A 57,671-nucleotide genomic window follows, 5' to 3' on the forward strand; every position below is an offset into this window, starting at 1 on the left:
TGTAGCGCGGATGCATGAAGCGGTTCGCCAGATCGCCCGAGGTCGTCAGCATCAACAGCCCCTCGGTATTGAAGTCGAGCCGGCCAACGGCCAGCCACTTGGCCGTTTTCATCGGCGGCAGCTTGTCGAACACGGACGGCCGCCCTTCGGGATCGGCATGGCTGACGATTTCGCCGGTCGGCTTGTGATAGAGCAGCACGCGCGGCGGCTTCGTTTGCACGCGGCGCTTGATGGGTTTGCCGTTGATCCGCACTTGATCGGTCGGCATGATCCGTTGGCCGATATGCGCGGGTTCGCCGTTGACCGACACGCGGCCCGCCACGATGAGTTCTTCCATCTCGCGGCGCGAGCCCATGCCCGCTTCGGCCAGAACCTTGTGCAGCTTCGGCGCGTCGTCGTCCGGTGCCAACACGCGCTTTTGCGGCTCCGGGCGGCCGCGCCGCAGCATCGGCGCACGGACACCGCCCGTCGTGCCGTTGTCGGCATCGAATGCCGGCGACGTCACATAGTCGAACAAGTCGTCCTGCGCGCCCGTCGCGGGTGCGCCGCGTTTCGCCGGCTTACCCTTGTCCTTCTCTCTGTCTTGACCGGCGGCTGCGCCCGCTTCCTCGCGACGATTAGCGGCTTGCTTGCGGCCACCTTTCTCGCCCCGCTCGCCCTTTTGCGGGCCTTTGCGCGGCGCGCGCGCCGGCGCGGGGGAAGCGCTTTCGGCGGCCGGCGTCACGGCTTGAGCGTCGGCGTCGCCATCCTCGGGGGTGTCCGGACCTTGCGCTTGCGCGCCGGTTTCGCCCTTCGTCTTGGCCGCGGCGCGGCGGCGCGCGATCAAGCTGCGCGGGCCTCGCCGCAAGCCGCGGCGGGGACGTTCTTGATCGCCCGTTTCCGCGATGTGGGCGCCATGCTCGGACTCGCCGGCCGGCGCGCGCTGCGCGTCGTCGCGGCCCGCGGCGTCTACGGCATGCCCGGATGCGGACAAATCGGTGTCGTGGGTATTCGTCAAAACAACCTCAGATGTCAATTGCGCGCACCCATTGCAGGTGCTGCGTGCGTTCGGTTACGTCAGGCTCTTCGCGAGGCGGGTTCGTTGTCGGCGTCGCCCGTATAAGCGTCGGTGTCGCCGGCCGATAAGCCGCGATCCGGCGCATGCTCGCCCGGCAAGCCCGTCGGCCGTTCTTCGCCGGCCGGCGAAGCTTCGTCTTGCGCGTGCCGTTGCGGCTCGATGCCCGTCTCGTGCGAGGCGCCCTCGTGCGGCGCGTCCTCGTGCGAGGCGCGGCGATCGTCGTCACTGTCGTTCGCGGCATCGATCGTGCCGCCATCCAACGGCGCAACGTTTGCTTGCGGATCGTGCAGCTCGCTCGTATCGCTGTTCTCGTGCTCGGCGCACTCGCTTCCGGCCACGGTGCCAGCGTTCGGTTCGTCACCGGCCCCAGCGGCTTCGTCGAGCGTCTCTGCGGCTTCGCCGTGAGCCCCGGCATCTTCCTGCACGACGGCTTCCACCAGCGCCGCGTCCTCCGGGAACTGGATCGCATGCTGCGCCAGCAGTTCCGCCGCGTTCTGCGTCGTCGGATCCTCGAGCGGCGGCAGCTCGTCGAGCGCCTTCAGCCCGAGATCGTCGAGGAACTGCTTGGTCGTCGCGTAAAGCGCCGGGCGGCCCGGGACATCGCGATGCCCGATCACCTCGACCCAACTGCGGTCCTCCAGCTGCTTGATTACCTGCGTGTTCACGGTGACGCCGCGGATTTCTTCGATATCGCCGCGCGTGACCGGCTGCCGGTACGCGATGATCGCCAGTGTTTCCAGAACCGCACGCGAATATTTCGGCGGCTTTTCCGGGTGCAAGCGATCGAGATAACCGCGCATGGCCGGCTTGCTTTGAAAGCGCCAGCCGGTCGCAAGCCCGACGAGCTCGACGCCCCGCCCGGACCATTCGTTTCGGAGATCCTCAAGTAACGCACGGACTGTATCCGCCGATACGGCGTCGGCGAAAAGCTTACGCAGATCGCCGACCTTGAGCGGCTCTTGCGCGCAAATCAAAGCAGTCTCGAGGACGATCTTCGCCTCTTGGGTATTCATGCAGCTAGGTCAGACCCTGTGGTCAACGAACCGGATCAAACAGACGATATGGAACTGAAGACGCGCTCGCCCGATTTTGATCGGTCATATTGATGGGAGCACGGACCGGGGGGCGGCGAATCGAGCAGCGCTCGGGCCAAACCCAGCCGGACTAAGCAGCGGTTTTCCGGAGAAGGCGCCGCGTGACTGAACGCCATCTTACGCAAAAAGCCCGGGAGCGTAAACAGCGAATCGAACTCACCCTTCGTCGCGTAAAGCACACCACAAGCACACCACAACCCAAATATTGAACACCGCCGCGCTACGCATACCAATAGGCGGATCACGTTGTCTTGCTGCAATTGCAAAGCAATCCGCATACATGCGATGCGCCCGCTGCAAGCGACTCCGGCGCATTCGCCGCCTTTCGCTCAAGGTATTTTTATCGCATCGCAATATGCGGGCGCGACCGCACTTGCCATGAGCGAGGCTGCACAAGATTGGTGATTGCCCTGATTTCCGGCCCCGGCATTTTGGCGTCTTATACGCCCCTAGCTGACGTCCCCACAAGGCTGTGGCGGCGGGGCCTCCAAGCATTCGCCGCCGGTATGGCACGCTTCATGCGTCGCACGGCGCGCAGCGGGTTGGAGCGCTACTGAATGGTCGACATCGTTCGCGGCGCCCGCCAGTTCGCTCGACACCCAACCAGGGTGTGTCAAGGGTGCGCGGCACGGGGCAGCGCACCGGGGTCAGTTTCGCTGAGGTGAGGACATATGGTGTTCGACGATTTGAGAGATAACGAGTGGGCGCTGGTCGAAGCGCTGTTCTGCGCCGAGCCCGCCCGAAACGAGCGACGCGGACGCCCGCGCGTCGAAGCGCGCGCCGTCGTCAATGCAGTGCTGTGGGTGTTGTCCACGGGCGAAGGGTGGTCCAAGCTGCCGGGCCGCTATCCCTCGCCGCCGACCTGCCGGCGCCGCTTCGACGAGTGGCAAGCGGACGGCACGCTCGTCGAGATCGTCCAGCGCTTGGGAACGTGCGGCCGCCAGATTTCGCTGCGCGGACGCATCGGCACCAGCACCGTCAAGCCGCCGGCCCCGCGGAGCCCGGACCGCCTGCGCGGCGCGTTCTGGACCAACCCCGAATCGTGGCGCGCGCCCGTCAAAATGGCCTGAGCACCCCCAGCCGTCATCTAGCCGAACCGCACGGCTACCCTCCCGGGAACCGTGCGGAACGGCAACGAGTGCTGCAGCGACTGTCGCGCCGCGACCCCACCGCGCTCGCCTCCCTGCCCCGCCCCATCCGGCCTACACGCGGTCGAGCGACTCCGAAACATCCATTTACTAATATTTACAGCGCCCTTTCGCGAGCACGCCTATCGTGACGGCATGCCGATACGCAGCCGGCACGTCGTGCCGGATACTTCCGAATGAAGGCAGCGATTTACGCAACGGGTGTCTTGATTTGCAGCATCGCGGTGGCGCATGCCGCGCTGGTCCGCGCGCAGTCCCTTCGTGCGCCCAGACCGCGCCCGCCGGAGATCTCGGCCGACTGGCACGCCCCGCGCCCGCACCCGCCCGTGGCTGCGTCGGCGCCCACACCCGCGCCGCGGGGAAATCTGCGCGGCGACATCGAAAGCAACGCGCGCTGGAACGAAAACGGCGCACACCCTCGCCCGCCCCCAAAACGTTGATTGGGTGCATATCGCGGCATTCACGCATTTCAAATCGAAACAAAGGGAACCACTGGCCGTTCGGCTAGTCGGAGTGATTGCCATGAGCACAGCGTGGCAGCAGAAATATCCGGTACCCGTATCCTCGCGATACGGGTTTTTTTTCGAGGATATTCGCGGCGAAAGGACTCGATCGCCGAAAACGATACGACGAAGAGGGTGACGACGGGGTGAGACCTTACGACCGCTCGATTGCGGCGGCCGTTTCACTCGGCGCGTACTCGCCCGCTTTAGCGTCGGTCCAACTCAGCGCTCGCTCTTCCCGGGCAAGCCGATTGAATTCGGCGCGCCCTTTATCCGTCAAGACTGCAATATCGACAGGAGCATGAAAGCCCGCACCCGGCGCAACGGTGCGCTGGCGGACCGTCTCCATCAAGCCGAGCCCTCGAAGATATTCGAACACACCAGGGCGCCTGGCCCATGGAACCTGACGATATTGCACTCGCCTAAGCGCTTCGAGCACCGCTTCGTTGGAATACGTGGTCATCTCGACTCTTTCTTAAAGTGCGGCCACCGTCACGCATGACGGTGCATATCTTACGGCGGCCGGTACAGATGAGCGCCAGCCGTCGAGCCGGGGCGGCGACCGGGTGTACCGGCCCCGTCATGTCGTGGACTGCATATAATCAGGCGCTACTCCACGCATCGGAATGCGCGTTTCACCCATGGTCATTCAATGTATCACCGCTGCATGCGGCGCGAACCCCGAAACCATACGTTACCCTATCTCAATTGATCATATTCACTTTATTCGCGCTTTTTTCAGCGGTTTTCGTGCTATGGCGGCGAGCGCGGAAGGTCATCGCCGTTGCAGCCCTCGCCCTGTTTTGGCTGCTTTCGGCGGGGTGGCTGACTGCCCCGGTGCTCGCTCTGGTGCAGCATGACGCGTCGCACTATCCGCCTCCGACGTTCGGCCCTCGCACGATCATCGTCGTACTCGGCGCCGGAACCGAATATGATCGGCACGGCGCGCTGGTGCCCAAATCCGACGCGTTGTCGCGGTTAGCGACGACGGCATCGCTGTATGCACAATGCAAGCAGGGAAACCGGCACTGCGAAATCATCATCAGCGGCGGCAACCCGCAACGACACCCCGCCACCGAAGCGCAGACCTACGCGCCATATCTCACCGAAGCGCATGTCGCGCGCGACGATCTCGTTCTGGAAAAGGCCAGCCTCACGACCTATGAAAACGCCGAGTTTGTCGCACGTATTTTGCACAGCGAACGTTACGATTCGTTGATGCTCGTGACATCGGCCTACCACATGCCGCGCGCACTCCTGGATTTTCACCGGTTCGGACTGACGCCCGAGCCGGTCGCCTCGAGCGGCAAGATCGTCCGCTGCGGCTTGCTGCCGCGCCTGCCGAACTTGATCGCGGCCAACGTTGCGCTGCATGAACTGATCGGCATGGCCCAGTTCTATGTCTATCGCGCGTTGGGCTGGTTTTGACGGCACAGTCCCGACATGTAACGATACGTAACCGAACGTCGCATTTGCTCCACACGAATCCCGTTCTTGGGCTTATGCTGGCTAGAATTTGCAATGTCCAGCCGGACGGGCAGCATCTGGACCACCATCCATCCATTTTTCGCACGGAGGCAATAATGAAGAAAGCGTCCCTGACTGTCATGTTTTCCCTGTCGCTGCTGGCCGGCGCCGCTTACGCACAAACTGACGAAGGCGGTGTCACGATGAGCACCGATCCGGCGAGAGCCGCCGACGTCGAACAGCGGGCGCAAGCGCTTCAGCAGCAGCAAGAGCAAATGCCGATGCAAGAACACGAGCATATGCAGATGAAGCACAAGATGCATCACCATCCGATGCACAAGCACGCTGCGAAGGGCAAGGCGAAAGCCGACAAGGCCGAGGCGGCGAGCGGCGCCAAGTAATCGCTACTGCGGCGAGGCGCCGCGGCTCACGATAAGCCGAAGCCGGTCCTGCCGGCTTCGGCTTTTTTATATGCGCGAAACAGCGCGGCCGGCATGCCGGGCCGGTATGCTACAGTCGCGCACCCGAACATTTCGTAACCCGCGCGCACCCTGGTGCGGAGAGGACAGCATGAGCAACATCCAGTTGGATATCGAATGGACTGAAGCGGCATCGCGCAAGATCGAGAAACTGATGCCGCGCGGTTCACAAGAAGCGTTTCTGGCGTTGCCGCCCGTCGAATGCCTGCCCATGGAAGGGGACGTCCTATTCCTCGGCCCGGCCGGCAAGCAGCAGCCGTTCATCGTCGTCGAGCGGCAATACCACCACGACGGCGACGCCGACTGGACCATCATCCTGATCCTGGACGTGCCGCAAGCCAGTCACTGAGCGGCTCATATTCGTTCGGGGTCCTAACGACCCCACCGATCCGGCGCACAAAAAAATACCCGCATTCCGTGGAACGCGGGTAAAACCGTCACCCTACGAGGATAGGCGACGGGGCCACCGTCGCTCGCGCAAGAAACGCGAGCCGTGTCATTTCGAGGCGGCGCTTCGAATGGATTCGAACCGCGCTTTAGTTGCGGGCACAATCGCATCAGCGTGGCGTGCGTCGCGGCCGCAACTCGCGGCTATTTGTTGATCGAAGGCCGCCTCGGCCTCCCTGCATTTTTTGCCCTACCGCAAGCTAAAAGCAGCTTACGTGCCATGCCAAAATATGCAGGCAACCCTCTGATTTAAAAAAAGAAAAAATCAACCACCCGGAAAATGAAATCGTTTCGTGATCGAAACGTTACGTCGTAACGTCACGTGACACGCAAGGCCGAGCGGGAACACGGCGCGATGGTCGATAAAGCCAGGGCGACAAAAAAAAGAACCCGCCGAGCGGCGGGTTCCGATTGAAGCTGGTGTGAAGCTCGTACGGTTTCGAGCGTCGATCAGTGCAGTTGATCGACGAGCATCGACATGATTTCCTTGGCGGGCTGCGAACTCTCGACGTCGCCCTTGTCGTTCACGACTGCCACGCGCGTTTGGTTTTCGGTGACGGCCTTCACGTTGATGTAGTACTGCTTCGCCACCTTCTCCTTGCGGCCGTGGAAGACCTGGCTCCAGAAACCCTGCTCCTCGGAACTCTTGTCCTTCGGATCGACATAGCGGATCTGGTAGAGCCCCTTCGTACGATCGCGATCGTCGACCGTGAAGTTCGAGCGATCGAGCGCGAGACCAACGCGCTCCCACGCTTGATCGTACGACTCGTCGAGCGTCAGCTCCGTCGACGTGTATTGCCCGCCCGTTGCGGCACCGGCACCTTGGGCCGCGTCTTGCGCCTGTGCCGACATCGTGGCATTGCGGGCCGCGATGGCAGCTGCGTTTGCATCGGGCTTGCCGGCCTTGGCCGCGGCGGCGTCGCTCGCGCCATTGGGCGCGATATCGGCGGCAACCGGGCCGGCCGTGTCGCTGCCGCGTGCGTCGGCCAATGCGAGGCCAGCCATCAGGCGCTTCAGATACTCGAGTTCGAGCGCCGGATCGTTCGGCTTCGCCACCCACTTCGTCGTATCGCTGTTCGTGCTCTCGAGCTCCTCGTGCATGCCCTTTTGGCTAATGAACACGTAGGTGCCGCCGTTCGGCGCCGACTCTAGACGCGTGCGGTACTTGTTGCGCTCGGCGGCAACGTAGGCGTTGCCCATCGCCTTCGAGATCGTGCCGCGGATGAGACCCAGGTTGATTTGCGGACGCGTTTCGTTCCAGTCTGTCTCGAGCACGTGCTTGTCGCGCTGATCGACGACGAGCAGGAAGCCCTGTTCCTGCCAGAAGCGGCGAACGCGGGGCCACACTTCGTCGGGCGTGCGGTTATCGATGACGAGCCAGCTTTCCGTGCCGTCACGTTGGATGTGCATCCCTTTGACCGGCGGCATCACGTTGTTTTCGGACGGCGCGGCTTTCTGCACTTGAGCGAGCGTGGAGGCCGACGTCTCGCCTCCTTGCGGCGGCAGCGAACGCTGATCGGCCGTTTCGTCGAGCAGGTTCGGCGGAACGGCGAGCGAAGCTTGCTTCGACTTCGAATCGCTCTTGTAATCGATCTTGGTGGGAGACGGGGTGCTGCAACCGGCAACGAGGCCGCCTGCCAAAATCAAAGCGGCGAGCCGCGAGGTAAAACGAAGATCGGTCATGTTCGGGAAATCCTTGCGCCTTCGCCGCCAATGTGTGAATGGATCAGCCGGGCATTTTACCGGACGCGGCGAGGCATGTGTAAAAACACGCCGGGCGCAGCGCCGGGGCGGCAATCGGCGGACACGCCGGGAAGGGGCATCGCCATTTCGGCTACTTCAGATTTCGGTTACTTCGGCTTCGTTGCTTCAATGCCGAGGCGAGCCGCCCTGCTCGAGGATATGCACCAATGCCGCCGATTTAGCGGCTTCCTCGGCCTGCTGCGCCGTGGCGAATGGCCCTTCGGCAACGTGAACGATCGGCCAATCGGCTTCGTCGCCGGGTTCGCCCGACACGCGGAAACGAGCCGCGTAGCCGCTCGGCTGCGCGGGCACGATCTGAATGTCGACCGAGACGCCTTCCATTTGATGCCGCACGAAACCATCCATGGCCGCCTCCTTGTCGCTTGCGAACGGACGCAAGCGAACATGCTAGCACCGCGCGGCGGGGGCTCGCAGTGCGTGGGTCAGCCCTTCGCCGGTGCGGGCGGGTTAGCCAGTTCGGGAGGGGCGAACCAGTGCAGGGCCTGGAGCTTGTTGCCTTCGAACGTGCATTCGGCCGAGGCCGGCTTTGCGACGGGCTTGGCCTTGGGGTGCGGCGCGCTCGCGCCGGAGGCGTCCGATGCATTGGCGGTGGGTGCGGCAGCCGCCTCGAGCGTGCCCTCGACGACGACGCGCGAACCGTGGATGCCGACGCCGACATGCGAGATCGACAGCTTTTCGGGCGGCGTGGCCTTGCCCGCTGCTTCGCGCATTTGCGCCTTGCAGGCGCTGGGGTTCGAGTACAGCGTGCAGCCACCGGCCAAGAGGGGCGCGATCGTGAGCAGCGCGACCAGCATAAGCGGGGGCTTGTTCATCGGCGTTCCTGAGGTTCGAGAGGGCCGCCATTTTATCCGAGGACGCGTTCGGCCGTTCGCCAATGCCCATCTTGGCGCCGCCACCCTAGCGGAATTGCGCCCGACCGGTGGTAGAATCGCGTCCGCCCTGCCCGGGTGATGAAATTGGTAAACATAGCGGACTTAAGCAATTGAGTGCCCGGCTGGAAACGGCTGGTGCAGAACCCTTCAAATTCGGCGAACCCCCTGGCCCCTGCTCTCGCGATAATGCGCGCCGCAGCGACAGCCGAGGCAACGCCGAGCCAAGCCCGAAAACGCAGCTGCAAGGCTGTTTCGTGGAAGGTGTAGAGACTAGACGGGGGGCGCCTAATTCAGCGCGCACGAGTTTTCGTGTGCGTAGAGACGGCGAAGGCATAGTCCAGCGCACGAACGGCGACGCCTATCGCCGGCATCGAAAGATGTAGTGTGACGAAAATCCGCCGCCGAAAGGCTTGCCGGTTCGAGTCCGGTCCCGGGCACCAGAACAAGACAGAAAAGCCCCGACGCCTAGTGAAATCCATGCCGGGCTACGCTCGTCTGGACGCGCAACGCGAGCCCGTTTTTCGCGGCATGGAAAGAAAAAGGCCGCTTATTGCGGCCACGGAGCTTAGGCTTGCTTAGGACTCTGCTGCTTGTCGTAGAGCGCGCGAGCGTCGCGCACTAACTTGAGGATCCTCCGCGAGTCCACAACGCAGGAAGCAACGTTGTGCGAATCGACCGGGTCGGCAATTTCATACTCCGCGTCCTTGCGGGCTTTCTTCAAAACGGCCAGATTTCTGGCAGCCTGTTGAGCGCCGGTGCGACCAGGCGCTACCGCTTTTCCCCACCTAGCCAAACTATCGATAACTGCCTTGTGCGTTTCCCCACGGCTGAGTTCCGCCTCCGTCGGGACAAAGGGACGCGGCACACTATCACGACTCGCGTGCAAAGCACCGTAGTATGCGCGCGAGACGGCGCTTCTCTGGTCAGCTTCCTTACACGGCTCGACAAGCAATCGCTCAGCTGTCTCGATGAACTCCTCAGGAGACACGTGCATCCTCCTGGCCTTCCGCGATTAGTCCAATGTAGAACGACCCCAGCGGGAAAGCATCAACCGCATCGAACAGGACGGGCGTCAATTCCTCGTCTAACTCCTTCACTTGCTCAGGATCCCCCTTAATTCTGACCAGGATATAGATCGATTCCTCCCCGGGACTCGTATCCGAATCACAGACTGTTCCAATTGTACGAACACGCCGGTCATGGAGAAACGAATACACAGCGGTATGCAACGCCTCAATCGTTTGCAGCGAGACCCCATTGCGTTTAACCACGGCGATCATTTGCTTCTGCGTATTTAGGTGAGGAAATTCCTCATCGGGAGAACGTTTTGCCAACTCGTCCGCCAGATCGAGAGTTCGCTGCCACCGGCCCGCTTGCCAGTTGGCTTGCATCGCTCGACGCCAAATGGCACGGTCAGTCGGATGCGTATTCGCCGCGCGCTCGTACAAATTTGCGCTTTCGATGCAACGCCCCGCGCCGTCGAGCGTCGATGCGTAATTCTCTTCCACGGTCGCTCCGGCGTCGTAGCGCATCGCTATGCCGAACTGCTCGTCCATTGTGGCGTCGTCCCACCGGATGGCAGCCACGATGCCGAGAACCTGGTGGGCCAGAACCGGATCTACGGGAATGCCGTTCTTAGCAGCTCGCTCAAGACGAGCGAGCGTAAACGAGTCAATCGAGCCCCAATCCTTGTGTACGAGGGACGACAGTTCGTCAAACGCCTCTTCGGCAACAGATTTTGCTCGTGGAGCGGCCATGAAGCAGAAGTTTCCTTACACAAAGACGCAAGCGCACGTCGAACCCTGTAGTGGGTCGGATCGTAACATTTCGATGAAAAACATAGCTCTTTTTTCCGTACTCCGACGGCGCATAACAAGCAACCGGTGATCGTCGCGGGAGCCCGGCAACGGCCTGCTCCATGTCACTCGCGCCGGACCTCGCGAGGCGTTACGTCGACCGATCCGCCACTGGCAAGGCCTAGCGCCTGCGGCACGGTCAATGTTTGAACCACTCGAATACAGGATCATGCGGCTCTCCTGAAGGCCTCGAGCCTATCGGACTGTGCCGCGGCACGGTACTCGCACCACTGGCGGGAACCCGAAAGTTTAAATATCTCGAAATATAGGGCTTCGCGCCGCGCAACTTCAAATACGGTTTTGTATGGCAGCTACCGTGCAAATATCAACCGCCGTCGGTTCGGTTAAAATGCCGCTCCCCATCCCGAAATCCACAGGTGTCCCGAATGAACAAGTAATGCCTGGATGCCTTCGCATCTTGCCCACTCGCTGCCTCGTGCGCGAGCCGCATTGCTTTTTCATTTCGATCCTCCTGCTCATGCCGTCCCCCTGAGATCCGGGGTTTCACGGTTTATTGATGCGGGATCGTGCTCGCGGCAAGCGTACCGACAGGCAGTTTTCCAAGCCCATTCGAGGAAAACACGATGCCCGCTTTGCCGACCAACGAATTAGACATCTTCGACCACAACCGTACTGCCTGGAACCGTCAGGCCGCGAACCGGTGTGAATGGTCTCAACCCGTCGGCCCCGATGTCATCGCAGCCGCCCACCGCGGTGATTGGACCGTCCATCTGACGCCCAATGCGCTTCCTCCACACTGGCTACCTGACGTTCGGGCGCAGCGCATTCTCTGCCTCGCTTCGGCGGGCGGTCAGCAAGCACCGGTTCTCGCTGCAGCCGGCGCCGACGTCACGGTCTTTGACGCGTCCGCTTCGCAACTTGAGCTGGACGAGATGGTCGCGCGCCGGGATGGTCTCGCCTTGAAAATCGTGCAAGGCGACATGCGCGATCTATCAGTCTTTGCGGATGCATCGTTCGACGTCATTTTTCATCCGATCTCCAACTTGTATGTGCCGGATGTGCGGCCCGTGTGGCACGAATGCTTCAGAGTATTGCGAGCGGGTGGCGGACGCTTGCTTAGCAGTTTCTTCAATCCCGTCGTGTTTGTTGCAGATCGGAGCCCAACGTTCGCCGAGCAGGGCTTGATCTGCCCGCGCTTCAGCGTCCCGTACTCGGATGTGCGCGACCTCGCTCCAGAGGAGTTGGCGCGAAAACAGTCGAACGGAGAGGCCTTGGTATTCGGTCACAGCTTGAGTGAACAGATCGGCGGCCAACTAGAGGCGGGATTCGTGCTGAAAGGATTCTACGAAGATAAACAGCCCAAGCCTCGGTTTGTCATCGACAACTTTCTTCCGACGTTTCTGGCTACGCTCGCCGTCAAGCTCTGACGGATGCGATGCGAATGCAAGCCGAAGAGAACACGCGAACGCAGGCCTAAGCATGGCCACGGCTCGCAATCGTGCAACGATCCGTTGCACGATTGCCTTGGTCGCGCACGCTCGTGCAGTTTCCAAGACCATCTACTCCGCAGCAAACGCCTCTCCGTCTTCCACATCGGGTATGCTGGCCGCTCTTCCGCATCACCGGACTAACGCGAAACAGGGGAACGATGACATGCGGCGTGTCGTGTTCAATCAGAAGGGTGGCGTAGGCAAATCCACCATCGTTTGCAATCTCGCTGCGATCTGCGCGAAGGAAGGCCGGCGTACGCTGGTCATCGACCTCGACGCGCAGGCGAATTCGAGCCAGTACTTGCTGGGCACCGCGTTGGCCGACGCGAAGCCCAACGCCGCGGACTTCTTCGAAACCGCGCTCAACTTCAACTTCCGGCCCATCGATGTGACGTCGTTCATCCATTCGACGCCCTTCGAGAATCTGGACATCATGCCCGCGCACTCCGATCTCGACACGCTGCACAGCAAGCTCGAGTCGCGCTACAAGATCTACAAGCTGCGGGACGCGCTGAACGAACTCGACATGTACGACGCGATCTACATCGACACGCCGCCCGCGCTGAATTTCTATACGCGGGCCGCGCTGATCGCGGTCGAGCGCTGCTTGATTCCGTTCGACTGTGACGACTTCTCGCGCCGCGCGCTCTACGCGCTGCTCGACAACGTGAAGGAAATTCAGCAGGACCACAACGCCGATCTCGCCGTCGAAGGCATTGTCGTCAACCAGTTCCAGCCGCGTGCGAGCCTGCCGCAGAAACTTGTCGACGAACTCGTCGACGAAGGCTTGCCCGTCCTGGCGTCGCGGCTGTCGTCGTCGGTGAAGATTCGCGAATCACATCAGCAGGCGAAGCCGGTCATTTACCTCGATCCGGCGCACAAGATCGCGCGAGAGTTTGTCGCCCTGCATCAGGAGTTGAGCGGAGCTTAAGGCCGCACATGGCGGGCGAATCTCGTCAGCGGGAAGTCCTAAGGGTTCTTCGTTACGCCACTGGCCGTGACGCTGTCGAGCAAGACCTTCATCTGCTGTTGGGTCCTGCTTACGTCCTCTTGGACCTGCTTCAGTTGGTCGGTGGCCTGCACAATTGACGTTGGCGTGTTCTTGCCTGACTCGAACGAGGCAACCCTATTCGACAGCACAGTAGCGTTGAAAGCTGCGTTCCCGCCGACAATCGCAGTCACTGCGCCTATCGCGGTTGTTACCGTCACAGTCTTGAGACTACGTACTTGTTCTGCGGTCTCCTTCCGAGCAGCAGTCGAATCGTCGCGCAGGTCCTTAACGGCATCCGCGAGACGCTGGTCTCGCTCATCCATAAGCTTCTGCTGCCCTTCCCTCCACTGAGTGTACAAGGCGCTCTGGCTACTTATGCGTTCGTCAAGGAGACGAACGTGGGCCTCCAGCCTATCGTCTAGGCGGCGCAGGTGTAGCTCAAATTCGTCTTTGGTCGGAGCGCTCATAGGTAATCGCGATCGATGTTCGAACCTCCCGGCTCTGGAAGTTCGGCTGCTCCCGTAAGAATACCGGCCGCACCGGGTCGCCCCGCGTTCGCCCCCAAAATTCAGACGATCGAACACCCCGACGACCACGTTGCGCAAGCATCGTGTCGACCATCGCCACCATTCGTCATCGATCTGAAAGAAACAGAAGTTCTGCTATACAGCTAAAGAAGCATTTTGGGGTTTAGTTTAGCGATTTCCGCTAGTTTTGCTGTACAGCAAAACTATCCTAACGAAACTCCATCGCTCCGATGTCGTTGCCGCTGCGCGCCTCCAGGCCCGGCGTATGCGCCTAGAATCAATACAGACAGACCCAGCCACCTGCAATGCGAACCCGCCCGACCGTCGCCGGGCACAGATCGGGCCTGACCAACCTGGAGCAACATCATGCCTTTCTTCCCCATATTTCTCGTGGCCGTTGTCGCGCTGGTTGTAGCCATGCACCGCGGCATAACCCGCAGCGAAGACGAGCGACTTCGCACGCAATTCCAAGCGGAAGGCGAGGAAAGCGAGTTGTCGCGCCAGTTGATGCACGCTTCGGGATACGGCGTCTAAGCGCCTACGCAGTCCAGCATCCTTCAGCTTGCCAAGATGCGGTCCCAAAGCACTCGTGAGTAGGCCGCGGTCCGCATCCCCCTTCAGTTCGACGTCTCCCGACATCGGCCCGCTCAAGCCATAAGCCTTCGACAGCCCTGCTCCTCGATGTCGGGCACCACACCCTCTAAGCGTCGCCCTCAACTCTTATATAAGACATAAGACATTTGACGTTACAGAGCGTCGCGACTAAAATCGCGTTCGATGCAGTGCCAGGGCAGCCTCACCGTGCCTGACAAGCCTTCCCCTCAAACACGATCCAGCAGGTCCCCCATGCTTGAAAACTTTCGTGCTCACGTGGCCGCACGCGCCGCGCTCGGTATCCCTCCCCTGCCGCTGACGGCTCAGCAAACCGCCGAGCTGGTGGAACTGCTGACGAATCCGCCCGCAGGCGAAGAGCAAACGCTGCTCGACCTGATCACCCATCGCGTGCCCGCCGGCGTGGACGAAGCCGCTCGCGTAAAGGCCGGCTTCCTAGCCGCCGTGGCTAAAGGCGAGACGGCCTGCGCGCTGATCTCGCGCGAGCGCGCCACGGAACTGCTCGGCACGATGCTGGGCGGCTACAACATCCAGCCGCTGATCGAGTTGCTGTCCGACGCCGCGGTCGCCGCCGTGGCAGCCGAAGCGCTGAAGAAAACCCTCCTGATGTTCGATCAGTTCCACGACGTCAAAGAACTGTCCGACAAGGGCAACGCCCACGCGAAGGCCGTGATGCAAAGCTGGGCCGACGCCGAATGGTTCACGAGCCGTCCGGAAGTGCCGCAAAGCCTGACCATCACCGTATTCAAGGTGACGGGCGAAACCAACACCGACGATCTGTCGCCGGCCCCCGACGCCACCACGCGCCCGGACATCCCGATGCACGCGCTGGCGATGCTGAAGAACGCCCGTCCCGGCATCACCCCGGAAGAAGACGGCAAGCGCGGCCCGATCAAGTTCATCGAATCGCTGAAGGAAAAGGGCCACCTGGTCGCGTACGTGGGCGACGTGGTCGGCACCGGCTCCTCGCGCAAGTCGGCCACGAACTCGGTGCTGTGGTTCACGGGCGAAGACATCCCCTTCATTCCGAACAAGCGCTTCGGCGGCGTGTGTCTCGGCGGCAAGATCGCCCCGATCTTCTACAACACGATGGAAGATGCCGGCGCCCTGCCGATCGAACTCGACGTGTCGCAGATGGAAATGGGCGACGTAGTCGAACTGCGCCCGTACGAAGGCAAAGCGCTGAAGAACGGCGCCGTAATCGCCGAATTCCAGGTCAAGTCCGACGTGCTCTTCGATGAAGTGCGCGCCGGCGGCCGCATTCCGCTGATCATCGGCCGCGGCCTCACGGCCAAGGCGCGGGAGGCGCTGGGCTTGGCTCCGTCGGCCTTGTTCCGTCTGCCGCAGCAGCCGGCCGACAGCGGCAAGGGCTTCTCGCTGGCCCAGAAGATGGTCGGCCGCGCATGCGGTCTGCCGGAAGGCCAGGGCATTCGCCCGGGCACGTATTGCGAACCGAAGATGACTTCGGTCGGCTCGCAGGACACCACCGGCCCGATGACCCGCGACGAACTGAAGGACCTGGCATGCCTCGGCTTCTCGGCCGACCTGGTGATGCAGTCGTTCTGCCACACCGCCGCTTATCCGAAGCCGGTGGACGTGAAGACGCACCAAACCCTGCCGAACTTCATCAGCACCCGTGGCGGCATCGCGCTGCGTCCGGGCGACGGCGTGATCCACTCGTGGCTGAACCGCATGCTGCTGCCCGACACCGTCGGCACCGGCGGCGACTCGCACACGCGCTTCCCGATCGGCATCAGCTTCCCGGCGGGTTCGGGCCTGGTCGCCTTCGCGGCCGCCACCGGCACGATGCCGCTGGACATGCCGGAATCGGTGCTGGTCCGCTTCAAGGGCAAGATGCAGCCGGGCGTGACGCTGCGCGATCTGGTCAACGCGATTCCGCTGTACGCCATCAAGCAAGGCATGCTGACGGTGGCCAAGCAAGGCAAGAAGAACATCTTCTCGGGCCGCATTCTCGAAATCGAAGGCCTGCCCGACTTGAAGGTCGAGCAAGCGTTCGAGTTGTCGGATGCGTCCGCCGAGCGCTCGGCCGCCGGTTGCACGGTCCACCTGAACAAGGAACCGATCATCGAGTACCTCAACAGCAACGTCACGCTGCTGAAGTGGATGATCGCCGAAGGCTACCAAGACCCGCGCAGCCTGCAGCGCCGTGTCTCGGCGATGGAGCAGTGGCTGGCCGATCCGCAACTGCTGTCGCCGGATGCCGACGCCGAGTACGCAGCCGTCATCGAGATCGACCTGGCGGACATCCACGAGCCGATCGTGGCCTGCCCGAACGATCCGGACGACGTGAAGACGCTGTCGGACGTGGCCGGCGCCAAGATCGACGAAGTGTTCATCGGCTCGTGCATGACCAACATCGGTCACTTCCGCGCCGCGTCGAAGCTGCTGGAAGGCAAGCGCGACATCCCGGTCAAGCTGTGGGTGGCCCCGCCGACCAAGATGGACCAGAAGCAGTTGACGGAAGAAGGTCACTACGGCGTGTTCGGCACGGCCGGTGCCCGCACCGAAATGCCGGGCTGCTCGCTGTGCATGGGCAATCAGGCACAGGTGCGCGAAGGTGCAACGGTCATGTCGACGTCGACCCGCAACTTCCCGAACCGTCTGGGCAAGAACACGAACGTGTACCTCGGCTCGGCGGAACTGGCGGCGATCTGCTCGCGTCTGGGCAAGATCCCGTCGAAGGAAGAGTACATGGCCGACATCGGCGTGCTCAACGCCAACGGCGACAAGATCTACAAGTACATGAACTTCGACCAGATCCAAGACTTCAAGGAAGTGGCGGACACGGTGAATATGTAAATGAGCCGCTGGGCTAGGGCGTGACGTTCACGTCGTAGCGCCACAAAAAAGCGCTGCGGGCTAAGTTGCCTGCAGCGCTTTTTTTGTTTGGGTTGCGATGAGTTCGTCGTTCGGAAACGCCGGCGGCGCGACTGGCAGTCCCCTATCGCCCCACCCGCGCCTCGATGAATCTCGACAAGAAAGCGCGGGTTGCCGCCTGAGTGGGATGATCGATCACCTGCTCGGCCGGCCCCGCTTCGACGACCACTCCGTCGCGCATGAAAATCACCTGATCGGCAACCTCGCGCGCAAACGCGATTTCGTGCGTGACGAGAATCATCGTCATGCCGTCTTCCGCAAGCGCCCTCATCACCGAGAGCACCTCGCCGACTAGCTCCGGATCCAGCGCGGACGTCGCTTCGTCGAACAACATCACGTCGGGACGCAACGCCAGCGCCCTCGCAATGGCGACACGCTGCTTCTGCCCGCCGGACAACTTGTCGGGATAGGTATCGGCCTTGTCGGCAAGCCCCACGCGCGTCAGCAATTCCATCGCGAGCGCGCGAGCCTCCGGCTTGGGCACCTTCTTGACGGAAATCGGCCCTTCCATGACGTTCTGAACGACGGTCATGTGCGGGAACAGATTGAAATGCTGAAACACCATCCCCGTCGTGGCGCGATAGCTGGCGAGATCCTTCTCGCGCATCTTGCTCGCCTGTCCGCCTTGAAACGACATCGTCCGAGCGCCGACGCGAATCTTTCCGCCGTCGGGAATCGTCAATAGATTGATACAACGCAGCAAGGTGGATTTGCCCGAGCCGGATGGGCCGATCATCGCCACGACCGATCCCTTCCCGACCTTCAGCGATATGTCCTTCAAGACAACGTGATCGCCGAAGCGTTTGCTCAGATTGTCGACCTCGATCATCAACTCGCTCATGATCAGTTCCTGTCTTGCTTGGCGAGGCGGCTCTCGAGACGCTTGGACCAAACCGTTGCGGGAAAGAGAACGATGAAATAGCAGACGGCCGCAATCGTATAAAGCTCGAGCGGCCGATAGGAATCGTGCGCCGCCGACTGGGCTTGATACAACAGATCCGGCACGGCGATCACCGAAAGCAGTGAAGTGTTCTTCAACTGCATGATGGATTGGCTCATCAGCGGCGGAACCATCCGTCGAAACGCCTGCGGCAAGATGACCCTGCGCATGATCTGTTTGCGCCGCATGCCCAGCGCCATCCCCGCCTCCGTCTGCCCCCAATCCACGGCGAGAATGCCGGCGCGCACGATCTCCGCGTAGAACGCTCCGCCGTACAACGTCAGAGAGAGCGCTGCCGCCATGGCCGGCGACATTTCAATCCCGGTGAGAATCGGCAACGCGTAGTAAAACCAGATCAGCTGCACCAGCACCGGCGTGCATCGAAACACCTCGACGTAGCAGCGAAAGAGACCGGCAATGACCGCCGGCCCCCGTACCCGTCCAATGCCGACGATCATGCCCAGCAACAGTCCCGCCGCAACGACGATCACCGTATAGACCAGCGTATAAGCCAAGCCGCTCAGCAAAAGCTTGTGATAAACCCAAACCGATCCAAAATCCCAGTGGTACACGTCCCCTCCAGTTGCTGTTGCCGGCCGTCGTTTCCTGGACCTACAGCGTCACTTCCTTCGGGAACAACTTCGGATCGATCCCGGCGAGCTTCTGCATATTGTCGAGAATGGTCTTTCTGATGTTGCCGCTTGCCCGCTGCTTCGAGAGCCAATCGTTGAGGTAATTCATGAACGCCGGATCGTCTTCTTTCTGAAGCCCCACGGCGGTGGGCGCGGTCGATTGCGGACTCGGCACGACCAAATGGCCCAATTGCGGCGACTTCGACAAAACCGTGACCGCCAGCAGCACGACCAGCACCTGTGCGTCGACTCGCCCGGTCTGCAAGGCAAGCGTCGCATCGCCCGAGGTTTCGAAGCGGCGCAGCGACGCATGCGACAAACTCTGAGTCGCAAAGGTGTCCTGATTGGAGCCCTGATCGACCGAAAGGCGAACACTCGGCTTGTCGACGTCCGCCCATGTCTTCGGATCGAAACCCTTTCGCGCAACCAGCGTGAAGGTGTTCAGGAACAGCGGACTCGTGAAACCGACGGTCTTCTTGCGCGCCTCGGTCGGCGCCAGCCCGAACATGCAATCGATCTTGTTCGATTGCAGATCGAGCACGGAATTGCCCCACGTCGTATCGACGACCTGCAACTGCACGCCCAGCGACGCCGCCAGTTGCTTCGCGAAATCCACGCAGAAGCCTTGCCATTCGCCTGTTGCGACGGACTTGACGAAATACGGCGCCGCACCGGCGACGAATCCCGTACGAAGCACCTTCGTGCGCTTGATACGCGCCATCGTGGATTCAGCCTGCGCAAGGGCGGGCACCGACACCATCGTACCCAGACCGGCGGCACACATCCCTGCGACAAAATCTCTGCGGGTGATCACAACCATTCTCCTCGAGCCAGTGGACTATTTTGTCAGTCTGACAATATGCCCAGTGCCGCGCCGCAGATGCATGCGGGCAAACCCTAGCGCACGGTGCGCGCCATAACGTTCACTCCCGCCTCGTGAGAAAGCAGGCCACCTACGCGGCGTGCGACTGGATAGCGGCAACGAACCAGCGGATCAATCCGACCATGTCGAATACGGGCAGCCCCGTTGCCGCGCGCAACGCCGGCGCGAAGGGCGGCATGTTGGTGCATTCGCAAACGATCGCTCCGACTTCGGGATGGCTTGCCGTCAGGCGCCGTGCCGCGTCGACCATCTCTCGTTCAAGCACGGAGAAGTCCGCGGCCGACGGCAGCGCCTGGTCCGTGAACGCCTTGCGAAAGAGACTGTGCTCGTGCATTCCGACGATCGGCGTCGTCGCATCGACGCCCACGGCCGCGAGGTGCCGGTCCGTCAATGCGCGTTCGTTGATCGTCAAGATGCCGACGCGTTTTCCCTTCGGCAGCATGCGCTCGACGATAGGCACCTGCAACAGCGAGCTAGTCGCCACGGGGACCGGCAACGCCTCGCTCAGTTCGCGTTGGAACAGCGCGAGGAATCCGCAGCTCGTCGTAATACCCTGCACGCCCAGGTCGATCAACTCACGCGCGGCTTCGATGAACGGCTCGAGCAGGCCGGCGCCCTCGTCGTCGATCACGCGGGCGGGCGTCGCGCCTTTGACCACTTTGAACTGAAGCGCAACGGGCCAGGTGAGCCCATTGCCGATCTCCCCCGGAAAGCGCACGAAGCGCGTGTCCAGCATCAGGACGCCAAGCGTCAATCCGTTGACGACGGGCCGCGCCGGCTTCGACAGGGGGTGTCGTGGGTTCATGATCACAGTGCTTTCGGTGCGTTCGGTGCTTCCAATTCTTCGGCCGCCGCTAGCGCTTTGATGGAAACCGGCCGTATGGGCCATCTGAGCGACGCGCCATCGATGTCGGCCGCGGCAAAGCTCACATCTTGCGCCTGCGTTGACTGGCTGGCTACATGCGCGCAGAACCGGCCCTGGCACAGCCCCATGCCGACGCGGCCGACGAGCCGCATTTCACGCGGCGACTGGAAATTCATGGAAGCGAGATTGCCGTTGGTCACGCGCTCGCACCGACAGACGATCGTCTCGTCCGTCATGTCCACCGGCGGCTTTTCGAACCAGTTCGCGAGCGATTGCTGGAAGACTCGTGCCAAATCGAACGCATCCGCATGCGGCTCGACGGGGCGCCCCGATAGCCTCGACGCGATGCGTTGCGCGGCTTTGCGCCCTTCCGTGATCGCAGCGTCGGCGCCTAGGACCTCGTTGCAGTCTCCCGCGCGGGCAACCGCGATGCCGTGCACATCGACAGTGGGCAGGCCCCGATCGTTTCGGGCGAGACCATCGTGCAACACCAGGGTGTCGACGACGTATTGCGCGTCGTTGCCTTTGTCATCCGTCGTTTCGACCACAAGCCGATCATTCTCCCGGCGTACGGCCTTCACCCGAATACCGGTCCGGTACGGGACCTTCGCGCGCATCAATACCCTGAAATAGCCCAGTGCCTCGACGAGTTGCCGAGGTCCGGCCATCAGGCCGAGCAGTGCGGCCGGATGCGCGAGCAGATTACGCAGCGGACGCGCTCGCTCGAGGACGGCAACCGGCGCATTGCCGAGCGCGGCCAACTGCGCGCCCACCGCGATCGGCAAGGGGCCGCTCGCGGCGATCAGAATGCGGCCACGCGGTGCTTGGCCGCTCTCTTTCATCTGGACCTGAAGGCCGCCCGCGGTCACCACGCCGGAGAGGTCCCAGCCCGGCACGTGGGGCACGCGTTCGATCGCCCCCGTCGCGAAGACGATCGCTTTGGGTTTGACCAGCTTGACCTGATTCGAAACACGGTGATCGATCAGGCAGACGCCGTGTCCGTCGATTCCAAGGAACACCGCCTCGGTAAGGACCCGGATACGATCGGCGTGCCGCTCGAGCGCAAGCCTCAAGCGCGCCCAATTCCTTTTGTGCCTCGCCGGCATCTTGACTGTGCTCGGCTGTCCATCGAAAGCGGCACGATGGATAGCCCCGCCTGCTGTCGGCCGCTGTTCGACGAGCAGCACCTGCACGCCCCGAGACGCCAGCTCGACGGCGGCGGCGACGCCGGCGGGTCCGGCGCCTACGACGAGAACGTCACATACGCTCGACATAGTCGCCTCAATAGCCGGAAGTCACTTTGGAATCGGCTTTAGCCGGCGTGATACAGGACTCCACCGGCGCGCTTCCATCGATCGAGACCAGACATCCTTGGCACTGCCCGATTCCGCAAAAGTATCGCGCCGCCCCACCGTTCGGCGTCGGTCCGAAGTTGGCGACACCGGCTCGTCGAAGCGCAAGCGCCACCGTTTCGCCTTGCACGAACTCGATCCGCAGCGCATTCCAGTAGAAACCGTTCATCACACGTCCACTCGGATAGCCCTACCGTTGTTGAGCGGTGGGGCTCGGTTGCGCGAGGCCCACCGCTGCCGAGAAGCGCGACGGAGACAACGGGCTGATGCCAATATCGAGCGAGCAAGGTTTGCCCATGACGATCTCGGCCGCAAGCCGCCCCATCAGAGGTCCAAGGCAAATACCATCGCCCTCGAATCCCGTCGCGATCGTGAGCGCGGCGTGATGCGGATGGGCACCGACGATGGGAATGCCGTCGACGGTCGCGGTTCGAACACCGGCGAACGTGCGGATGACCCTGCGCTGTTCGAGCGATGGATAAATATCTACCGCCTGCCTTAGCATTCCGGAAACATAGTTGATCGTGGTCTCGCCGTCGCCGAGTCCATCTTCGCGCGTGCCACCGATGAGAAACTGCCCCGTCAGCAGCGGATCGATGACCAAGCTGATCGGATCGCGCTTGGACGCCGAGACGTCGCGCTTGGCCGCGAGATAGGAAGCGGACATGAGCTGCCCATCGAAGGCGGCTTGGTTATCGGCCGCTCGATCGGTAATCACGATTTGACCTTTGCGCGGGCGCAGGATTTCACCGAGGCCAAGCAACGCCTTCGAGCCCAAGCCCGCTGCTATCAATACGGCATCGGCGCCCATGAAGCCCGCATCCGTTTCGACGCCGATTGCCCGGCCGTGTTCGATCCGCACGCTACGGACCGCTGCGTGACGAATGATGCGGGGAGCCGCAAGCCGAAGCATTCGTTCGACGACTTGGTAGCCGAGCGCATGCCCATCGTCGGGAACGGAGACAGCCGATACGATGGACCGGCTCAAGCCCGGTATTCGGTGAGCCAGTTCATCGGTGCTCAGCCGATCGACGCGAACCCCGGCATCGACGAGGTCGGTGGCGTGCAGGGACAGCACCTCGGCTTCGAGGGCATTGCGCGCAAACAAATAGGTGGGACGGCTGTAAAAGAGCCCGCTGAGTACTCCGTCGCGCTGGAGTTCGACGTAGAGATCGCGTGCTCGCTGCGCCACCTGCATCAAGAACCCGGGCTTTTTGCTACCGACCGATACGGCGCCGTCGGACGCGCCGGACGCACCGGCCATGGGCGTGTCGGCATCGATGACGGTCACCGCATGGCCCGCCTGGGTCAGGAAATAGGCCGCGGATGCACCGACGATGCCCGCGCCGACCACAATGATATGTGCCCCTGATCCCTTCGCCGTGCTCATTCCTTCCGCGTCCGTGGCAAGCCGAGCGTCCCAGTTTAAAGCTTATCGGGACGTCGTCAACCTGGACCGAGGGGTCACCCCGTGACGGTAGATAATCGAAAGGCATTGCCGGCGGTCTTGTTACCTCTTCTCGCGAGCGGCCCCACCGTGTTACTTCACGCCGATCCGAATGGAGGACGCACGCCCCCCGCATGCGTCACGCGGCGCACATACGGGGAGCCGGCACTACGATGCCCGGTTACGCAGCGTTTTAGCCGCAGCCACCATGTTAGTCAGCGCGGGGATAACCTCCTCCCACTGACGCGTCTTCAAGCCGCAGTCCGGATTCACCCACAGGCGTTCCGCCGGAATGCGCTCGCCGGCCTTCTTCATCAGCTGAACGATGTGATCTTGGGTCGGGATGTTCGGCGAGTGGATATCGTAGACACCCGGCCCGATCTCGTTCGGATATTTGAAGTTGTCGAATGCATCGAGCAGCTCCATGTCCGAACGCGACGTCTCGATCGTGATCACGTCCGCGTCCATATCGGCGATCGACGCGATGATGTCGTTGAACTCCGAGTAGCACATATGCGTGTGAATCTGCGTTTCATCCCGCACGCCGTTCGCAGTGATGCGGAACGATTCCACGGCCCACTGCAGATACTCGTTCCATTGCGCGCGGCGCAGCGGCAATCCTTCGCGCAGCGCGGCTTCGTCGATCTGAATCACGCGCACGCCGGCCTTCTCGAGGTCGAGCACTTCGTCGCGGATCGCAAGCGCCAGTTGATAGCACGACACCGAGCGGGGTTGATCGTCCCGCACGAACGACCAGTTCAAGATCGTCACGGGGCCGGTCAGCATGCCCTTCATCGGCTTGTTCGTGAGCGACTGCGCGTACGTGATCCACTCGACCGTCATCGCCTTCGGCCGGCTGATGTCGCCGAACAGGATGGGCGGCTTCACGCAGCGCGAGCCGTACGACTGCACCCAGCCGAACTGGCTGAACGTGTAGCCGTCGAGCTGTTCGCCGAAGTACTCGACCATGTCGTTACGTTCCGCTTCGCCGTGCACGAGGACGTCGAGGCCCAGCGCTTCCTGCTCGCGTACGCTGCGCTCGATCTCGCGGCGCATCGCGGCACGGTAGCCGGCGTCGTCGAGCTTGCCGGCCTTGTACTCGCTGCGTGCATGGCGGATATCGGCCGTCTGCGGGAACGAGCCGATCGTCGTGGTCGGATAAGCCGGCAGGTTCAGAATCGAGGACTGCTTCGATGCGCGCTGGCCATAGATGCTGGCGCGCTTGCCGAGCGACGCGTCGATCTTTTCGACAGCGGCCTTGACCGCGGGATTATTGACACGCGGCGACGCGCGACGGCTCTGAATCGCGGCGGCGCTCGCGGCTAACGCGTCCGCCACCGACGCGCGACCTTGATTCAGCGCGCCGGCCAGTACCTTCAGTTCGTCGAGTTTTTGCAGCGCAAACGCGAGCCACGAACGAATCTCCGGGTCCAGCTTCTGTTCGCTCTCCAAATCGACCGGCACGTGCAGCAGCGAGCACGACGGCGCAATCCAGAGCCGCGAACCGAGCGTCCGCGCAAGCGGCTCGAGCCATTCGAGCGCCGCGGTCAGATCCGTCTTCCAGATGTTGCGGCCGTTGATCACGCCCACCGACAGCACGCGATCCGCCGGCAGTTCGCGTGCCGCTTGCGCGACTTCGTCGCGAGCGTTGATCGCGTCGATGTGCAAACCATCGACCGGCAGTTTGCACGCCAGCGAGAGATTGTTTTGCAGTTGACCGAAATACGTCGCGAGCAGCAGTTTCACTCGGCGCGTTTCGAGCGCCTCGTACGCCGTCACGAAAGCTTGTTGCCAGGCCGGGGGGAGTTCGGTGACGAGCGCCGGTTCGTCGATCTGCACCCACTCGACACCCTGCGACGCGAACGTATCGAGCAGCGCGCCGTACACGGGCAGCAGCTTCGGCAACAGTGCGAGGCGGTCCGAATCGTCCTTGGCCTTGCCGAGCCACAGATACGTCACCGGCCCGATGATCATCGGCTTCGCGGTGACGCCGGCGGCACGCGCTTCGGCCAGTTGCGCCACGAGGCGCGACGGGTCGAGCGAAAAGCCCGTCGACGCGGTGAATTCGGGGACGATGTAGTGATAGTTCGTATCGAACCACTTCGTCATTTCGCCGGCCGCGACGCCACCGCAGCATGCCGCGTGGTCCTCGCCGCCCTGCGAGGAACGGCCGCGCGCGACGCGGAAATAGTTGTCGAGCACATCACCGTGGAAACCCTGCACGCGCTCGGGCAGATTGCCGAGCGTGAAGCTCATGTCGAGCACCTGATCATAGAAGGCGAAATCGCCGACCGGCGCCAGATCGAGGCCGCGCTGGCTCTCCCAATGGCGCCGGCGCAGTTGTGCGCCCAGCGCCTGCAACGCGTCGCGCGACGACTGAGCCTTCCAGTAGTTTTCGAGGGCGAACTTCAGTTCGCGCTTCGCGCCGATGCGCGGGAAACCAAGATTGTGTGTCGTGACCATGAACGCTGCCGTTTCCAATGATTTCAAAGGTGGAAGCGATGATAGGTCTGAGGACACATGAAAGATAATGGTATTATTTCATTTATCCATTAATGTTTTTCATGTGTACGGTGAGCGTCCGACCATGTTGGAACGGTTTCATCTCCTCGTTATCCGAGAGATCGAGCGGCAAGGCTCGTTGACGGCCGCGGCAACGACCCTGCACCTCACGCAATCGGCGCTCAGCCACACGGTGAAGAAGCTCGAGCAGCAGATGGGCGCGCCGATCTGGGACCGAGAGGGGCGAAGCCTGCGGCTGACCCAGGCGGGCCGCTATCTGCTCGGGCTCGCGAACCGGCTGCTGCCGCAGTTCGAGCATGCGGAAGCGCGGATGAAACAGTACGCGGACGGCGAGCGCGGCACACTGCGCATCGGCATGGAATGCGCGCCGTGTTACCAGTGGCTGCTCAAGGTGGTCTCCCCGTACCTGTCGGCTTGGCCCGATGTCGACGTGGACGTGAAGCAGCGCTTTCAGTTCGGGGGCATCGGCGCGCTGCTGGGCTACGACATCGACGTGCTGGTCACGCCCGATCCGCTCATGCGCCCAGGCCTGCGCTTCGATCCGGTGTTCGATTACGAGCAGGTGCTCGTCGTGTCCGAGCAGCATCGGCTGGCGAATGTGCCGCACGTCGAACCGGACGATCTTGTCGATCAAACGCTGCTGGCCTACCCGGTCGAAACCGATCGTCTCGACATCTACAATTACTTCCTGCGGCCTGCAAACACTGCGCCGCGTCGCCATAAAACAATCGAAACCACCGACATCATGCTGCAGATGGTCGCGAGCAATCGCGGCGTCGCCGCGCTGCCGCGATGGCTTGCCGAGGAATACGCCGATCGGATGCCGCTCGTGAGTCTGAAACTCGGGCGCAGCGGCATCGCCAAGCAGATCTTTCTGGGTACACGGGAAACCGATGCGGGCATCGATTACTTGCGTGCCTTCGTCGAACTCGCACGCGACATGAAGAACAGTGCGCCGCGCGTGGGACGGTAAGCGGCGCACTCGCAGAGCTTCGGTACCTTCTGGTGACGGCTCGGATTCAGGTTCAACGCGCGGCGCTCGCCGCCAGCGCCGATTGTGCGCGCTGCAGCCACTCGCGGTTGTGCTCGCGAGCGTAGCGCGGCCAATGTTTGCCGTCCTGAAGGATATCTTCGAACAACGCGATGGCGCGCCTGTGGTCTGCCTCGCCCGGTTGCGCCGCGAGCCAATCGGCGAACAAACACCGAGGTGCGGCATCGCTCGCACACGCCAACGCCGCTTCGAACGCCGCGCGTGTACCGGGCGCACCGAGCGCCGCCAATGCACGCGCATAAAGCAAAGCGGGCTCGGCTTTGTTGCGCGACTGCGGATCGGTCGAAAACAAACGCGTCAGTGTGGCATCGGCGGCAGCGAATCGATTCAATTCGAACTGCGCACGAGCCAAACCCACGAGCAAAGCGGGATCATCGGCGAAAGGCCCATTCGCCGCCGCCTGATAATGCTCGATCGCCTCCTGCGGATTGCCGGCGTCGAGCAACGCGGCGCCGAGCCGCATCCGATTCGCCACGGTAGGCGCACGATCGAACTCCACGCGGCTCTCACGCAAGGCGCGATTAGGATCGACGAACTGCGTGATGGCCCTTGCGGCGACATACGCACCGCGCGTCTGGCGCAGGCTCGGCAGATAGACGACGAAGAAATACACGAGGCTGCCGAACATCGGGAACGCGAAGAGGATGAACAGCCAATAAATGTTCTGCTGGTGACGCACGGCATGCACGGCGAAATAAATCGCAACAATGACGTGAAGACCGATTCCAAAGAAGTAAGGCATGATGCGTTCGTTCGACTCTCGAGTGGGAAGCCGCGGCGGGACAAACAGCCGCCAGCTTTCGATAATGTGGTCCGGGCCCCTTAAGCCACACTTAAGGGATGGCTGCAACGCTCACGATATGACCGAACTCGGCGGCATCGCTGCGGTCGAAAACATTATCCGTGGAGATTGCCATCATGAAGTTTTTTCGTTATGCCGCCGCTTCGATGATCATGGCAGCCGCGTCGTTCTCGACGCTGTCTTACGCCGCAGCCGAAACCACCCAACCCGCGCGCGCCGATGCCAATGAATGCACCGTGAGCGCCGATCCTTCCATCACACCTACCGGCACGGCATCGAAACCGCCGGTGCTCAGCGTAGGCGTCACCGATCCGAATACGAAGCTGAACCTGCCCTGGTTTCTCACCGACATGATCAACGCCGTGAATACGCATCAGTCGGCCCACTGCTTCGTGCGCGCGCTGCGAAGCGGAATTTGATCGCAGTCTCGCCCGCCCTTCGGCCGGCTTCCCGGCACAAGCATTCGATACACCGTACGCGCCGCAAAGTTCGTTAGATCGCCGCGACGCCTATCTGGCACCAATTAGTACGCGGAGCGATTCAATGACAGCGACACCCGAACTTTTCGGACACCCGTTTGCTTCTTTCGTCTGGAAGCCGTTGATCGCGCTCTACGAACGCGACGTAGCATTCACGTTCAAGATGATCGATCCGGATCATCCGGAGAACCAAGCGCGCATCGCCGCGCTTTCTCCGACCGGTCAATTTCCCGCCTTGATCGACGGCGATCGAGCGATCACGCAAAGCAACAGCGTGATCGAGTATCTCGACCTGTATCACGGAAACGGAAATCCGATGGTGCCGTCGGATCCACGCGAAGCACTCGATGCACGCATGATGGCCGACGTGTTCGACGACTATGTCAATGCGCCGATGCAACGGATCGTCGGCGATGCGTTGCGCGGAGAAGCTGAGCGAGATTCACGCGGTGTCGCTGATTCGCATGCGTTGCTCGAGCGAAGCTACGAGTGGCTGAACTCGCGTTTGCAAGGCAAGGAATGGGCGGCTTGTGGTCGGTTCACGATCGCGGATTGCGCGGCCGCACCGGCACTGTTCTACGCCGACTGGGTTCATCCGATCGCCGAACGTCACGCTGCGCTCGCGGCGTACAGGGCAAGGTTGCTGTCGCGTCCGTCCGTCGCGAGAGTCGTCGACGAAGCGCGGCCTTATCGAAGCTTCTTCCCGCTCGGGGCACCGGACAAAGACTAGGTCGCTACCCGTCTAAACCTTCACATCCACCGCGGCCGCGGCCCGTACCCGCCCTGCGGGCATGAAGTACCACACGGCCGCAATCGCCTGCATCGCCACCAGCACAGCCCATACCGTTTTATGCGCCGCGGCCGCGTAGTGGCCGCCGTGCATCGGCCAATGCCCAAGCGCTGCCCCGATCGCGATTTGCAGCGCGAAGATCGCCAGAAAAATCACCAGCGTGAACGACGTATTCACACGCCCGAGCAGCCGCGCCGGAAAATGCTCGGCCAATACCGCATACGTCAATATTCCCGTCCCGCCCAACGCACCGTACGCAGCCCAGAGCACACTTTCAGGAAGCGGCACGCGCGCCGCGATCATCGCCTGCACAAGGACGAAGGACACCATCGTCACCCCAGAGGTCACATAGACGCTGATGCCCCGCCGCTCCAACGCACGGGCCAGTGCGCCGAAGCCGAGATTGCCGACGATGAACGCCGCGCCCAGCACCGACACGAGCGTCGCGGCGCGAGCAGCGGCGCCCTCGGTACCGGCCAGCGACACATCGCGCAAAAACGCGCCCACCCACAACGACTGCATCGCATAGAAGACGCTTTGCGTCAGCCCCGAAAACGCCCCGAGCTTCCAAAACGCGCGGCTGCTCAACACATGCCACGTTACCTTGAATTGGTCGACGAGACTCGTGTGCGGATGCGCCTCCTGCTTCGACGGCGCGCCGATCCAGATCGCTGCCGCGGCCACCGCCGTCAAGACTGCAATGCCGGCCCCCACCGAACGCCAACCCGTGATCGACAACAACCACGTAAGCGGCGTTCCTACCGCGACGCCGCCCATCCCGCCCGCCGCCATCACGATGCCGTTGACGAACGTAAGCTGCCCGACGTCGAAATGCTGCGCGGTCGCCTTGAATGCTCCGCCGAGACAGGCCGATACGCCCACGCCAATCAAAAACCGCCCCACCATCATCGCGCCCAGGCCGCCGGCCCAACTGAACGTCAGCGCGCCCGCCGCCGCGATCAGCATCACGCAAGCCGTCACGCGGCGTGCCCCGAAGCGATCGAGCAGCACCCCGACGGGGATCTGCGCCCCGGCGAAGCCGAGAAAATACAGACTCGTCAGCGTTCCCAAGTCCCCCGGCGACAAACCGAGATCGTGGATCAGGAACGGGGCGAACCCGAGATTGACGCCTCGAAACAAGTAAGAGACGAAATACCCGAGCGAAAAGACGACGAGCAGACGCAATTGCGTAAAGGCCATGACAGGGTCGAGATATTGAGTTCGTAAGCTGAACTCATTATTGGCGACGACTCCCGCATGCGCCAACGAGAGATATTTGCCGCCCATTGTGAGTAGAATTTGACGGCATGACGACCTCACTTCCTCCGCTTCAAGCCCTGCGCGCCCTCGAAGCCGCGGCCCGGCGATGCAGCTTCAGCCGCGCCGCCGAAGAACTGCATTTGACGCACAGCGCCGTGAGCCACCATTTGCGCGGGCTCGAGGAACAACTCGGCGTCGAGCTGTTTCGCCGCGCGGGTGCCCGCATGATCCCCACGGCGGCCGGCGCCCAATTGGCCGAGCGGGTGCGGCACAGCCTCGACGATCTGCGCGACGCACTCGATGCGGCCCGCCGCGGCGCACCCGGGAGCCACGGTGCGACGAGGCTGGAGTTGAGCGCGATGTCGGACTTTCTCTCGATTTGGCTGATCCCGCGGCTTGGCGATTTCTACGACCAACACCCGCTCATCGATCTATCGCTGCACATGCACGCCGATGTCGCGCCGCCGGATCCCTACTCGGTCGACATCGGCATCTGGCATCGCCGAGTCGACGAGCCGGGCTTCCAAATCCGCAAGCTGCTCGACGATCAGGTCATTGCCGTTTGCAGTCCCGCCTTGCTGGCGCGCTACCCGAACTTCACGATCGAGGATCTTCCGACGATGCCGCTGCTGCATTTTTCACGGCGGTCTTGGCTCGATTTCTTCGAAGCCGCAGGCCTGCAAGCGGCCGAGCCCGAACGCGGCCCCGTCTTCAACGATGCCGGCATGCTGCTGCAGGCGACCGTGAACGGGCAAGGCGTGGCCACGGCACGGCTGCAGCTGGCGCAGGACTACTTGACTCGAGGCGACCTCGTGCAGGTCGGTCACGTGCGGATTCCGGCCTCGCTCGACTATTTCTTCACGTGGCGCGATGGCCATCCGCGCGAAGCGGCGATCCTGCAGTTCTATCGATGGCTCAAGGGGAAGCTCGCCGGCTGACGAGGGCGAATCGACACGGATCGACCCGGAGCGATTCGGAGCGATTCGGAGCGATTCGGATGGCGGCATTCGTTCCGCAAGTGCGTCGTCACCCAAATGGGCATTAGTGCATAGCTTCGTTCAATTTTTGTAAAAGGCAATTTCTATTTAACGCTATCACTAAGCGGCGTATACCGACTATTTCGTTCGGTATTTCTTGTGCGCCGCATTTTTCATCTTTCGCCTTCCTTGCCCCGAGAAATCGAGCATCTTGATGCGCCACCGCAAGATGAACGGCACGTTCTGTTCATGTCCGACTCGCGCTCGCGGTGCGTGCCGATCGCATGCGTTCAATGCATGCGTGTCCCCCGCCTCGCTTGCCAAATTGCGTGCTGCCCCGTACGGTGTGTATCGCCGATTAAAGACCGCGATAAATCCTATTAAATTCGTAGTCCCATTCGGCATCAATTAGAAATACCAAGCCGTAGAGGGTTGAGCAGTTGCTTCAGCACGTGCAAGTTCAAGTGCAAGTGCAAGTAAAAACGCACGACTGCAAGGCAATCGAGAAACGCAATTCGAGCATCATCGGAAAGACAGCTTCATGCGAGCCGCCGTGCGCGGCCTGCGTTCGCGCGCCCGCAGCTGGGTGGGGCCGCGCGCGAGCCGTGGCCTCCGGCGGTACGACAACTTCATTCCTCAAGAAGGTCAGAGATGAAATCACACCGTAGCAGGATCGCCGGCCGCCACGGCCTACAAGTCCGGCTCGCCGGCTTGGGCGCATTGACGTTCGGGACGCTGCTGCTGGCCGCGTGCGGCGGCGGCAGCGGGTCGCCGTCGGCGGCAGCCGCCGCCAACGCCCAGCAGCAAGGCACGAAGCTCGCCGACACGAATCAACCTTATACCGACCAGGTCGCCTATTCCGAGAATGCGGGCGACAGCCTGGACCCGACACAGGTGAACGAAGGCGCCGCCGTCATGCACTACCAGTGGACCTCGGGCGCGACGACGGTCAATTACACGACCACCACGGGACACTTGACCGCGTCCGACGCGAATGGCAACCCCGAGGCGTCGATGTCGTACGTGGCCTATACGGCACCGAGCACGAACGGCAAGCCGCGCCCCGTCACGTTCTTCTATAACGGCGGCCCCGGCTCGTCGTCGATTTGGCTGCGCTTGGGCTCGTTCGCGCCGACACGCGTCGCCACGCCCGATCCGCTGCTGACGAACTGGCCCAACTTCCCGCTCGTGAACAACGCGGAAAGCTTGATCGCCACGACCGACATGGTGTTCATCGATCCGCCGGGCACGGGCCTGTCGGAGGCCGTTTCGCCGAACACGAACCAATCGTTCTGGGGCTGCGATGAAGACGTGAACGTCATGCGCGATTTCATTCGCCGCTATATCGCCGCCAACAACCGCACGAACTCGCCGATCTATCTCTATGGCGAATCGTATGGCACGCCGCGTACCGACATGCTCGCGCTCTCGCTCGAAACCGCGGGCGTACCGCTCACGGGCATCGTGCTGCAGTCGGCAATTCTGAACTACTTCGCCGACGCGACGGAAGCGGTGGCGGTCACGCAGTCGACGAGCGGCCTCGCACTCGCGACCGATACGCTGTCGGGCTACTTCCCCGGCTACGCGGAGGTGGCGGCATACTTCAACCAAGCGTTGCCTGCTCCGGCCAGTCAGTCGCAGTACGCGCAGCAGATGGAAAACTTCGTGACGTCGAACTACAACAGCTTCGGCAACTACGCGCAGTCGTGGACGATGAGCCAGATCGGCGATCCGAACGGGCTCGGCCGATCGACGCTGCCGAGCAAATCGACGCTCACGTCGTGGGAATCGGGTTCGAGCCTCACATATCAGGCGCTGAAGGGCTATTTCAGCACGACACCGTTCCAGACGACGCTGCTGCCGGGCACGACGATCGGCCGCTACGACGGACGCGTCTCGCTGCCGAACTCGGATTCACGCCTGCAAAGCGATGGCGATCCGTCCGACATCCTGATCACGCAGCCGTTTACGACGACGCTGCAAACGCAGATGCCGGACTACCTCGGCTACACGGCGCCGAACGCGACCTACATGCCGCTGAACAACAACATCATCGGCTCGTGGGACTTTACGCACGACGGCCAAGCGCTACCGGACACGATACCCGATCTGCTCGGCGCACTGCAGCTCAATCCGAACCTGCAGGTGCTGTCGATCAACGGTTATCACGATCTGGCCACGCCGTTCTTCAATACGGAGAAGCAGCTGGCGCGGCTGCAAACGGTGCAGAACCTAGGCGCGAACGTGCAAGTGACGTTCTATCCGGGCGGGCACATGGTGTACCTCGACGACACCGCGCGTCCGCAAATGCAGGCCGACCTCCAAAACTACTTCAGCGGCAAGCCGATTCCGTCCGCGCTGAGCTTGAGCGGGTTGCCGTCCGCCTGGGCCGACGAAAGCCCGGCGGGCACGCCGACTGTCATGGCGCAAGCGTCCAAGCGCTGATGTCGTGACCCGAGGGCCCTTCCGTTACCCATTTAATGCGAGCAAATCATGTCTCTTATCCAAATCGTACGGCGCGTATCCGCGCTGATCGTACTCGGCGCATTCGCAGGCAGTGCGTATCCAGCGGGCTTCCAAGCCGTCGCACCCGTGACACTCCCGCATGCCGATCGCGGCGTGGACGGCCCGTATTTCCCGAAGGCGCTCGTCGCCGCCGTCACGCCGACGACCGGCAATGCGCTGCAGCAGCAAGCTCAGCAGCGCATCGAAGCGCAGCTTGGCGTGAACTCGGTGCTCGCCAACGGCGCCGCGATCACGAAGGTACAAGCCTCGAGCAGCGGGCTCGGCTACATCGCGAACCACTTCAACGAAATCGACGCGGCGCATTCGGGCCGCGTGTCCATGGACGATGTGCGGCGGTACCTGCAGGCCAAGCAGATGAAGCAAATGAAGCAATGACGCGCAAGCAGCGCTGAGTGTGTCCGCCGGATGCGGCCGAGCGAAAGAGCGACACGGGAGGTCGCACCTGCGGACAAACGAATGGGCGATCGGGCGCTTGCTTTCAATGCGCCCGATCGCCTCGGTCTTCGATCAATATCAATGCGCCGCGGCAGCGGCTTCGCTCGATCCGCCGGCCTTGCCCGGTTTGGTGATCCAGATCAGCGGAATGATGAGGATCATCAGAATCGCGGCCGCGTAAAACACGTCGTTCAATCCCATCATCGCCGCCTGCGACTGCACCGTGTGGTCGAACAGGGCATACGATGCGCCCTGCCCCAGCCCGAGCGTCGAGTGGTACGCACCCATCTGCGCACGGAACAGCGGATTCGTCGGGCTCGAGTTCTGCGTCAGGATTTCGTGATGCATGATCGTCCGATTGTTCCAGACGACCCCCGCCAGCGACGTGCCGATACCGCCGAAGAACATCCGTCCGAACGTCGACAGCCCGGCCGCCGCGGGCACCTTCTCGGGCGGCTGCCCCGACAGGATGATCACCGTCAGCGGCGCGAAGAACAGCGCCATCGGAATGCCTTGAAGCAGCGTGGGCAGAATGATGTGCCCTTCATCGATATCGACGAAGAAGAACGAGCGCATGAAGTAGACGATCGCGAAACCGACGAACGCGAACGTGCCGATGATCCGTGCATCCGAGCGCGGCAGTATCTTGCCCATGATCGGTGCGCCGATCACGGCGAAGATGCCGAGCGGCGCCGTCGCGAGGCCCGAGTCGAGCGCACGGTAGCCGAGGTATTCCTGCATCCATTGAGGCAGAAGCACCAACGTACCGAAGAACACGCCATAGGCCACGGCGATCGACACCGTGCCGCCGAGAAAATTGCGCTCCTTGAACAGCGTCAAATCGACGATCGGATGCTTCTCGGTCAACTCCCAGATGATGAAGACCACGAGCGCGACCACCGCCACGATCGTCAGCACGACAATCGTCGTCGACGAGAACCAGTCGAGGTCCTTGCCCTTATCGAGCATGACTTGCAGCGACGCGACCCAGGTGATTAGCAACAGCAGCCCGACGGTGTCGATCGGCAGTTTCTTCGTCGGCGTCTCGCGCTTGTGATAGATCGTCCAGATCATCGCCGCCGCGAAGATCCCCACCGGGATGTTGATGTAGAAGATCCACGACCACGAGTAGCTGTCGGTCACCCAGCCGCCTAGCGCGGGCCCCACGATCGGCCCCGTCACGACGATCATCGAAAACAGCGATAACGCGAGCGAAGCCTTCTTCTTGGGCCACGAACTGAGCAGCAGCGCCTGCGACATCGGAATCAGCGGCCCGGCCATCGCGCCCTGCAAAATCCGCGCGAACAGCAGAATCGGCAGCGAAGGCGCAATGCCGCAGAGCCATGATGCGAAGACGAACAGCAAGATGGAGCTGACGAACAGCTTCACTTGCCCGAGCCTTTGCGTGAGCCAGCCGGTCAGCGGGATCGAAACGGAATTGGCCGCGGCGAAGACGGTGATGACCCACGTGCCTTCGTCGACCGATACGCCGAGATTGCCCGAGATCGTCGGGATCGCGACGTTGGCGATCGACGAATCGAGCACCGTCATGAACCCGGCGAGACCGACGCAGAGCGACCCTAGGGCAAGCGTCGCGCCGGTCAGCGGAGGAGGCGTGTGATGTTCGGTGGTCATGGCGTCGGGTCACTCGTTGTCGGCAATGATGCGTTTGATGGCCGAGTCCGCTTGATCGCCGTACTTCGCGAACACATCGGTCTTGTAGACGCTCGGATCCGCGTCGGGCTGTGCGCCGGCAGGATCCTTGACGTCGACGTCTACGTTCATCGACAGGCCCACGCGGAGCGGGTGCCGGTGCAATTCCGACAGCGGAATCTCGATGCGCACGGGCAGCCGCTGCACGACCTTGATCCAGTTGCCGGTTGCGTTCTGCGCCGGCAGCAGCGCAAGCGCCGAGCCGGTTCCGGGCGTGAAGCCGACCACCTTGCCGTGATAGACGACGGACGTACCGTAGACGTCGGCCGTCAATTGCACCGGTTCGCCGATCCGGATGTGGCGCAGCTGCCACTCCTTGAAGTTCGCGTCGACCCACACTTGATCGAGCGGCACCACCGACATCAGCGGCGTTCCCGGCGATACGCGCTGGCCGACTTGCACCGAGCGCTGCGCGATATATCCGGTCACCGGCGCGGGCAGCGTCGTGCGCGAATAGGCCAAGTAGGCATCGCGAACACGGGCGGCGCCGGCCAGTACGTCCGGGTGATCGTCGACCGTCGTTTTCGCCGTCAGCGCGCGATTGGCGCCGAGCTGCTGCCGGGCCGCGTCGAGTGCCGCCTGAGCCGACTTGACGGCATCGCGCGCATGGGAGATTTCCTCGTCCGAGACCGCGCCCGACATGCCGGTGGACAGGCGCCGCCGCAAGTCGTCCTGCGCCTTCGCCAGATCCGATTCGCGTTCGGCGATATCGGCGCGATATTTGTCGTCGTCGGCATAGAGGCCATGGACCTGACGGACGGTATGTCCCAGGTCTGCTTCGGCGCGTTGCAAAGCGATCTTGGAATCGGCCGGATCGAGCTGGACGAGCGGCTCGCCCTCTTTGACGATTTGCGTATTGTCGGCATTGACCGCGATCACCGTGCCCGTGACCTGCGGCGTGATTTGCACGACGTTGCCGTTGACGTAGGCATCGTCCGTTTCCACGTGATAGCGGGACACGAGGAAGTAGTACGAGCCGTACGCGGCGCCGGCCACCGCGAGTGCCGCGGCAACCAGTGCGAGCAGTCGCTTCCGTTTTCCGGGGTTCTTCGCGGATTCTGCATCCGGCTTCAATTCAGGTGCGTTCATCGATCGCTCCAACAAGGCTTGAGGTTTGGCGTCGCGCGGTTCGGCTCGACGGTCGTTCGTTTCGGGTTCTTTCAACGATTTCAGCGATTTCAGTAATTTCAGCGATTCGCGGTATCGCTCGAGGCCGCTGCGATCGGCGTCTGCACGGTCGCGTCAAGGCCGCTGTGCGAGGCATCGAATCCGCCGCCGAGCGCCTTGATCAATCCGACCTGCAAGGTGCGGCGGCCCATCTCGAGGTTCACGACCGCCGTTTCCGCGGCCAGCCGGTTGTCGTCCGCATTGAGCACCTGCAACTGCTGATTCAAGCCGGCCTTGTATCGAACGAGCGCGAGCTGATAAGCCTGGGTCTGCGCATCGAGCGCCTGCCGCGCATCGACGAGTTGCCGATCGGTCGAGCGGATCTGCGTGACCTGCGTGGCAACCTCGGAGAGCGCGTCGATCAGCGTCTGGTTGTACGTGGCGACGTCGTAATCGAAATCGGCATAGCGGCCCTTCAGTTGCGAACGCAGCGCACCGGCATCGAAAATCGGAAGATGGATCGCCGGTCCCGCTTGGATCTCGCGGCTCGCGGCCGTCAGTAAGCGGCCCCAGCCGAATGCGTCGAGTCCGATCGCGGCGGACAAGTTGATGTCCGGAAAGAATTCGGCCTTCGCCTCCTTGACGCCGTGCGTGGCCGCATCGACCTGCCAGTAGGCGGCGACGATGTCGGGGCGGCGCGAAAGCAGATCGGCGGGCAGGTTGTCGGGCAGCGCGACATCCGCGCCCTTGCCCAGCGACGGATCGGCGATCTTCAAGCCGCGATCGGGTCCCTCGCCGAGCAATGCGCCCAGCTGATAACGCACCGTCGCGATCTGTCCGTCGAGCGCGCTGACGCTGGAGCGGCTCGTCGCCATCTCGCCGTACGCCGTCTCGCGTTCGACATTGGTGTCCAAACCGGCGCCCACACGTCCCTCCGTGATTCGGGCGATGGTTTGCCGATTGGTCACCTCGCGCGTCTCGATGTCGCGCAGCGCGTAGAGCTGCGCGAGATGGGTGTAGGCGCTCGCCACCGAGGCGGACAGCGAGATCCGCACCTGCTCGGCCTCGGCGTCGGCCACCTTCTCCTGAGAAACCGACTGGCGCAGCCGCTCGCGATTCTTGCCCCACAGGTCGAGGTCCCACGAAGCGCCGGCCAACACGGTGTTCTCGCTTTGCCACGTGCCGCCGATCGGCGGCGGGACGAGCGCGTTGCCCGAGTACTGCTCGCGCGTCCACGAATAGCTGCCCGTCACGTTCGGATAGAGCGCCGAATTCGCGCTGCCAACGTATGAAGAGGCTTTCTCGATGCGGGCACGCGCTTGCTCGAGCGACGGATTGCCTCGCAGCGCCTCGTCGATGAGCGCAGGCAGTTGCGGATCGCCGAACTGCGCGGACCAATCCATGGCTGGCCACTGCCCGCCCTCGGCGGGCAAGCTTTGCTGCGTCTCGTACGTGGCGGGCGCCGCGATCTGCTTGTCGCTCTTGATGCCCGCATCGTTGACGCAACCGGATGCGATCATCGTTGCGGCCGCGATCAATACCGCCCGCGCGCCGGTTCGCAGTCGTGAGCGGTGAGGGGTCATCGTTTCCATTTCCTTTGGCTCGTCTGGGTGAGGTGTTTTCGATGAAAAGCGTGCATATGCACACATTAATATTCAACTGCTCGTGCAGCGATGCGCTGCGACACACTAGTTTGTTGCGTTTGGGGCTACCGATCGGCCACGTCGCGGGTCATACGAAACAATTCGCTGCGCAGGTGCGCCGCCTGTTGCTGGCCGAAACGCTTTTCGAAGCTCGCTTGCGCCACGGCCCAATGTGCGGCGGCCTCGGCGAGCTTTGCCGCGCCCGCGTCGGTCAGCACCATGCGCAGCCGCGCGCCCGCCCGCCCTTCGGCCGGCGCCGCAACGAGGCCGCGGCGAAGCAACGGTTGGAGCACGCGAACGATCGTCGTTCTGTCCATCACCATGGCCTTGGCCAACTCGGCCATCGTCAGCTTCGGGCAGCGGTCGAGCACGCTCAGAATGCTGAACTGAGTGGGCGTGATCCCGACCGCCGACAAATGGCGTTCGTAAAGCTTGGAAATGTGTCGAGAGGCTTGCCGCAGAGCAAAGCAATCGTCGCGATCAAGTTCGTTTGTGTGCATACGCACACAGTAAGGCGGTGCGCGGCGCGAAGCGATGCCGCTCCGGTTACGGGTTTGTTGCCGTCTCGCGCACCAATCGAGGAGGGATTCGTCTACGGAATCAGCGCAATGCAGCCGGCGCCTCGAAGAAGGCGGCCGCATAGTCGATGAACGCCCGCACCTTGGCGGGCAGCAGCGTGCGGTTGCTGTAGGCGAGTTGGAGTTCGATGCCGTCGTCCACCATTTGGCATTCGGGCAGCACGCGCACGAGCTTGCCTGACGCCAGTTCGCTTTCCACGATCGCATCGGGTACCACGCCGATGCCGAAGCCCTGCAGGACCATTTCGCGATTGAAGGCGGGACTGTTCGACGACACGTCGAATCGAAGCGGGATCGTCAACTCTTCCGAGCCGATCCGAAAGGCAATGGTGGCCCGCCGAATGGACGGCGAGATCGGCACGAAGAGATGATCGGTCAAATCCGATGGATGCTGCGGCGTGGACGAGGCGCTCAGATACGCCGGCGTTGCCACCAAGACGAACCGGACCCGGTCGAGCAATCGTATGATCGTCGTTTCGCTCGTGAGCATGTACGGCACGATGACGCCGAGATCGTATCCTTCGGCAACGAGATCGACGGGCCGCTCGGTCAGCGTCACATCGAGCGTGACTTTCGGATGGGCGCGCTTGAAGCCGGCGATCAGCGGCACCAGCCGATTCATCGTCGCCGTCGTATGAGCGACGAGGCGCAAGACGCCTTCCGGCTCGCGCGTCTGGTTCGCGACATTGGCTTCGAGCGCGTCCAGATCGTCGAGAATGCGCACGCAGCCTTCGTAGAATCGCTCCGCGGCCTCGGTCAGGGAAACCTGTCGCGTCGTGCGGTTCAACAGGCGGCAGCCCACGCGCGCTTCCAGTTCCGCGATCGCCCGCGACACCACGGGCCGAGCCAGTCCGTGCGTGTCGGCCGCTCGCGTGAAGCTTTTGAATTCGACCACCGACCGGAAAACGCGCAGGCTATCGATGTATTCCATGTGGCACCTCTTCGGCGAGGGTCGTCATATCGGCGCCGGCTAGCGAAGGTTAATCGGTGTCCGACGTCTGAATCGTTCACGATATTGCTGGGGCGTGACGCTCGTTTCCTGCACGAAAACGCGCGCGAAATTGCGCGCGCTCATGCCCGCGACATCGGCGAGTCTCTCCGCCGTGAATTTATCGCGAATGTTCGCCATCACATGTGCCTGCACCTTCGCGATCGGCGATGTCTCGTCCGCGGGCGCCGAGCGTTGTCGCACAACGCCCGCCAGTCAATACTCGATCACACGAGCGACGCCCGAGCACCTGGTCACGCAGCATATCAAACGCGCATCGGATCCAGGGGTTTTCCGTTCCTTCGCCACCTTGACCTTCATCTCGATCTTCACCTTCACCTTCATCGAGGGCCTCGCATCATGAGCACGACGATCGCCGGCATCAAGATCCCCGACAGCGCGATGGCACGCGCCGCCACCGAGTTCATCCGCGACACCGAACCCGACCTCCTCTATCACCATTCTCGCCGCGTGTTCTTGTTCGGCGCCCTCACCGGCGAGTGCCAAGGATTGAAATACGATCCCGAGCTGCTCTATATCGGCGCGATGTTTCATGACATCGGACTCGTCGATGCCTACAGCAGCGCGAACGCCGCCCGTTTTGAGGGGACTTCGGGCCTAGCCGGCGCGCTTTTCGGCGTATCCCGGCTGTGATCCCACTGCCGCATTTCAACTCGCGTTACAAGTATTTCCAAATATTACAGCTCTCAATTACAATCCGCCTTCGAAGGATTGTTTACGGAGCCATTTCATGAGTTCGGTCACTTCGCCGTCGAGTAATTCGAATACGCAACCCTCGCCGATCCAGCAAGCGGCGCAATCGATTTTGAGCGGGGCCACGGGATCGTCGCTCGACGTCAACACGCTCGTGCAAGTGCTCGTGAACGCGAAAACGGCCGGGCACACGGCCGTGCTCGCGCATCAGCAGCAGAGCGACAACGCCGTCATCTCGGCGCTCAGCGCGATCAAGTCCGTGTTGTCGTCGCTGAAAACGTCGCTCACGGGGCTGGCGGACGGCAGCGTCTTCTCGCAATTCGCCGCCACGGCGAGCGGCAAGGGCATCGAGGCCACCGCCACCGCCGCCGCCGGTGCGGCCGCCGGCTCGTACTCGGTCTTCGTGGAGCAGCTCGCGGCGGCCAATCAGATTTCGTCGAAGGCCTTCACGCGCGACGCCACGCTCGGTACCGGCACGCTCACGATCGGGGTCGGCTCGGGCTCCATGTCGATCGAACTCGATTCGAAGAACAACACGCTTGCCGGGTTAGCCCAAGCGATCAACGGTGCGGCGGATAATCCCGGCGTGACGGCGGCCGTCGTCAAGGGCAGCGACGGCGAACATCTCGTGCTCACGTCGAAGCAAACGGGCGCGGCCAACACCGTGTCGGTGTCCGCCGGCGCCGGGGTCGATGCGAACCTCGCCACCGCGAACTTCAAGCAAGTCACGGCCGCTCAGGATGCCAAACTCACGGTCAGCGGCAACCCCGTCACGAGTGCGAGCAACGTCGTCAAGGACGCGCTGACCGGCGTGACGCTCACGTTGACGTCTCCCGCCGTCGGCACGACGCAGACGGTCGGCATCGAGAGCGATACGACGGCGATCGGCAAAGCGGTACAAGGCTTCGCGGATGCCTACAACGCGTGGGTGTCCGCCCAGAAAGCCCAGTCGGCCTACGATCCGACCACGCGGCAAGCGGCCCCGCTGCTGGGCGATTCGATGCTGAACTCGGCCGTGAACAGCATCGGCCGGATCATGTCGAGCGGCGTCTCGGTCGGTGGCAAAACGTACAGCCTCGCGCAGATCGGCCTCGATTTGCAGCACGACGGCACGCTAGCGTTCTCGTCTTCCAAGCTGCAATCGTCGCTCAAGTCGGAGCCGACCGGGGTGTCGTCGGTCTTCAACGGCACGAACGGTATCGGCCAGCAGTTGGACAAGCTGCTTAACGAGTACACGCTGTCCACCATCGGGCAGTTGGACAAGCGCTCCGCGTCGATCAATGACGAGCTGACGTCGATCACGAAGCAGCAGAGCGATTTGACGACGTATCAGCAAACGCTGACGGCGCAGTACAACGCCCAGTTCAACGCGTTGAACCGCCTGCTGACGACCGTTTCCAACAACAAGACGTACTTGAATCAGCTGTTCGGCGGCAACGGGGCCGCGGGAACGCTGAATAAGAGGGGCTGACGGCGCATAGGCACCGGCGGCCGGGCCAGGCAACCGCCGAGGCCCACCGCTACCTCGAATCGAACCGGCAGTTCGGCAAGATCGTCGTCACGGTTTAGGCGTAGCGATCGCTGGCACCGCCGCGCCGCGTTTACTGCTGAACGAGTATCGTCACGCGGCGGTTGGCCGCTCGAGCGGCCGCGTCGTCGCCGAGCACGAGCGGGACGTTGTCCGCGCGCCCGATCGCCGACAGCCGATGCGGCTCGACACCCTTATCGACGAAGAATCGAACCACAGCACCGGCGCGCGCGGCCGACAGCTCCCAGTTCGACGCATATTTCGCGTTCGAAATCGGCACGCTATCGCTGTGCCCTTCGACGAGGATGTTCTTCGCCGAATGCGTCGCGAGCACCTTCGCCACGCGATCGAGGACGTCGATCGAATCGGGCAGCAAGCGAGCGTCGCCCGAATTGAACAGGATCTTCGCGTTGATCGCGATCTCCACGCCTTGCGGCGAAGTGGACACCGTGATCGCGTGTTCGTCGCTGAGCGGCTTGAGCAGCGCGACCAGCGCTGCCTGCGCCGCCGCCTTTTGCGCATCGGCCGCCGCACCCGCCGGCTTGGCCGTGCTCGTCACGACTTGCACGTGCCCGCTCGCGGCCTGCGCCTCCAACTTCTTCGTCTGCAGATCGCGATCTTTCGCGAGTTCGATCACGTAAAGCGCGAGGAAGAACACCATCAGCGTCGTGATGAGGTCCGCGTACGAAATGAGCCACCGTTCCGATTGCTCTTCCGCTCCATCGTGCGCGTCGTATCCCGCCTCGCTCGAAGTGGCGAGACGTTTGCCGTCCGCAAGCGTGCTCATCGGCATTCGCTCCGTTCAATGTATCGGATCATCGGCCGTCGCGCGCTTAGGCGAGCGACTCGGCCGCGCGCTCGCGGACTTCCGCTGCGAGACGCGTTTCGATCGTCTGCGGCGATTCCTTGCGCGAAATCGCGAGCAGGCCGTCCATGTAGAGCCGGCGGAAGCGCAGTTCGCTATCGACCTGCGCCTTGATCTTGCCGTACAGCGGCAAGAACACGAGGTTCGCCAGCGCGAGCCCGTAGAGCGTGGCCGTGAATGCAGTCGCGATGCCGCTGCCCAACTGCGCCGGTTCGAGCACGTGCCCGGTCACGTGGATCAAGCCGAGCACGGCGCCGAGAATCCCGAACGTGGGCGCATAGCCGCCGGCCTGCTGCCAAATGCGCGCCGCGGCCATCCGGTTGCGCTCGTATGCCGCGATCTCGCGATGCAGCGAATCCTCGAGCACCGCCGTCGATACCCCGTTGGCGAGCAGCTCCAAACCGCGCTTCGCGAACGCGCTGATCCCGGTGACGTCGATCGATTCGAACGCGAGCATGCCGTTCAGTTTGGCCTGATCGCCCCATTCGAGCAGCGTCGACAAGCTATCGCGGTCGACTTGCCGCGCTTTCATGAAGGCGAGATGCAGTTGCTTGATCCCGTCGAAGAAGCGCGACCACGTGTTTTGAATCATCACGGCGCTCAACGTGCCGCCGAACACGATCACGAACGCCTCGCCTTGAAGCAGCGTCGTGAATTGGCCGCCTTCGAGCCAGAAACCCACACCGATGGCGCCCACGCCGAACAGCGCGCCGATGATGGTCAGCAGATCCATACGTACTCCTAACGATTCGGCTTGGCTTGCAAGCCTGAGTGGCTGGCGATGCGGCTAGGCGGCCGTCATGGCCGCCTAGCCGCACGCGTCATCATGCTTCGCGGCTCATGGGCGCGTGGCTGTTCGCGACCTTGAGTTCGCGAATCGTTTGGAGGAAGCGCTGTTCGATATCTTCCACTTCGGCTTGATCGATCTTCAGATCGCGCCGCATGACCCACGACACTTCCTTCTTGCGTGCTTCGGTCATGACGGAGAACAGCTTGTCGACGATGGCCGGATCCCCGGCCGACGCGGCGAGCTTCGCCAAGTCGTAGGTGTCCGTCGCGCTGACCGCGTCGAACAGCGTGCGATGATCGACGAATTCGATGTCTTCGAGCGACTTGACGTCGCCGCTGCCGCGCGCGCGCTTCGCGAAGTAGCTGACGCCCTTCTCTTCGACATAGTGCAGCACCTTCGTCTTGCGGAACGCGAACACATCCTCGGCGATCTCGTCGTGCGACAGCTTGTTCAGCAGCATCTTGCGCTCGACGCCGATCAGCGCTTCGAGATCGGCCAGCTCGATCAGTTCGAGTTCGCTGTTGATCGCAATGTCGAGATCCTGATCGGCCACCTGCTGCGCGCGCTCGGTGATGCGCGTCGGATCGAACGTCACCACGTGACGGTTCGACGGCGCGTCGCCGCCGCGCGAATTGCCGCTCAGATGTTCCGCGCGCCCTGTCCCCAACGAAACGAGGTTCAGCTTTTCCATCCGTCCGAGCATCGTCATGACGTGCGGCCGCGAATGCCCCGCGATCGCGCGGCATTTCTTGATGACTTCGGGCAGCGGCACCGAGACCTCATCGGTCTGGCCCCGGCGCATGCGTCCGTCCATCGAATCCGCGTTGTCGGTGCCGGCCATCAGCGCGAGCACGTGCGCATACGACACGACACCGGGCAGGAAATCGGCGTGCGTGTAGGTGGCGAGCAGATCGTCTTTCTTGCGGCTGCGGCGGATCGTCGTGCGCACGATGTGGCGCAGCAGCGGCGACGCGCGCTCGAGTTCCTCTTCCACCATGCTTGCGTGGATGACGGTGAGCTGGCAAAACGACAATGCCTTGGCCGTATGGGCGCGCGGCTCGGCTTGCAGCAGCACCGCTTCGCCGAAGAACTCGCCCTTGCCGACCGTTGCAAGGACAACCTTCTTGTCGTCGCAACGCGTCGAGAGCTCGACCTTGCCCTCGGTGATGACGTAGAGGACCGCCTCTCCGGCAAACCCTTCGGAGTAAATGACTTCGCCGGGCGCGGCCGTGCGCGTCCAAGACGTTCGTTGCTGGTTCACGATACTTTCCCCGTAGCGATTATTCGTTGCTCTCGGTCTGCGATGCCCCAACAGCCGAGACAGCGAGCCGCGTTCGTTCGGCTCATGCGTGGGTTAACGACTTGGCCCCTTCATTTCTTTAGAGCTTAGCGCCTGTTGCGGCGCTTTTTTGGATCAGGTAAACGCGAGCAGGTAAACGCGCATCGAGGCCCACGGGCGCCGATTCAATCATCCGACTGATACGATTTATCGATTTATCCGACAAATCAGGGCGCGATCGTACGGCACGGATACGAGCTGCCTCCTTCGCCGTTTGTGCTGCTCCACCAAAATGAAACTGCCCGCGCACGAACATCGCACGCGGGCAGTTTCACTGCTTACTCGACCGGGTCGAGCGAAGTGAGGTGAAGCGACGCGGTTACTGCTGGCGCTGACGCTGCTGCAGATACTGTTTGACGTCGCTCATCGTGACGCGTCCGCTATGGGCCGTATCGATCTCGTCGAAGTGCTTGGCGATATAGCCGAGACCATTGGATTGCGCCTGGGCCTTCGTGATCGCCGCGCCGTTGCTGAGCACGGTGTTCGCACCGAGACGCGCATCGAGCCGTTTTTGCGCCTGCGCCTGGAGATCGCTGCCCGTGGACGGCATCACGGCAGACGCACGCGTAGCCGGAAAGTACGGACCGTCCACGCCGCTGCCGCGGTGCGGCAGGTGCACGGGCGCCACGGCCTGCAGTGCCGCGGCATGGGCCGTGCCGGCCAGCAGGCCCAGCGCGATCAAGGGAGTCAAAGGGGTAAGTCGTCGCAGCATATCGATGGGTGACATGTTCCGCTCACAAGTAAAAGGTAGCCGAAGCAACTCGCTTTCGCCAGTTGGCCCGTTACTGAGTCGTCGTCTGCGCCGCCGCCAGCGTGGGCGTGCCGGCCGGGCTTTCGTCGTGCCACGGCGGAGGCAGCATCCACAAGCCGAGCGCGGTGGGCGCCGGCCTGCCGGCATAGAAGTCGCGCAGATCGGACTTCATCTTCGGCCGCGCATGATCGTCCAGATAGATCATGTGGCCGCCCGGATAGAACGTCACTTGCAAGTTCGGATTCAGACCCTGCACCGTCTGCAGACGCGCAAGCTGCTTCTCCGTGTTGAAGAACGGCGTGGCCAGATCGTGATAGCCGTTCAGCGACAGCACCTTCAACTGCGGATTGAGCTCGATCGCCGCCAGCAAGTCCGGAATCGTATCGGGCAGCGGCTGGCCGTCATGCGAGAAATCCCAGACGTTGATGATGTTGTCGTTCAGCGGCATGTACGTCGCGTTCGGTGCCGTGTAGCCGAGGTACGTCGGCATCTGGGTCGCGAGCGCCGTCGTGAACGGCTGCGAGATCAAGATGTCCGACGGATCGCCGTCCGCTTGCAGGCGCGGATCGGTATCCGGCAACGACACGCGTCCGTCGTAGCGGCCGATCGTCGTGCCCGGCAGCAGCGAGGTATTGAACGGATTGGCGTTGAAGTAGCCGGTCAACGACTGCATCGACAAGCCGGACGCCCACGTCCACGACGCCAGCGTCGGCGCGTTCGGGAACACCGGCGTGCCAAGGAAATCGGGCACGCCGAGCTGGCTCAGCACCCACGACTGCGCGTACTGCTGGAACGCGTGATAGTGCGTGGACGCGAACAGCTCCGACTGGAACGCGAACAATGCCGGATCGACCTGCACGCCCGGCATCGTCGTTTGGTTGAAGTAGGCCGATACCGCGGCATAGCCCGGGTAGTAGCCGCTCAACGTATCCGTATCGAGCTTGAGCGCGTTCATGTCGATCGTGTTGCCGCTCAGAATCGCAACGGCCTCGATCGCATCGGCGAAGTAGTTCAGGATCGACGACTGCAGCGAGATCCCCGTCACGTGCACGCCGGCCGATTCGAGCGAGAGCGCGAGCATGTCCGTGCGCGGCGTGCCGTACGATTCGCCGTAGAGGTACAGCGGCGAATTCGTGCGACTGTTCACGGCGATGTAGCGCCGGATGAAGTCGCGCATGACGCTCACGTCCGGGTCGCTGCCCCAGTACTTCTGGTTCGTGTTGGGCGCGATCGCTTCCGACAGGCCCGTGCCCGGGGGATCGATGAAGACCATGTCGGTGGTATCGATCAGGCTCTGCTCGTTGTTGACGAGCGGGAAGTTCGGCCAGTTCGTCATCAACGGATCGGGCGTCGCCACGCGCGTGGGGGCGAACGAGCCGAGCCGCAGCCAGATCGACGAAGAGCCGGGGCCGCCGTTGTAGAAGAAGGTCACGGGCCGAGGCTTGCCGTTCTTGCTCGGCGCCGTATAGGCGACGTACGACATCGTGGCCTCGGCGTTGCCGCCGAGATCGGACGCCGTCAAGTGGCCGGTCGTCGTCGTGTAGTTGACCGTCTTGTTGCCCGACGTCCATGCGTGATGCATGACGGCGGCCTTCTCCGACACTTGCGTCGGATCGAGGCTGTCGCCCGCGTTCGACGAGTAGGCGACCGGATCCGAATAGGGCTGATCGGCGCCCGCCTGTTGCTGTTGATTCGCGACCGGCGTTTGCGCCGCGGCAGCGATCTGCTGCGCATTGGCGCTCGCGCCTACCGACGAGCCGCTGTCGCCGCCACCGCAACCGGCCAGCGCAAGTGACGCCGCCGCGATTGCACCGAGCCAGAACCCGCCGCGCGCGTGACGCGGCAGGCTCGGGGTACCACTCCTATCTCGCTTCTTCATTTTTGTCCTTGGTAGTTGAGTTGCCGTTTCTCGATGGCCGCGCCGTGCATCGCGTTGCCGTTTTGCGGCGCGCGAATACCCGACGACGGCCGACACTCAGCCCTCTTCTCGATAACGACCAAGAGCCTGACTATCGAACCGCACGAAATAATTACCGCGTGATACGGAACGTCTGTGGAGCGTTTTTACTTCAGGATTTCGGAGGGTATTGCAGATGCAGATATGCCGAAGACATCGGCGATAAGAAATTATGCGTGAACATAAAGCTTGTCAAGACGCAGTGCGGATAGCGGCAGCGCGGCCGCTGCGAGCGCGATTCCTCCCCTTACGGATTTTCGTGGGAATGTTCTTTGTCTTTAACGAAATCGTCTGTCGATTGGGCTTTTAACTGAAAAGTCAACTATCGGCTCTAAATATAAAGATCGTTCTACCCAATTCTATTGGCAAGTCATTAGTACCTGATTGTCTTAATTATCGATCGGAAAAAATTGTCAAACGCATTTATGATTCAGGAGTATTGATGACGACGAGCGGCGTCAGGGGGAGTGTAGCGCACGGCATGACGCTTGCGCGCCCAACGTTCACGTCGCGCCTCACGCTAATTCGGCGATCTCGATGCTGCATAAGGGCAGCGCCTGCGGGAAGATATGCCGCGTCGTCTTCGGCGGATACAGCGAGCGAGCGCGCGAACGCGCAACGATTTCCTCGGCGTTCACCTGAAACTCCGGGCGCCGCGCCAGGACGCCGACGTGCGCGTAGTCGAGCAGCACGCAGGGGACGCGCGGCAGCGACAGACGCAGCGCCGCCGCCAACCGATGGTGGCCGTCCATCACCGCGAAGCTCGCGCGCTCGAGCACGATCGGCGCAGTCCAACGGCCGCTGCGCTCGATGCTGTCGAGCACCTCCAGCAAGCGAGCCACGTCGTGTTCTTCGTTGGGCAGGATGCATTCCGTCGGGATCAGTTCGATGATCCAGTTCGAAGACTGCATGGTCTGATCCTCGACTCCATCGACTCGGTTCATGATTGACTCGCCCTTGCATTCACCCCTGCGCGCACACTCCGTGTCAGCGCGCCGAGCCGGCTCTCGAACTTGCGCAGCAGCATCGCCGCCGTCGCGGCGAGCCCGATCGCCAGCCCGATCCAGATTCCGTACATCCCGTAGCCGAGCCTCAATCCAGCCCACCACGCGACCGGCAAACCGATCAACCAATAGCCGACGATCGATATCCGGAACGAACTCTTCACGTCCCCGAGTCCGCGCAAAATACCGACACCGATGTTCTGGCCGCAATCGAAGATCTGCAGCAGCGCAGCGATTCCGAGTAGGCCCGTCGCGAGGCGCCGTACCTCGTCGTTCGACGCCGCGCCGTGACCTAAAAACGGAGCGAGCACGTACGCCGGTGCGACGAGATAAGGCAGTGCGACGACCAGCATCGCCGTAAACCCGAGTGCGAGTCCCGTATAGCCGAGCCGCCGGGCACCGCGATAATCGTGCTGCGCGCATGCATGGCTGATACTGATCGACGACGCGTGCGACAAGCCGATCGAGATCATGAACACGATGTAGATAACCTGGTTCACGATCGTCTGCGCGGCAAGCGCATCGGTGCCGAGCGTACCGATCACGAGCGTGAGCACCGTGAAAAAAGCCGCTTCGGAGCCGTACGTCGCCGCGATCGGCAGCCCCATTTTCCAAGTCTGCGCGAGCGAACGAGCATCCGTGCGCCAGGCGGCGAGCGACAGATGCTCCGCGAGTTCGGGCCGGCGCTTCACGACGGCGAGCATGGCGACGAACGACAGCAAATACACGCTGCTCGTCGCGCACGCAATCCCGGTCAAACCGAGCGCCGGAAAACCGAAGCGGCCGAACATCAGCGCGTAATCGAGCGCGGCGTTGACGACGATCGACACGACCGTGATCGCGAGCAGCGGCCCAGGCTTTCGCAGTCCGACCATATATTGTCGAAGCGATTGAAACCAAAGACACGGCAACATGCCGGGGGCGGCTGCGGCGAGATAGAAAGTGGTTTGCCGCGCGATGTCCGGTTCCTGGCCGAGCCATACGAGCGGCTTTTCGACGAACAGCATCGCCACCGCGAACGCAAGCGCAGCCAACGTCGACAACGCAAAGCTCGCCCGAACGAGACGCGTGATCTGCGTGCGATCGCGCTGCCCATTCGCGAACGAGATCAAATTGCCGGTGCCCGTCACAAGCCCGGTTCCCATGGTTCGAAGCTGGTTGAAAATCGTCAGCGCAAGACCGCCGGCAGCGATCTCGCGCGGACCGAGCATCCCCATCATCACGATGTCGGTGGTCGTCAGCGCCACCTGCGCCAGTTGCGTGAGGACGAGCGGCGCGGCAAGCCCGCCGATGTGTCTGGCATCGAACCAGAACTGTCGATGTGCATTCATGCGGCGCCGGCGAAGATGGGATCGAGTTCGCGGGCAACGGCGCCGTCGAGTAGATCGCGTTCCCGCATCCAGTCGTCGTCGAACACCGTGTCGAGATATTTTTCGCCGCCGTCGCAAACGAGCACGACGAGCGTCGAATCGGCCGGCAGCGCGTCGAGCATTTTCAACGCGCACCAAATCACGCCCCCGGCCGAACCGCCTACGAGCAGCGACTTCTTGCGGGCGATGTAGCGGGCCGTATTGAACGCCACCGTGTCCGTCACCTTGATGCCCTCGTCGAGCAGCGCGTAGTCGACGAGCGCTCCGATTTCCGCGCCCGGCGGCGTCCCGGTGCCTGATTGATAGTAGGTGCCGCCCTTGCCGCCGAACGCAATGGAGCCGACGGGTTCGACACCGACCACGCGCGGCGCCGGCCCCGTCGCGCGCAGCTCGCGCGCGGTACCGAACAGCGAACCGCCCGTGCCTACCGCGCCGACGAGGTACTCGATCCGCTCGCCGAGCGCGTCGCGCAGCTCGCGCGCAAGCGTGCGGTAGCCATCGCCGTTGGCCGGATTGTTGTGCTGCTCGGTCCAGATGCTGTTCGGGTCGTCTGCCGCCATGCGTTCGGCGAGCGCCTCGCGGTCTGCCGTCGCGAGCGAATCGCCCTCGCTGACGTAGACAAGCTCCGCGCCGAACGCCTGCATCGCGCGCAGCTTGTCCTTCGATGCGTGGCGGTCAACCACGGCGGTAAAGCGGTAGCCGCGTTCGGCGGACAGCAGTGCGAGCCCCATGCCGGTATTACCGGATGTCGATTCGATTACCCGCCCCGCGAGACGAAGGCTGCCCCCCTGCTCCGCTTCGTCGAGCATCTGCCGCGCCATCCGGATCTTGGCGCTGCCCGTCGGATTCGTCGACTCGAGCTTGAGCAGGATGCGGGCGCCATTGCGCGCGCGTATGAGTTCGAACAACGGTGTGTGACCAATCAGATCCGATACTTTCGAGACGATCGCCGGCACCGTGATGGTCGGTTGTTCGGCTAAGAGACGCATATTCATCGTTAGGCTCCGGACAGCGTGGACAGGCGGTCGACGCGCCAACGCGGGCGCGCGCCGTCGAGGGTCACGACAAGCTTCGGGGGCAGCGGCAATTCATGAAACGGTGATTCGTTCGAATCCATCTGGTAGCCGGCCGTGTTCGGATAAAGCAGCAGATCGCCGGCCTCGGGACGCTGCGCGAAGGCGACCTTGCGCCAAGTGACCATGTCCGAATCGAGGCAACTCGCCCCGCCGACGCAGGCGCGGTACGGTGCGCGCATTCGCGGCGGCTCGCTCGGCTCGTTCGGGGCCGTCAACAACTCGGGATCGGGCAGGAACTCGCTCGCGAACCATTGTTCGGAGACGCTGAAGCTCGTGCCGTTGACCGTAGCGATGCCGTAATCGCCGCGATCCTTCACGCCTTGCACGGTGAAGACAGTGAACCCCGCCTGATCGAGCAGCGCGCGGCCGGGCTCGAGCATCAGTTGCAACCCGTGCTCGCGCAGAGAATCGGCAAGCGGCTTCGAATCGCCATCAGGGATGCCGGTCAGGATGGCATCCAGCATCTGTGCGCCGGTACACGCCGAGTGATAGGGATAGAAGCCGTCGAACGTTTTGTTCGCGTGGTAGTCATCGGGCCGATGGTTCGTCTGAAACGCCGCCCAGTCGCACGCAGCGGCGTAGGACATCGCGAAGCCTCCGCCGATGTCGATCGTGCCGGGCGCAAGATCGAGCGCGCGTGCCGACATGCATGCACGTACGGCAACGCCAGCTTGGTCGCATCGTGCTTGGGCGCCGTAGCCGGACAAGTGAAACGAAAGGCCTTCGAGCGACAACGTCGATCGATTCGAAGCACATAGCGCGAGCGCCGAGTCGAACGAGGCGGGATTCAGGCCGAACCGGCTCGAACGCTGCGCAGCCGGCTCCATCCGCAACAGCACGCGTGCGACGCGGCCGCACTGCCGCCCGACGGCGACGAGACGATCCAACTCGTCGACGCTGTCGACGGCGACCAGCGCATCGTGATGCACCGCGAGCCGCAGCAAGTCGCTCGCTTTTTCCGGGCCGGAGACGCCGATATCCGCGCCACGGACGCCGGCCATCAATGCTTCGCCGAATTCACCGGCACTCGCGACATCGATGCCGATCCCCGTCTCGGCGGCCGCTCGCGCGAAACAGCGCGCCTTGTTCGCTTTCTTCGCGTAGTAGATCCGGCCCGTTACGCGACGCTCGGCAAGCGTGCGTTGAAACGCGGCGACGTTGCGCGCGAATCGCTCGGGAAACAGCAGATGAAGCGGCGCATCGAAACCGCTCGCAAGCTCGTGGATCGTCGCCGCGTGCCGATCCATGAAAGCACGCTGTGCCGGATCCCACAACGCGGGCAACCGAGGGACATCGCTCACCATAGTTCGACCTCCTCGCCGAGCCCCTTCGCCCGTGCCGCATCGGCCAGCACGCGGCCAAGCGCGATGTCGGTCACGACCATGCCGCTGTTGAACGCGAACACGATCTCGTCGTCCGAGCGGCGGGCGGGGCGACGGCCGAGCAAGATGTCCGGCAGTTGCGCATCGATCGCCGGCAGCTTGCCCCGCTCGTCGGCGAGATCGAGGCCCGTCACTTGCATCTGCGCCTCGCTCGTCGCGATCCGATAATCGGCGCGATGGAGCGCGTCGGCGTGAATGCCATAGCCGACCAACAGCGCGAGCGCGCCGCGCTTCAGGTGGACGTGGCGCACGGCTTCACGCCTGCCCGGGCCCGCCACGCCAAGTACGATGTCCGCTTGTTTCGCGGCGCCCGCAAGGTCGATCGATGCCTCGATCTCGCGGCCCGGATGGAAGCGCTTCAGCGTGTTGCGCACCGCGTCGATACCATCTCGGTAATGACCGTGCACGATGAGGCGCTCGACGTCGGGCAGCGCCGCCAACAGGAACGGCAACGCCATCCGTCCCTGCGTGCCCGTGCCGACGACGAGCGCCGTGCGGGCGTTGGGCGTCGCCGCGCGCGCGATCAGCGCCGAAACGGCGGGCGTACGCAGCGAACCGACGAGGCTGCCGTCCAGCATCGCGACAGGCATGCCCGTTTCGTCATCGAACAGCAGCAGCGTGGTGTAGTACCGCTGCTGTTCTCGGCTGTGCCCGGGATCGTGCTTGTACGAAGTCTTGAAACCGACCGTGCGATGCCCGCCGTCGAGGCCGAGCATCGAATACGCGACCGAATGTTTGGATTTCGGCTGCGTCATCAGCTTGCGCGGGTTATCGGATTCGCCGCTGCCTAGGCCGTGATAGGCGCGCTCCACTGCGTCGAGCACCATGGCGATGTCGTAATCGAGTTCGTCGAGATTGCGCTTGCTCAGCACACGCAATCTCGACGGCTGCGTTGCGAGCCGCGGACGCTCGTCGATATCGGATGCGACTGCACCTGCCATCTTCGTAGTCTCGATCGATTCGAGTGTCATCGTATTCATCGGCGCCTCAGAGAATTTCGCGCATTGCCGGCGCTTGCCGGAACGGCAGCGTCTCGCGCAGGTTGTTGTGAACGTTGACGCGCCGCAGCCAGCGCTGCCGAGGCCCGTAGTTCGGCTGATAGACCGTGCGCCCATGCACGGAGCGCTTGTTGTCGATCCACACCATGTCGCCCGGCTGCATGACGACGCTCGTCCGGTTCGCGTAGCAGGCATCGATGAGCCAACGCAGCGCCTGCCGAGCTTCGGCGTCGCCGGGCAGCGCCGACATGAACGCCTCGTCCACGCGCAGCCATGGCTTCGCGCGCAACCCCGACAACGCCGGCACGGGTTCCGGGTTGTCGTGCATACGGCGGATGTGTTCGAACACGTGATCGTCGAGCCGCCAATGCTCGCTGACGTTCTGCTCGGGCAGGTGCGACTTGTCCGGCAGGATCGTGAAGCGCGGCGCGCTCAGAACCCGCCACATGTCGTCGGGAATCTCGATCTCGTCGATGCCGCAGAAAATCGTCTGCGCGCGCTCGTCGTTGCGATAGCAGAGGATCGACAGGAAATCGGCGCGATAGTCATGAAACGCCTCTTCGTTGTGCCAAACGAGCGTCACACTGCTGCCGCCGCCCAGTTGCTCCGCTCGGTCCTTCTCGATCGGCACGATGTGACGCAGGAAGCGGCCGTTCTCCTGCGTGCGCCAGCCGAACATGTCGCCGAGCAGCGAGGTCATCAGGCATTGCATCGCCTCCTCTAGCAGCGACGGCGGATTGCGCCACGGTGCGTCCCAGTGCGACGGCGACGGGCCGATGCGCGTATCGTCGACCGGCATGCCGCGCAACAGCAGGACGCTGCACGGCAATTCGAGTTGACGGAAGCGATGCGCGAGCGCGCGCAGCGAACGGGGTAGCTCCTGGGCAGCCAGCGCGCAATCGTGCGCGAACGACGTGCTTTCGACGCTGTCATGATGCGCGAGGAGCTCCCGCGCGACATCCGCGAGGACGGCGAGTTCGTCGTCGCGCAATTCGTAGATCGCGAGCGACTTCGAAACCGCCCTCAGTCCGGAGGGATCGATGCCTTCGACAAGATTCATACGGCTACCTCGAGTGAAAACGGGCGCTGCCACACCGGCGGTGGGGCGGATGCCCTGCGAACGACCTGTTTTCGTGGGGATCGTGCCGGCGTGCTCTGCGGCAAGTCCGGTAGCCTTTTCTTGTTATCGAGCCTGCTGCGCTACATGTCGACCTGCGCCGAAACGAAGAACGTGCGCGGCTGTCCGGGCCATGCGGCGTTGTAGTTCGCCGCGGCCCAGTAGCGTTTGTCGGTCAGGTTCTGCACACCGGCACTGAAGATCGTCGCGTGCCCGCCGATGCGTGTTTGGTAGCGGGCGCCGGCATCGACGCGAACGTACCCCGGCAGCGACACGGTGTTCGCCGCATCGAGCGGTCTCGCACCGACGTAGTAGATGCCGGTGTTCACGCTGAGCCCGTGCACGGCCGCGATTCGATAGTCGAGGAACGCGCTCGCTTGGAACGTCGGCACATTCGCGGCGCGCTTGCCGTTCGTCGCCGGATCGCCCGTCTCCTCCTGCTCGGTATGCAGGTACGCGGCGCCCGCGACGATCGACAGGTCGCGTGTCGGGCGGCCGTTCGCGGTCAACTCGACGCCCGTATGGCGCTGCGTGCCGGCCTGCACGTAGTAGTTCGAGGAGTCGACGTACTGCAGCGTCTTCTCGATGCGGAACACCGCGGCATCGACGGTGAGCTTGTTGGCGATGTCGGCCTTCACGCCCGCTTCGTATTGCTTGCTTTTCACCGGCGCCAGGCTTTGCCCGGCATTGAGCGTGTTGTAGGGCGCGACGCCGCCTTGCTCGAAGCCCTCCGAATAACTGGCGTAAGTCGAGATCGACGGCAGCGGCTTGAAGATCAGTCCGGCCGACGGCACGTTCACGCTCGACGTGTAATGCGTGCCCGCGGCGGCCGGCGCGTATGAGTCGTCTCGATAGCCGACGTGCCGTACGCCGAGCATGACGCTCCAATACGAACCGATATCGATCAGGTCGCTGACGAACACGCTTGGCTGAAAATTCTTTTCGACCGTCTTCGCCGGAAACGTCGTGGTTTGCGCCGGCGAATAGACCGGGTCGAACAGATTGCCGACCGTGATCGGCATGACGCCGAAGCCGCCTTGACGTGCTTCGTAGTTGCGCGTGGATACGCCGGTCACGAACTGATGCGAGAGGGGTCCCGTATTGAATTTGCCGCTCACGAACGTATTCGTCGAGAGCACGCGGAAGCTTTGATCGGGCGATAGATAGATGTCGCCGCTCAAGATGTTGCCGTTGGCCGCGACCGAATAGATGTCCGGGAACGCCGCGTCGCGGTTGTTGTACGACTGCGCGACCTGTGTCGTGAAGGTCCAGTTCTCGGTCAGCTTGAAATCGAAACGGCCGCCGACGTTGAACGTATTGGTCCGGTATTGGAGCCACGGCTGCCCGAGCAGGATGCGCGGATCGAACTGCGGCGGCAGCGAACCATCCGGCTGCGTGCCGATCACGGGCTGCGCCGCCAGCCGCTTGTTCTGGTAATCGAAATTGAACTGCAGCAGCGCGCGCGGCGAAATCGCCCAATCGAGTGCGCCGCTCACGAACGTGCGGCGCAGGTCGCCCGCATGTCCGAAGTTGCCGGCTTTCTCGCCCGCTACGTTGAAGCGGTAGCCGAACTGACCGTCGCCGATAGGCCCGCCCGTATCGACCGCACCGTAGTAGCCGTCGTAGCTGCGCACCTCGCTCGTGACCGTGGTGAAGCGATCTCGGGTGGGACGCTTGAGCACGTAATCGACGGTGCCGCCCGGCGAGTTCACGCCATAGAGGAAGCCCGACGGTCCCTTGAGCACGTCAACGCGCTCGACGTTCTCCAGCGGCACGTCGTAGTAAGGTGCGACGGGCATTCCGTCGCGACGCATGGTGTTGGTCCAATCGATCGGAAAGCCGCGGATGCTGATGTTGTCCATCGCGCCGCCGACTGCCGTGTTCTGCACGGACGGGTCGTTCTTCAGCACGTCCATCAACGTGCGCGCACGCTGCGCCTCGATCAGTTCGCTCGAGTAAGACGCGACCGACATCGGCAAGTCCTTCGGATCCTTCGCGCCGAGCGCGCCGACGTTGACGTCGGGTACCGCGTACAGAGACGGGCGCGTGCCCCGTACGGAAATCGCATCGAGCGCGCCGACACTCGATGCGGCTGCGTCCTTCGACGCCACGGCCGCCCCGGCCGTCTTACGCGACGTCTCGGCGTCCTTGGCGTTGTCGTCTTGGGCGTAGACATTCCATGACGCGAACGCCAATGCGCACACGAGAATCAGTCCGTCCTGGCAATGCGCCGCGCCTCGCCTCGCGCTGCAAACCCGTTTCGCCAAACAATCCGCATGACTTGTCACCGCGTCCCGCATCGATTCCCCCATCGTTCAACGTTCGAATGGCTGGACTCTATCGTAAACGCGAATCATTCTCAATATCATTTACGAAAGATCATGCGAAGGCGCGGTCAGTGGGATGTCTTGCGCGGAAAGTATCTGGATCCACACGGTCAGAACAACCGCCTCTGCGCGCGGCATAGCGCCAGGTTTGTACCGGTTGTTCTCAGCGGCTTTAGCGAAATCAAGAATGGAAATCCCATTCGCTTTGCGCATTCGGCCGCCCTTCTTTGCAATCCCATATTCGAAGAATCGTCATGCTCGGCCACTGCGCCGAGTCCGCTCAAGACAGCACGATG

51 protein-coding genes and 2 pseudogenes (1 of these 53 running past the window's edge) are annotated in these 57,671 nt (G+C 62.7%); 16 read left to right on the forward strand and 37 right to left on the reverse strand.

Annotation, left to right across the window (positions count from 1 at the left end):
• Both rluB and scpB read right to left on the reverse strand, forming a co-directional pair.
• Positions 1-997 carry the 5' portion of a 23S rRNA pseudouridine(2605) synthase RluB gene (gene rluB / locus DWV00_RS19365; protein WP_115535196.1) on the reverse strand. 806 nt of this gene lie to the left of the window's left edge, so only the first 997 of its 1,803 coding nucleotides appear in the window; the start codon lies at positions 995-997; the stop codon falls past the left edge of the window.
• A 59-nt stretch (positions 998-1,056) separates the two neighbouring features.
• A complete protein-coding gene (gene scpB / locus DWV00_RS34635; RefSeq protein ID WP_245964945.1) occupies positions 1,057-2,070 on the reverse strand; it encodes an SMC-Scp complex subunit ScpB in 1,014 nt (337 codons plus the stop codon).
• Between the two features lie 752 nt (positions 2,071-2,822).
• Between scpB and DWV00_RS19375 the strand changes: the two genes are divergently transcribed.
• Entirely contained in the window at positions 2,823-3,221 is a 399-nt protein-coding gene (locus DWV00_RS19375) for a transposase (RefSeq protein ID WP_115535197.1), read from the forward strand.
• 735 nt (positions 3,222-3,956) lie between these two features.
• On the opposite strand, the gene DWV00_RS19385 is transcribed toward DWV00_RS19375, so the two are convergent.
• Positions 3,957-4,265, reverse strand: coding sequence for a hypothetical protein (locus tag DWV00_RS19385; RefSeq protein WP_115535199.1), 309 nt, complete (start codon positions 4,263-4,265; stop codon positions 3,957-3,959).
• 245 nt (positions 4,266-4,510) lie between these two features.
• Between DWV00_RS19385 and DWV00_RS19390 the strand changes: the two genes are divergently transcribed.
• The 3 genes from DWV00_RS19390 to DWV00_RS19400 all read left to right on the forward strand — a co-directional run bounded on the left by DWV00_RS19390 (position 4,511) and on the right by DWV00_RS19400 (position 6,097).
• Entirely contained in the window at positions 4,511-5,230 is a 720-nt protein-coding gene (locus tag DWV00_RS19390) for a YdcF family protein (RefSeq protein ID WP_425452803.1), read from the forward strand.
• A 155-nt stretch (positions 5,231-5,385) separates the two neighbouring features.
• On the forward strand, positions 5,386-5,670 hold the full coding sequence (locus tag DWV00_RS19395) for a hypothetical protein (protein WP_115535201.1): 285 nt from the start codon (positions 5,386-5,388) through the stop codon (positions 5,668-5,670).
• Between the two features lie 169 nt (positions 5,671-5,839).
• A complete protein-coding gene (locus DWV00_RS19400) occupies positions 5,840-6,097 on the forward strand; it encodes a DNA-binding protein (RefSeq protein ID WP_115535202.1) in 258 nt (85 codons plus the stop codon).
• Positions 6,098-6,645: 548 nt separating this feature from the next.
• Here the strand turns inward: DWV00_RS19400 and bamC are convergent.
• The 5 genes from bamC to DWV00_RS19430 form a co-directional block, all read right to left on the reverse strand.
• The gene (bamC, locus tag DWV00_RS19405) at positions 6,646-7,878 is read right to left on the reverse strand and encodes an outer membrane protein assembly factor BamC (RefSeq protein WP_115535203.1); all 1,233 of its coding nucleotides are present in this window, start codon (positions 7,876-7,878) and stop codon (positions 6,646-6,648) included.
• 186 nt (positions 7,879-8,064) lie between these two features.
• Positions 8,065-8,304, reverse strand: a complete 240-nt coding sequence (locus DWV00_RS19410; protein WP_115535204.1) for a hypothetical protein — start codon at positions 8,302-8,304, stop codon at positions 8,065-8,067.
• A 77-nt stretch (positions 8,305-8,381) separates the two neighbouring features.
• Complete coding sequence (locus tag DWV00_RS19415; protein ID WP_147297933.1) at positions 8,382-8,771, reverse strand: hypothetical protein; 390 nt, start codon at positions 8,769-8,771, stop codon at positions 8,382-8,384.
• Positions 8,772-9,396: 625 nt separating this feature from the next.
• Positions 9,397-9,819, reverse strand: a complete 423-nt coding sequence (locus DWV00_RS19425; protein ID WP_147297934.1) for a hypothetical protein — start codon at positions 9,817-9,819, stop codon at positions 9,397-9,399.
• Positions 9,809-10,588: a hypothetical protein gene (locus DWV00_RS19430; protein ID WP_115535207.1), complete on the reverse strand. Its 780-nt coding sequence runs from the start codon at positions 10,586-10,588 to the stop codon at positions 9,809-9,811. Before DWV00_RS19430 ends, DWV00_RS19425 begins: the two co-directional genes overlap by 11 nt.
• A 683-nt stretch (positions 10,589-11,271) precedes the next feature.
• On the opposite strand from DWV00_RS19430, the gene DWV00_RS19435 reads away from it, so the two are divergent.
• On the forward strand, positions 11,272-12,075 hold the full coding sequence (locus tag DWV00_RS19435; protein ID WP_115535208.1) for a class I SAM-dependent methyltransferase: 804 nt from the start codon (positions 11,272-11,274) through the stop codon (positions 12,073-12,075).
• Between the two features lie 226 nt (positions 12,076-12,301).
• Positions 12,302-13,069: a ParA family protein gene (locus DWV00_RS19440; protein WP_115535209.1), complete on the forward strand. Its 768-nt coding sequence runs from the start codon at positions 12,302-12,304 to the stop codon at positions 13,067-13,069.
• A gap of 38 nt (positions 13,070-13,107) precedes the next feature.
• Here the strand turns inward: DWV00_RS19440 and DWV00_RS19445 are convergent, their stop codons facing one another.
• Complete coding sequence (locus DWV00_RS19445) at positions 13,108-13,596, reverse strand: hypothetical protein (RefSeq protein ID WP_115535210.1); 489 nt, start codon at positions 13,594-13,596, stop codon at positions 13,108-13,110.
• Between the two features lie 426 nt (positions 13,597-14,022).
• On the opposite strand from DWV00_RS19445, the gene DWV00_RS34115 reads away from it, so the two are divergent.
• Complete coding sequence (locus DWV00_RS34115) at positions 14,023-14,190, forward strand: hypothetical protein (protein WP_181885525.1); 168 nt, start codon at positions 14,023-14,025, stop codon at positions 14,188-14,190.
• Positions 14,191-14,502: 312 nt separating this feature from the next.
• Complete coding sequence (gene acnB / locus DWV00_RS19450) at positions 14,503-17,088, forward strand: bifunctional aconitate hydratase 2/2-methylisocitrate dehydratase (RefSeq protein ID WP_115535211.1); 2,586 nt, start codon at positions 14,503-14,505, stop codon at positions 17,086-17,088.
• Positions 17,089-17,230: 142 nt separating this feature from the next.
• Here acnB and DWV00_RS19455 read toward each other — a convergent pair whose 3' ends face one another.
• The 8 genes from DWV00_RS19455 to metE all read right to left on the reverse strand — a co-directional run bounded on the left by DWV00_RS19455 (position 17,231) and on the right by metE (position 25,748).
• Entirely contained in the window at positions 17,231-18,007 is a 777-nt protein-coding gene (locus DWV00_RS19455) for an amino acid ABC transporter ATP-binding protein (protein ID WP_115535212.1), read from the reverse strand.
• Positions 18,008-18,009: 2 nt separating this feature from the next.
• Positions 18,010-18,678: an amino acid ABC transporter permease gene (locus tag DWV00_RS19460; protein ID WP_115535213.1), complete on the reverse strand. Its 669-nt coding sequence runs from the start codon at positions 18,676-18,678 to the stop codon at positions 18,010-18,012.
• A 40-nt stretch (positions 18,679-18,718) separates the two neighbouring features.
• Positions 18,719-19,552 carry a transporter substrate-binding domain-containing protein gene (locus tag DWV00_RS19465; RefSeq protein ID WP_181885526.1) on the reverse strand — a complete coding sequence of 278 codons (834 nt, stop codon included), beginning with the start codon at positions 19,550-19,552 and terminating at the stop codon, positions 18,719-18,721.
• Between the two features lie 139 nt (positions 19,553-19,691).
• A complete protein-coding gene (locus DWV00_RS19470; RefSeq protein ID WP_115535215.1) occupies positions 19,692-20,426 on the reverse strand; it encodes an aspartate/glutamate racemase family protein in 735 nt (244 codons plus the stop codon).
• Positions 20,427-20,428: 2 nt separating this feature from the next.
• Positions 20,429-21,760, reverse strand: a complete 1,332-nt coding sequence (locus tag DWV00_RS19475) for an FAD-dependent oxidoreductase (RefSeq protein ID WP_115535216.1) — start codon at positions 21,758-21,760, stop codon at positions 20,429-20,431.
• A 7-nt stretch (positions 21,761-21,767) separates the two neighbouring features.
• Entirely contained in the window at positions 21,768-22,007 is a 240-nt protein-coding gene (locus DWV00_RS19480) for a 2Fe-2S iron-sulfur cluster-binding protein (RefSeq protein WP_115535217.1), read from the reverse strand.
• A gap of 21 nt (positions 22,008-22,028) precedes the next feature.
• A complete protein-coding gene (locus tag DWV00_RS19485) occupies positions 22,029-23,228 on the reverse strand; it encodes an NAD(P)/FAD-dependent oxidoreductase (RefSeq protein WP_115535218.1) in 1,200 nt (399 codons plus the stop codon).
• 225 nt (positions 23,229-23,453) lie between these two features.
• Positions 23,454-25,748 (reverse strand): 5-methyltetrahydropteroyltriglutamate--homocysteine S-methyltransferase, encoded by a 2,295-nt coding sequence (gene metE, locus DWV00_RS19490; protein ID WP_115535296.1) that lies wholly within the window; start codon positions 25,746-25,748, stop codon positions 23,454-23,456.
• Between the two features lie 124 nt (positions 25,749-25,872).
• Between metE and DWV00_RS19495 the strand changes: the two genes are divergently transcribed.
• Positions 25,873-26,781 (forward strand): LysR family transcriptional regulator, encoded by a 909-nt coding sequence (locus tag DWV00_RS19495; protein WP_115535219.1) that lies wholly within the window; start codon positions 25,873-25,875, stop codon positions 26,779-26,781.
• 52 nt (positions 26,782-26,833) lie between these two features.
• Here the strand turns inward: DWV00_RS19495 and DWV00_RS19500 are convergent, their stop codons facing one another.
• Entirely contained in the window at positions 26,834-27,601 is a 768-nt protein-coding gene (locus DWV00_RS19500) for a tetratricopeptide repeat protein (protein ID WP_115535220.1), read from the reverse strand.
• Positions 27,602-27,762: 161 nt separating this feature from the next.
• Between DWV00_RS19500 and DWV00_RS19505 the strand changes: the two genes are divergently transcribed.
• Both DWV00_RS19505 and DWV00_RS19510 read left to right on the forward strand, forming a co-directional pair.
• Positions 27,763-28,080, forward strand: coding sequence for a hypothetical protein (locus tag DWV00_RS19505; RefSeq protein ID WP_245964947.1), 318 nt, complete (start codon positions 27,763-27,765; stop codon positions 28,078-28,080).
• Between the two features lie 124 nt (positions 28,081-28,204).
• Positions 28,205-28,870: a glutathione S-transferase family protein gene (locus DWV00_RS19510; RefSeq protein WP_115535222.1), complete on the forward strand. Its 666-nt coding sequence runs from the start codon at positions 28,205-28,207 to the stop codon at positions 28,868-28,870.
• Positions 28,871-28,882: 12 nt separating this feature from the next.
• Here DWV00_RS19510 and DWV00_RS19515 read toward each other — a convergent pair whose 3' ends face one another.
• A complete protein-coding gene (locus DWV00_RS19515) occupies positions 28,883-30,130 on the reverse strand; it encodes an MFS transporter (protein WP_115535223.1) in 1,248 nt (415 codons plus the stop codon).
• A 107-nt stretch (positions 30,131-30,237) separates the two neighbouring features.
• On the opposite strand from DWV00_RS19515, the gene DWV00_RS19520 reads away from it, so the two are divergent.
• The 3 genes from DWV00_RS19520 (at position 30,238) to DWV00_RS19535 (ending at position 34,068) form a co-directional block, all read left to right on the forward strand.
• Positions 30,238-31,128 (forward strand): LysR substrate-binding domain-containing protein, encoded by an 891-nt coding sequence (locus tag DWV00_RS19520; RefSeq protein ID WP_115535224.1) that lies wholly within the window; start codon positions 30,238-30,240, stop codon positions 31,126-31,128.
• A 690-nt stretch (positions 31,129-31,818) separates the two neighbouring features.
• The gene (locus tag DWV00_RS19530) at positions 31,819-33,612 is read left to right on the forward strand and encodes a S10 family serine carboxypeptidase-like protein (RefSeq protein ID WP_115535226.1); all 1,794 of its coding nucleotides are present in this window, start codon (positions 31,819-31,821) and stop codon (positions 33,610-33,612) included.
• 48 nt (positions 33,613-33,660) lie between these two features.
• On the forward strand, positions 33,661-34,068 hold the full coding sequence (locus DWV00_RS19535; RefSeq protein WP_115535227.1) for a 2-oxoglutarate dehydrogenase: 408 nt from the start codon (positions 33,661-33,663) through the stop codon (positions 34,066-34,068).
• A 138-nt stretch (positions 34,069-34,206) separates the two neighbouring features.
• Here DWV00_RS19535 and DWV00_RS19540 read toward each other — a convergent pair whose 3' ends face one another.
• From DWV00_RS19540 to DWV00_RS19565, 6 genes and pseudogenes are all read right to left on the reverse strand, one after another.
• Positions 34,207-35,763, reverse strand: a complete 1,557-nt coding sequence (locus tag DWV00_RS19540; protein WP_115535228.1) for a DHA2 family efflux MFS transporter permease subunit — start codon at positions 35,761-35,763, stop codon at positions 34,207-34,209.
• Between the two features lie 9 nt (positions 35,764-35,772).
• Positions 35,773-36,930 carry an HlyD/EmrA/EmrK family protein gene (locus tag DWV00_RS19545; RefSeq protein WP_115535297.1) on the reverse strand — a complete coding sequence of 386 codons (1,158 nt, stop codon included), beginning with the start codon at positions 36,928-36,930 and terminating at the stop codon, positions 35,773-35,775.
• A gap of 98 nt (positions 36,931-37,028) precedes the next feature.
• Complete coding sequence (locus DWV00_RS19550) at positions 37,029-38,540, reverse strand: efflux transporter outer membrane subunit (protein WP_115535229.1); 1,512 nt, start codon at positions 38,538-38,540, stop codon at positions 37,029-37,031.
• A gap of 116 nt (positions 38,541-38,656) precedes the next feature.
• On the reverse strand, positions 38,657-39,091 hold the full coding sequence (locus tag DWV00_RS19555) for a MarR family winged helix-turn-helix transcriptional regulator (protein ID WP_115535230.1): 435 nt from the start codon (positions 39,089-39,091) through the stop codon (positions 38,657-38,659).
• A 100-nt stretch (positions 39,092-39,191) separates the two neighbouring features.
• Entirely contained in the window at positions 39,192-40,100 is a 909-nt protein-coding gene (locus DWV00_RS19560) for a LysR family transcriptional regulator (RefSeq protein WP_115535231.1), read from the reverse strand.
• Between the two features lie 66 nt (positions 40,101-40,166).
• Positions 40,167-40,349, reverse strand: a pseudogene (locus tag DWV00_RS19565) (AraC family transcriptional regulator); the annotation flags it as partial.
• Positions 40,350-40,517: 168 nt separating this feature from the next.
• On the opposite strand from DWV00_RS19565, the pseudogene DWV00_RS19570 reads away from it, so the two are divergent.
• Together DWV00_RS19570 and fliD are read left to right on the forward strand one after the other, a co-directional pair.
• Positions 40,518-40,763, forward strand: a pseudogene (locus DWV00_RS19570) (HD domain-containing protein); the annotation flags it as partial.
• 145 nt (positions 40,764-40,908) lie between these two features.
• Positions 40,909-42,342, forward strand: coding sequence for a flagellar filament capping protein FliD (gene fliD / locus DWV00_RS19575; RefSeq protein WP_115535232.1), 1,434 nt, complete (start codon positions 40,909-40,911; stop codon positions 42,340-42,342).
• 130 nt (positions 42,343-42,472) lie between these two features.
• Here the strand turns inward: fliD and DWV00_RS19580 are convergent, their stop codons facing one another.
• The 12 genes from DWV00_RS19580 to DWV00_RS19635 all read right to left on the reverse strand — a co-directional run bounded on the left by DWV00_RS19580 (position 42,473) and on the right by DWV00_RS19635 (position 57,315).
• Complete coding sequence (locus tag DWV00_RS19580; RefSeq protein WP_115535298.1) at positions 42,473-43,186, reverse strand: OmpA/MotB family protein; 714 nt, start codon at positions 43,184-43,186, stop codon at positions 42,473-42,475.
• Positions 43,187-43,232: 46 nt separating this feature from the next.
• On the reverse strand, positions 43,233-43,997 hold the full coding sequence (locus tag DWV00_RS19585) for a flagellar motor protein (RefSeq protein ID WP_115535233.1): 765 nt from the start codon (positions 43,995-43,997) through the stop codon (positions 43,233-43,235).
• Positions 43,998-44,088: 91 nt separating this feature from the next.
• Positions 44,089-45,315 carry a Crp/Fnr family transcriptional regulator gene (locus DWV00_RS19590; protein ID WP_115535234.1) on the reverse strand — a complete coding sequence of 409 codons (1,227 nt, stop codon included), beginning with the start codon at positions 45,313-45,315 and terminating at the stop codon, positions 44,089-44,091.
• A gap of 397 nt (positions 45,316-45,712) precedes the next feature.
• Positions 45,713-46,120 carry a 2-oxoglutarate dehydrogenase gene (locus DWV00_RS19595; RefSeq protein ID WP_181885527.1) on the reverse strand — a complete coding sequence of 136 codons (408 nt, stop codon included), beginning with the start codon at positions 46,118-46,120 and terminating at the stop codon, positions 45,713-45,715.
• Between the two features lie 55 nt (positions 46,121-46,175).
• Positions 46,176-48,023, reverse strand: a complete 1,848-nt coding sequence (locus tag DWV00_RS19600) for a S10 family serine carboxypeptidase-like protein (protein WP_115535236.1) — start codon at positions 48,021-48,023, stop codon at positions 46,176-46,178.
• Positions 48,024-48,616: 593 nt separating this feature from the next.
• Positions 48,617-49,045: a ParB N-terminal domain-containing protein gene (locus DWV00_RS19605; protein ID WP_115535237.1), complete on the reverse strand. Its 429-nt coding sequence runs from the start codon at positions 49,043-49,045 to the stop codon at positions 48,617-48,619.
• A complete protein-coding gene (locus DWV00_RS19610; protein WP_115535238.1) occupies positions 49,042-50,436 on the reverse strand; it encodes an MATE family efflux transporter in 1,395 nt (464 codons plus the stop codon). Before DWV00_RS19610 ends, DWV00_RS19605 begins: the two co-directional genes overlap by 4 nt.
• A complete protein-coding gene (locus DWV00_RS19615) occupies positions 50,433-51,470 on the reverse strand; it encodes a cysteine synthase family protein (protein WP_245964948.1) in 1,038 nt (345 codons plus the stop codon). The genes DWV00_RS19610 and DWV00_RS19615 overlap by 4 nt, the downstream gene beginning before the upstream one ends.
• 2 nt (positions 51,471-51,472) lie before the next feature.
• The gene (locus tag DWV00_RS19620) at positions 51,473-52,855 is read right to left on the reverse strand and encodes an alanine racemase (RefSeq protein WP_115535239.1); all 1,383 of its coding nucleotides are present in this window, start codon (positions 52,853-52,855) and stop codon (positions 51,473-51,475) included.
• On the reverse strand, positions 52,849-53,913 hold the full coding sequence (locus tag DWV00_RS19625; RefSeq protein ID WP_115535240.1) for an ornithine cyclodeaminase family protein: 1,065 nt from the start codon (positions 53,911-53,913) through the stop codon (positions 52,849-52,851). The genes DWV00_RS19620 and DWV00_RS19625 overlap by 7 nt, the downstream gene beginning before the upstream one ends.
• Positions 53,914-53,920: 7 nt before the next feature.
• A complete protein-coding gene (locus tag DWV00_RS19630) occupies positions 53,921-54,991 on the reverse strand; it encodes a TauD/TfdA family dioxygenase (protein ID WP_115535241.1) in 1,071 nt (356 codons plus the stop codon).
• 140 nt (positions 54,992-55,131) lie between these two features.
• On the reverse strand, positions 55,132-57,315 hold the full coding sequence (locus DWV00_RS19635; protein WP_245964949.1) for a TonB-dependent siderophore receptor: 2,184 nt from the start codon (positions 57,313-57,315) through the stop codon (positions 55,132-55,134).
• Positions 57,316-57,671 lie beyond the last annotated feature (356 nt).

This window comes from Trinickia dinghuensis (assembly GCF_003367175.1).
Taxonomy (GTDB): Bacteria; Pseudomonadota; Gammaproteobacteria; order Burkholderiales; family Burkholderiaceae; genus Trinickia; species Trinickia dinghuensis.

What these genes read in the sequence shown, in the direction of transcription:
- scpB (WP_245964945.1), bottom strand. Translation starts at nt 2,070, where the DNA reads ATGAATACCCAAGAGGCGAAGATCGTCCTCGAGACTGCTTTGATTTGC.
- DWV00_RS19375 (WP_115535197.1), top strand. Translation starts at nt 2,823, where the DNA reads ATGGTGTTCGACGATTTGAGAGATAACGAGTGGGCGCTGGTCGAAGCG.
- DWV00_RS19385 (WP_115535199.1), bottom strand. Translation starts at nt 4,265, where the DNA reads ATGACCACGTATTCCAACGAAGCGGTGCTCGAAGCGCTTAGGCGAGTG.
- DWV00_RS19395 (WP_115535201.1), top strand. Translation starts at nt 5,386, where the DNA reads ATGAAGAAAGCGTCCCTGACTGTCATGTTTTCCCTGTCGCTGCTGGCC.
- DWV00_RS19400 (WP_115535202.1), top strand. Translation starts at nt 5,840, where the DNA reads ATGAGCAACATCCAGTTGGATATCGAATGGACTGAAGCGGCATCGCGC.
- bamC (WP_115535203.1), bottom strand. Translation starts at nt 7,878, where the DNA reads ATGACCGATCTTCGTTTTACCTCGCGGCTCGCCGCTTTGATTTTGGCA.
- DWV00_RS19410 (WP_115535204.1), bottom strand. Translation starts at nt 8,304, where the DNA reads ATGGATGGTTTCGTGCGGCATCAAATGGAAGGCGTCTCGGTCGACATT.
- DWV00_RS19415 (WP_147297933.1), bottom strand. Translation starts at nt 8,771, where the DNA reads ATGAACAAGCCCCCGCTTATGCTGGTCGCGCTGCTCACGATCGCGCCC.
- DWV00_RS19430 (WP_115535207.1), bottom strand. Translation starts at nt 10,588, where the DNA reads ATGGCCGCTCCACGAGCAAAATCTGTTGCCGAAGAGGCGTTTGACGAA.
- DWV00_RS19435 (WP_115535208.1), top strand. Translation starts at nt 11,272, where the DNA reads ATGCCCGCTTTGCCGACCAACGAATTAGACATCTTCGACCACAACCGT.
- DWV00_RS19440 (WP_115535209.1), top strand. Translation starts at nt 12,302, where the DNA reads ATGCGGCGTGTCGTGTTCAATCAGAAGGGTGGCGTAGGCAAATCCACC.
- DWV00_RS19445 (WP_115535210.1), bottom strand. Translation starts at nt 13,596, where the DNA reads ATGAGCGCTCCGACCAAAGACGAATTTGAGCTACACCTGCGCCGCCTA.
- DWV00_RS34115 (WP_181885525.1), top strand. Translation starts at nt 14,023, where the DNA reads ATGCCTTTCTTCCCCATATTTCTCGTGGCCGTTGTCGCGCTGGTTGTA.
- acnB (WP_115535211.1), top strand. Translation starts at nt 14,503, where the DNA reads ATGCTTGAAAACTTTCGTGCTCACGTGGCCGCACGCGCCGCGCTCGGT.
- DWV00_RS19455 (WP_115535212.1), bottom strand. Translation starts at nt 18,007, where the DNA reads ATGAGCGAGTTGATGATCGAGGTCGACAATCTGAGCAAACGCTTCGGC.
- DWV00_RS19470 (WP_115535215.1), bottom strand. Translation starts at nt 20,426, where the DNA reads ATGAACCCACGACACCCCCTGTCGAAGCCGGCGCGGCCCGTCGTCAAC.
- DWV00_RS19475 (WP_115535216.1), bottom strand. Translation starts at nt 21,760, where the DNA reads ATGTCGAGCGTATGTGACGTTCTCGTCGTAGGCGCCGGACCCGCCGGC.
- DWV00_RS19480 (WP_115535217.1), bottom strand. Translation starts at nt 22,007, where the DNA reads ATGAACGGTTTCTACTGGAATGCGCTGCGGATCGAGTTCGTGCAAGGC.
- DWV00_RS19485 (WP_115535218.1), bottom strand. Translation starts at nt 23,228, where the DNA reads ATGAGCACGGCGAAGGGATCAGGGGCACATATCATTGTGGTCGGCGCG.
- metE (WP_115535296.1), bottom strand. Translation starts at nt 25,748, where the DNA reads ATGGTCACGACACACAATCTTGGTTTCCCGCGCATCGGCGCGAAGCGC.
- DWV00_RS19495 (WP_115535219.1), top strand. Translation starts at nt 25,873, where the DNA reads ATGTTGGAACGGTTTCATCTCCTCGTTATCCGAGAGATCGAGCGGCAA.
- DWV00_RS19500 (WP_115535220.1), bottom strand. Translation starts at nt 27,601, where the DNA reads ATGCCTTACTTCTTTGGAATCGGTCTTCACGTCATTGTTGCGATTTAT.
- DWV00_RS19510 (WP_115535222.1), top strand. Translation starts at nt 28,205, where the DNA reads ATGACAGCGACACCCGAACTTTTCGGACACCCGTTTGCTTCTTTCGTC.
- DWV00_RS19515 (WP_115535223.1), bottom strand. Translation starts at nt 30,130, where the DNA reads ATGGCCTTTACGCAATTGCGTCTGCTCGTCGTCTTTTCGCTCGGGTAT.
- DWV00_RS19520 (WP_115535224.1), top strand. Translation starts at nt 30,238, where the DNA reads ATGACGACCTCACTTCCTCCGCTTCAAGCCCTGCGCGCCCTCGAAGCC.
- DWV00_RS19530 (WP_115535226.1), top strand. Translation starts at nt 31,819, where the DNA reads ATGAAATCACACCGTAGCAGGATCGCCGGCCGCCACGGCCTACAAGTC.
- DWV00_RS19535 (WP_115535227.1), top strand. Translation starts at nt 33,661, where the DNA reads ATGTCTCTTATCCAAATCGTACGGCGCGTATCCGCGCTGATCGTACTC.
- DWV00_RS19540 (WP_115535228.1), bottom strand. Translation starts at nt 35,763, where the DNA reads ATGACCACCGAACATCACACGCCTCCTCCGCTGACCGGCGCGACGCTT.
- DWV00_RS19545 (WP_115535297.1), bottom strand. Translation starts at nt 36,930, where the DNA reads ATGAACGCACCTGAATTGAAGCCGGATGCAGAATCCGCGAAGAACCCC.
- DWV00_RS19550 (WP_115535229.1), bottom strand. Translation starts at nt 38,540, where the DNA reads ATGGAAACGATGACCCCTCACCGCTCACGACTGCGAACCGGCGCGCGG.
- DWV00_RS19555 (WP_115535230.1), bottom strand. Translation starts at nt 39,091, where the DNA reads ATGCACACAAACGAACTTGATCGCGACGATTGCTTTGCTCTGCGGCAA.
- DWV00_RS19560 (WP_115535231.1), bottom strand. Translation starts at nt 40,100, where the DNA reads ATGGAATACATCGATAGCCTGCGCGTTTTCCGGTCGGTGGTCGAATTC.
- fliD (WP_115535232.1), top strand. Translation starts at nt 40,909, where the DNA reads ATGAGTTCGGTCACTTCGCCGTCGAGTAATTCGAATACGCAACCCTCG.
- DWV00_RS19580 (WP_115535298.1), bottom strand. Translation starts at nt 43,186, where the DNA reads ATGAGCACGCTTGCGGACGGCAAACGTCTCGCCACTTCGAGCGAGGCG.
- DWV00_RS19585 (WP_115535233.1), bottom strand. Translation starts at nt 43,997, where the DNA reads ATGGATCTGCTGACCATCATCGGCGCGCTGTTCGGCGTGGGCGCCATC.
- DWV00_RS19595 (WP_181885527.1), bottom strand. Translation starts at nt 46,120, where the DNA reads ATGTCACCCATCGATATGCTGCGACGACTTACCCCTTTGACTCCCTTG.
- DWV00_RS19600 (WP_115535236.1), bottom strand. Translation starts at nt 48,023, where the DNA reads ATGAAGAAGCGAGATAGGAGTGGTACCCCGAGCCTGCCGCGTCACGCG.
- DWV00_RS19605 (WP_115535237.1), bottom strand. Translation starts at nt 49,045, where the DNA reads ATGAACCGAGTCGATGGAGTCGAGGATCAGACCATGCAGTCTTCGAAC.
- DWV00_RS19610 (WP_115535238.1), bottom strand. Translation starts at nt 50,436, where the DNA reads ATGAATGCACATCGACAGTTCTGGTTCGATGCCAGACACATCGGCGGG.
- DWV00_RS19615 (WP_245964948.1), bottom strand. Translation starts at nt 51,470, where the DNA reads ATGAATATGCGTCTCTTAGCCGAACAACCGACCATCACGGTGCCGGCG.
- DWV00_RS19620 (WP_115535239.1), bottom strand. Translation starts at nt 52,855, where the DNA reads ATGGTGAGCGATGTCCCTCGGTTGCCCGCGTTGTGGGATCCGGCACAG.
- DWV00_RS19625 (WP_115535240.1), bottom strand. Translation starts at nt 53,913, where the DNA reads ATGAATACGATGACACTCGAATCGATCGAGACTACGAAGATGGCAGGT.
- DWV00_RS19630 (WP_115535241.1), bottom strand. Translation starts at nt 54,991, where the DNA reads ATGAATCTTGTCGAAGGCATCGATCCCTCCGGACTGAGGGCGGTTTCG.